This is a genomic window from Limnohabitans sp. T6-5 (assembly GCF_003063315.1).
GTDB lineage: Bacteria > Pseudomonadota > Gammaproteobacteria > Burkholderiales > Burkholderiaceae_C > Limnohabitans_A.
Map to the genome: position 1 here is coordinate 346,030 of NZ_NERV01000001.1, position 57,671 is coordinate 403,700.

The 57,671-nt window shown below is 60.8% G+C and carries 52 protein-coding genes (2 of these 52 only partly in view); 32 read left to right on the plus strand and 20 right to left on the minus strand.

The window, feature by feature from the left end; genetic code table 11:
- A protein-coding gene (locus B9Z51_RS01350) for a rhodanese-like domain-containing protein (RefSeq protein WP_233254783.1) crosses the window boundary here: on the minus strand, positions 1-201 show its 5' portion. Its footprint begins 177 nt before the window's first position; only the first 201 of its 378 coding nucleotides appear in the window; the start codon lies at positions 199-201; its stop codon lies beyond the left edge, outside the window.
- Between the two features lie 144 nt (positions 202-345).
- Here B9Z51_RS01350 and B9Z51_RS01355 point away from each other — a divergent pair, with 144 nt between their 5' ends.
- Complete coding sequence (locus B9Z51_RS01355) at positions 346-891, plus strand: class I SAM-dependent methyltransferase (RefSeq protein ID WP_108371162.1); 546 nt, start codon at positions 346-348, stop codon at positions 889-891.
- A 28-nt stretch (positions 892-919) separates the two neighbouring features.
- Here B9Z51_RS01355 and B9Z51_RS01360 read toward each other — a convergent pair whose 3' ends face one another.
- The 7 genes from B9Z51_RS01360 to B9Z51_RS01390 form a co-directional block, all read right to left on the minus strand.
- Positions 920-1,888: a tripartite tricarboxylate transporter substrate binding protein gene (locus B9Z51_RS01360; protein ID WP_108371164.1), complete on the minus strand. Its 969-nt coding sequence runs from the start codon at positions 1,886-1,888 to the stop codon at positions 920-922.
- 11 nt (positions 1,889-1,899) lie between these two features.
- A complete protein-coding gene (locus B9Z51_RS01365; protein WP_108371166.1) occupies positions 1,900-2,895 on the minus strand; it encodes a tripartite tricarboxylate transporter substrate binding protein in 996 nt (331 codons plus the stop codon).
- Between the two features lie 29 nt (positions 2,896-2,924).
- Positions 2,925-4,502 (minus strand): galactarate dehydratase, encoded by a 1,578-nt coding sequence (gene garD, locus B9Z51_RS01370; RefSeq protein WP_233254784.1) that lies wholly within the window; start codon positions 4,500-4,502, stop codon positions 2,925-2,927.
- A gap of 14 nt (positions 4,503-4,516) precedes the next feature.
- A complete protein-coding gene (locus tag B9Z51_RS01375; protein ID WP_108371168.1) occupies positions 4,517-5,806 on the minus strand; it encodes a TRAP transporter large permease in 1,290 nt (429 codons plus the stop codon).
- Between the two features lie 93 nt (positions 5,807-5,899).
- On the minus strand, positions 5,900-6,388 hold the full coding sequence (locus tag B9Z51_RS01380) for a TRAP transporter small permease (RefSeq protein ID WP_108371169.1): 489 nt from the start codon (positions 6,386-6,388) through the stop codon (positions 5,900-5,902).
- Positions 6,389-6,445: 57 nt separating this feature from the next.
- Positions 6,446-7,408: a TRAP transporter substrate-binding protein gene (locus B9Z51_RS01385; RefSeq protein WP_108371171.1), complete on the minus strand. Its 963-nt coding sequence runs from the start codon at positions 7,406-7,408 to the stop codon at positions 6,446-6,448.
- A gap of 36 nt (positions 7,409-7,444) precedes the next feature.
- The gene (locus B9Z51_RS01390; protein WP_108371172.1) at positions 7,445-8,353 is read right to left on the minus strand and encodes an SMP-30/gluconolactonase/LRE family protein; all 909 of its coding nucleotides are present in this window, start codon (positions 8,351-8,353) and stop codon (positions 7,445-7,447) included.
- Positions 8,354-8,475: 122 nt separating this feature from the next.
- On the opposite strand from B9Z51_RS01390, the gene B9Z51_RS01395 reads away from it, so the two are divergent.
- The 8 genes from B9Z51_RS01395 (at position 8,476) to B9Z51_RS01430 (ending at position 15,356) form a co-directional block, all read left to right on the plus strand.
- Positions 8,476-9,210, plus strand: coding sequence for a FadR/GntR family transcriptional regulator (locus tag B9Z51_RS01395; protein WP_108371174.1), 735 nt, complete (start codon positions 8,476-8,478; stop codon positions 9,208-9,210).
- A gap of 82 nt (positions 9,211-9,292) precedes the next feature.
- The gene (gene gudD / locus B9Z51_RS01400) at positions 9,293-10,630 is read left to right on the plus strand and encodes a glucarate dehydratase (RefSeq protein WP_108372613.1); all 1,338 of its coding nucleotides are present in this window, start codon (positions 9,293-9,295) and stop codon (positions 10,628-10,630) included.
- Between the two features lie 32 nt (positions 10,631-10,662).
- Complete coding sequence (locus B9Z51_RS01405) at positions 10,663-11,586, plus strand: 2-hydroxy-3-oxopropionate reductase (RefSeq protein ID WP_108372611.1); 924 nt, start codon at positions 10,663-10,665, stop codon at positions 11,584-11,586.
- 10 nt (positions 11,587-11,596) lie between these two features.
- Positions 11,597-12,361, plus strand: coding sequence for an HpcH/HpaI aldolase/citrate lyase family protein (locus B9Z51_RS01410; protein ID WP_108371176.1), 765 nt, complete (start codon positions 11,597-11,599; stop codon positions 12,359-12,361).
- Positions 12,362-12,375: 14 nt separating this feature from the next.
- On the plus strand, positions 12,376-13,197 hold the full coding sequence (locus B9Z51_RS01415) for an NAD(P)-dependent oxidoreductase (RefSeq protein WP_108371178.1): 822 nt from the start codon (positions 12,376-12,378) through the stop codon (positions 13,195-13,197).
- 45 nt (positions 13,198-13,242) lie between these two features.
- Entirely contained in the window at positions 13,243-13,581 is a 339-nt protein-coding gene (locus B9Z51_RS01420; RefSeq protein WP_108371179.1) for a zinc ribbon domain-containing protein YjdM, read from the plus strand.
- 7 nt (positions 13,582-13,588) lie between these two features.
- Entirely contained in the window at positions 13,589-13,930 is a 342-nt protein-coding gene (locus B9Z51_RS01425) for an ATPase with chaperone activity (RefSeq protein ID WP_108371181.1), read from the plus strand.
- Between the two features lie 64 nt (positions 13,931-13,994).
- Complete coding sequence (locus B9Z51_RS01430; RefSeq protein ID WP_108371182.1) at positions 13,995-15,356, plus strand: MATE family efflux transporter; 1,362 nt, start codon at positions 13,995-13,997, stop codon at positions 15,354-15,356.
- Positions 15,357-15,404: 48 nt separating this feature from the next.
- On the opposite strand, the gene B9Z51_RS01435 is transcribed toward B9Z51_RS01430, so the two are convergent.
- Positions 15,405-16,277: an amidohydrolase family protein gene (locus tag B9Z51_RS01435; RefSeq protein WP_108371184.1), complete on the minus strand. Its 873-nt coding sequence runs from the start codon at positions 16,275-16,277 to the stop codon at positions 15,405-15,407.
- A gap of 282 nt (positions 16,278-16,559) precedes the next feature.
- Between B9Z51_RS01435 and B9Z51_RS01440 the strand changes: the two genes are divergently transcribed.
- The 11 genes from B9Z51_RS01440 (at position 16,560) to B9Z51_RS01490 (ending at position 29,651) form a co-directional block, all read left to right on the plus strand.
- Positions 16,560-17,366, plus strand: a complete 807-nt coding sequence (locus tag B9Z51_RS01440) for a crotonase/enoyl-CoA hydratase family protein (RefSeq protein ID WP_108371186.1) — start codon at positions 16,560-16,562, stop codon at positions 17,364-17,366.
- 162 nt (positions 17,367-17,528) lie between these two features.
- Positions 17,529-19,379, plus strand: coding sequence for a feruloyl-CoA synthase (locus tag B9Z51_RS01445; protein WP_108371187.1), 1,851 nt, complete (start codon positions 17,529-17,531; stop codon positions 19,377-19,379).
- Positions 19,380-19,465: 86 nt separating this feature from the next.
- Entirely contained in the window at positions 19,466-20,716 is a 1,251-nt protein-coding gene (locus tag B9Z51_RS01450; RefSeq protein ID WP_108372615.1) for a thiolase family protein, read from the plus strand.
- 184 nt (positions 20,717-20,900) lie between these two features.
- A complete protein-coding gene (locus B9Z51_RS01455) occupies positions 20,901-21,680 on the plus strand; it encodes an SDR family NAD(P)-dependent oxidoreductase (RefSeq protein WP_108371189.1) in 780 nt (259 codons plus the stop codon).
- Between the two features lie 152 nt (positions 21,681-21,832).
- Positions 21,833-22,249 carry a thioesterase family protein gene (locus tag B9Z51_RS01460; protein ID WP_108371190.1) on the plus strand — a complete coding sequence of 139 codons (417 nt, stop codon included), beginning with the start codon at positions 21,833-21,835 and terminating at the stop codon, positions 22,247-22,249.
- Positions 22,250-22,310: 61 nt separating this feature from the next.
- Complete coding sequence (locus B9Z51_RS01465; RefSeq protein WP_108371192.1) at positions 22,311-23,444, plus strand: ABC transporter substrate-binding protein; 1,134 nt, start codon at positions 22,311-22,313, stop codon at positions 23,442-23,444.
- Between the two features lie 133 nt (positions 23,445-23,577).
- Positions 23,578-24,618, plus strand: coding sequence for a branched-chain amino acid ABC transporter permease (locus B9Z51_RS01470; RefSeq protein ID WP_108371193.1), 1,041 nt, complete (start codon positions 23,578-23,580; stop codon positions 24,616-24,618).
- A 1-nt stretch (position 24,619) separates the two neighbouring features.
- The gene (locus B9Z51_RS01475) at positions 24,620-26,401 is read left to right on the plus strand and encodes an ATP-binding cassette domain-containing protein (RefSeq protein ID WP_108371195.1); all 1,782 of its coding nucleotides are present in this window, start codon (positions 24,620-24,622) and stop codon (positions 26,399-26,401) included.
- Position 26,402: 1 nt separating this feature from the next.
- Positions 26,403-27,134 carry an ABC transporter ATP-binding protein gene (locus tag B9Z51_RS01480; RefSeq protein ID WP_108371196.1) on the plus strand — a complete coding sequence of 244 codons (732 nt, stop codon included), beginning with the start codon at positions 26,403-26,405 and terminating at the stop codon, positions 27,132-27,134.
- 221 nt (positions 27,135-27,355) lie between these two features.
- On the plus strand, positions 27,356-29,077 hold the full coding sequence (locus B9Z51_RS01485) for an acyl-CoA dehydrogenase family protein (protein ID WP_108371198.1): 1,722 nt from the start codon (positions 27,356-27,358) through the stop codon (positions 29,075-29,077).
- Between the two features lie 31 nt (positions 29,078-29,108).
- Positions 29,109-29,651: a MarR family winged helix-turn-helix transcriptional regulator gene (locus B9Z51_RS01490; RefSeq protein WP_108372616.1), complete on the plus strand. Its 543-nt coding sequence runs from the start codon at positions 29,109-29,111 to the stop codon at positions 29,649-29,651.
- 125 nt (positions 29,652-29,776) lie between these two features.
- Here B9Z51_RS01490 and B9Z51_RS01495 read toward each other — a convergent pair whose 3' ends face one another.
- A complete protein-coding gene (locus B9Z51_RS01495) occupies positions 29,777-30,430 on the minus strand; it encodes an OmpA family protein (protein WP_233254785.1) in 654 nt (217 codons plus the stop codon).
- A 220-nt stretch (positions 30,431-30,650) separates the two neighbouring features.
- On the opposite strand from B9Z51_RS01495, the gene B9Z51_RS01500 reads away from it, so the two are divergent.
- The 7 genes from B9Z51_RS01500 to B9Z51_RS01535 all read left to right on the plus strand — a co-directional run bounded on the left by B9Z51_RS01500 (position 30,651) and on the right by B9Z51_RS01535 (position 38,205).
- Positions 30,651-31,823: a fumarylacetoacetate hydrolase family protein gene (locus B9Z51_RS01500; RefSeq protein ID WP_108371199.1), complete on the plus strand. Its 1,173-nt coding sequence runs from the start codon at positions 30,651-30,653 to the stop codon at positions 31,821-31,823.
- A gap of 51 nt (positions 31,824-31,874) precedes the next feature.
- A complete protein-coding gene (locus tag B9Z51_RS01505; RefSeq protein WP_108371201.1) occupies positions 31,875-32,225 on the plus strand; it encodes an FKBP-type peptidyl-prolyl cis-trans isomerase in 351 nt (116 codons plus the stop codon).
- Between the two features lie 151 nt (positions 32,226-32,376).
- Positions 32,377-32,925 carry a nucleotide exchange factor GrpE gene (gene grpE, locus B9Z51_RS01510; RefSeq protein WP_108371203.1) on the plus strand — a complete coding sequence of 183 codons (549 nt, stop codon included), beginning with the start codon at positions 32,377-32,379 and terminating at the stop codon, positions 32,923-32,925.
- 99 nt (positions 32,926-33,024) lie between these two features.
- Positions 33,025-34,947: a molecular chaperone DnaK gene (gene dnaK, locus B9Z51_RS01515; RefSeq protein WP_108371204.1), complete on the plus strand. Its 1,923-nt coding sequence runs from the start codon at positions 33,025-33,027 to the stop codon at positions 34,945-34,947.
- A 32-nt stretch (positions 34,948-34,979) separates the two neighbouring features.
- A complete protein-coding gene (locus tag B9Z51_RS01520; protein ID WP_108371206.1) occupies positions 34,980-35,354 on the plus strand; it encodes a four helix bundle protein in 375 nt (124 codons plus the stop codon).
- On the plus strand, positions 35,347-36,489 hold the full coding sequence (dnaJ, locus tag B9Z51_RS01525; protein ID WP_108371208.1) for a molecular chaperone DnaJ: 1,143 nt from the start codon (positions 35,347-35,349) through the stop codon (positions 36,487-36,489). The genes B9Z51_RS01520 and dnaJ overlap by 8 nt, the downstream gene beginning before the upstream one ends.
- Before the next feature lie 351 nt (positions 36,490-36,840).
- Positions 36,841-38,205, plus strand: coding sequence for an MBL fold metallo-hydrolase RNA specificity domain-containing protein (locus B9Z51_RS01535; protein ID WP_108372619.1), 1,365 nt, complete (start codon positions 36,841-36,843; stop codon positions 38,203-38,205).
- Between the two features lie 273 nt (positions 38,206-38,478).
- Here B9Z51_RS01535 and B9Z51_RS01540 read toward each other — a convergent pair whose 3' ends face one another.
- Positions 38,479-38,943 carry a DUF1854 domain-containing protein gene (locus B9Z51_RS01540; RefSeq protein WP_108371212.1) on the minus strand — a complete coding sequence of 155 codons (465 nt, stop codon included), beginning with the start codon at positions 38,941-38,943 and terminating at the stop codon, positions 38,479-38,481.
- Positions 38,940-41,240 carry an ABC transporter ATP-binding protein gene (locus B9Z51_RS01545; RefSeq protein WP_108371213.1) on the minus strand — a complete coding sequence of 767 codons (2,301 nt, stop codon included), beginning with the start codon at positions 41,238-41,240 and terminating at the stop codon, positions 38,940-38,942. Before B9Z51_RS01545 ends, B9Z51_RS01540 begins: the two co-directional genes overlap by 4 nt.
- Before the next feature lie 168 nt (positions 41,241-41,408).
- Here B9Z51_RS01545 and cphA (B9Z51_RS01550) point away from each other — a divergent pair, with 168 nt between their 5' ends.
- Both cphA (B9Z51_RS01550) and cphA (B9Z51_RS01555) read left to right on the plus strand, forming a co-directional pair.
- Positions 41,409-43,580, plus strand: coding sequence for a cyanophycin synthetase (gene cphA, locus B9Z51_RS01550; RefSeq protein ID WP_108371214.1), 2,172 nt, complete (start codon positions 41,409-41,411; stop codon positions 43,578-43,580).
- A gap of 34 nt (positions 43,581-43,614) precedes the next feature.
- Complete coding sequence (gene cphA / locus B9Z51_RS01555) at positions 43,615-46,185, plus strand: cyanophycin synthetase (protein WP_108371215.1); 2,571 nt, start codon at positions 43,615-43,617, stop codon at positions 46,183-46,185.
- Positions 46,186-46,200: 15 nt separating this feature from the next.
- Here cphA (B9Z51_RS01555) and B9Z51_RS01560 read toward each other — a convergent pair whose 3' ends face one another.
- From B9Z51_RS01560 to B9Z51_RS01580, 5 genes are all read right to left on the minus strand, one after another.
- Positions 46,201-47,367 carry an acyltransferase gene (locus tag B9Z51_RS01560; RefSeq protein ID WP_233254786.1) on the minus strand — a complete coding sequence of 389 codons (1,167 nt, stop codon included), beginning with the start codon at positions 47,365-47,367 and terminating at the stop codon, positions 46,201-46,203.
- On the minus strand, positions 47,364-48,317 hold the full coding sequence (locus tag B9Z51_RS01565) for a nitronate monooxygenase family protein (RefSeq protein WP_108371216.1): 954 nt from the start codon (positions 48,315-48,317) through the stop codon (positions 47,364-47,366). Before B9Z51_RS01565 ends, B9Z51_RS01560 begins: the two co-directional genes overlap by 4 nt.
- A 275-nt stretch (positions 48,318-48,592) precedes the next feature.
- Positions 48,593-50,386, minus strand: coding sequence for an acyl-CoA dehydrogenase (locus tag B9Z51_RS01570; RefSeq protein ID WP_108371217.1), 1,794 nt, complete (start codon positions 50,384-50,386; stop codon positions 48,593-48,595).
- Positions 50,387-50,461: 75 nt separating this feature from the next.
- Positions 50,462-51,394, minus strand: a complete 933-nt coding sequence (locus B9Z51_RS01575; RefSeq protein WP_108371218.1) for an electron transfer flavoprotein subunit alpha/FixB family protein — start codon at positions 51,392-51,394, stop codon at positions 50,462-50,464.
- Positions 51,395-51,518: 124 nt separating this feature from the next.
- A complete protein-coding gene (locus tag B9Z51_RS01580) occupies positions 51,519-52,274 on the minus strand; it encodes an electron transfer flavoprotein subunit beta/FixA family protein (RefSeq protein WP_108371219.1) in 756 nt (251 codons plus the stop codon).
- Positions 52,275-52,551: 277 nt separating this feature from the next.
- Between B9Z51_RS01580 and B9Z51_RS01585 the strand changes: the two genes are divergently transcribed.
- From B9Z51_RS01585 to B9Z51_RS01595, 3 genes are all read left to right on the plus strand, one after another.
- The gene (locus tag B9Z51_RS01585; RefSeq protein ID WP_108371221.1) at positions 52,552-53,568 is read left to right on the plus strand and encodes a TRAP transporter substrate-binding protein; all 1,017 of its coding nucleotides are present in this window, start codon (positions 52,552-52,554) and stop codon (positions 53,566-53,568) included.
- Positions 53,569-53,656: 88 nt separating this feature from the next.
- Positions 53,657-54,133 (plus strand): TRAP transporter small permease, encoded by a 477-nt coding sequence (locus B9Z51_RS01590; RefSeq protein WP_233254787.1) that lies wholly within the window; start codon positions 53,657-53,659, stop codon positions 54,131-54,133.
- The gene (locus B9Z51_RS01595) at positions 54,130-55,422 is read left to right on the plus strand and encodes a TRAP transporter large permease (protein ID WP_108371223.1); all 1,293 of its coding nucleotides are present in this window, start codon (positions 54,130-54,132) and stop codon (positions 55,420-55,422) included. Before B9Z51_RS01590 ends, B9Z51_RS01595 begins: the two co-directional genes overlap by 4 nt.
- Positions 55,423-55,651: 229 nt before the next feature.
- Here the strand turns inward: B9Z51_RS01595 and B9Z51_RS18120 are convergent, their stop codons facing one another.
- The 3 genes from B9Z51_RS18120 to B9Z51_RS01610 all read right to left on the minus strand — a co-directional run.
- Positions 55,652-55,849, minus strand: coding sequence for a hypothetical protein (locus B9Z51_RS18120; protein WP_146187664.1), 198 nt, complete (start codon positions 55,847-55,849; stop codon positions 55,652-55,654).
- Positions 55,850-56,103: 254 nt separating this feature from the next.
- The gene (locus tag B9Z51_RS01605) at positions 56,104-57,543 is read right to left on the minus strand and encodes a hypothetical protein (RefSeq protein ID WP_108371225.1); all 1,440 of its coding nucleotides are present in this window, start codon (positions 57,541-57,543) and stop codon (positions 56,104-56,106) included.
- Positions 57,543-57,671, minus strand: the final stretch of a protein-coding gene (locus B9Z51_RS01610; protein ID WP_108371227.1) for a hypothetical protein. 534 nt of this gene lie beyond the right edge of the window; 129 of the gene's 663 nt are visible here — the last part of the coding sequence; its start codon lies beyond the right edge, outside the window; the stop codon is at positions 57,543-57,545. Before B9Z51_RS01610 ends, B9Z51_RS01605 begins: the two co-directional genes overlap by 1 nt.

Consider the following 57,671-nt stretch of genomic DNA (forward strand, 5'->3'; position numbering starts at 1 on the left):
CTTAGAGATGCTTGAACTCTTGGCTAGGACCTGGCGCCACTCGATGTTGACCGCCCCAAGCATGTGCTCTTTGGCAAATTGCGCGGCGTCCCGTGCGTCGATGATCATCATCTTGCTGTACTCGCTCTTGGGAATTTGCTCTGCAAAAATGGTGCCGCCACCGTAATCCACAAACTCCAGGTAGCCTGACAATTCGTCCATCAGCTGGCTTTGTCATTGGCGACAGCAGGCGCACCAGCCAACAGGATGAGCATTGCGGTGCAGAGTAGTTTTTTCATAGTTGCATATTCCATAAGCGATGTCTAATATTATTGCTCAAGCAACGCATCCACAGTCAGGTGCTACATGGTTCATCCAACCGACCATTGGGAAAACGTCTATCGAAGTAAAAGTTTTGATGCGGTGAGTTGGTACGCGCCTCATCTGGGCGAGTCACTGCGCCTGATTGAACAACTGTGTCCAGACAAGACTGCGGCTATTGTCGATGTTGGTGGAGGTGAGTCCACCTTGGTGGATGATCTTTTGCACCGTCACTGCCTTGACCTGTCGGTGCTCGACATTTCCGCAGCTGCGATCGATTTCACCAAACGCCGTCTAGGCGCGAAAGCTCAGCAAGTGAACTGGCATGTTGGGGACATCACGCGCTACAACTTCGGAGACAAGAAGTTTGACCTTTGGCACGACCGTGCGGTGTTTCATTTCTTGACCGATCCAGCCGCTCGGCAGGCATATGTTGATCTGGTACGAGGCTCAGTCAAGCCCGGCGGATACGTGCTCATGGCCACGTTCGGCCCGAACGGGCCTTTGCAGTGCAGCGGGCTGCATGTGGCCGGTTGCAGCCATAGACGGCCAGGTGCTGGCGGGCAGCTCCCGCTGCTCAACAGCCTGTGAACAACAAGCGAACAACAACCCAACCCCCTCACTCCACCGTGATCTTCTCGTCCTTCACGATCTTGGCCATCGCCGGAATCTCGGCCTTGAGCCAGTTGCCAAACTCGGCTGGGCTCATGGTTGAAGGCTCGGCGCCCAGGGTGGTCAGGCGTTCGCGCACCTCGGGCATGGCGGCGATGCGTTGCACTTCGGCGTGCAGTTTGTCGATCACCGCTTTGGGCGTGCCCGCCGGGGCCAGCAGGCCCTGAAAGCTGCCGGTCAAAAAGCCGGGCAGGCTTTCGGCCACGGTGGGGGTGTCGGGCATTTGCGCGTTGCGTTTGGTGCTCGATATCGCGATCAGCTTGATCTTGCCGGCCTTCACATGCGGGTAGGTGGCGACCATGCCGTTGAACATGACATCCACCTGGCCGCCGATCAAGTCGGTGATGGCTTGCGCGCCGCCTTTGTAGGGCACATAGCCCCATTCGATGCCGTTGCGCTGTGCGTACATGACGCCCGCCAAGTGCGAGGCGCTGCCCATGCCCGCCGCCACCGCGTAGTTGAGCTTGCCCTTTTGCGCTTTGGCATAGGCCACCAGTTCAGCCGGGGTGTTGGCAGGCACCTTGCTGCTCACGGCCAGCAGGTGCGGCGAATACGCCACCATGGCCACCGGCGCAAAGTCTTTTTCAACCGTGAAAGGCAGCTTGAACAAGGCCGGGCTGATGACCAGATTGCCCACGTCCATGAGCACCAGGGTGTAGCCATCGGGCGCGGACTTGGCGACCAGATCGGCACCCAAGTTGCCGCTCGAGCCGGGGCGGTTTTCCACCACGACAGGCTGGCCCCAGCTTTCGGTGAACTTTTGGCCCAGCATGCGGGCCAGCACGTCCGACGTGCCACCCGCCGGAAAGGGCACCACGATCTTGATGGGCTTGGCGGGGTAAGACCCCGTCGTCTGGGCTTGCACAGCCGTGCAAAAGGTCAGCGCCGCAAGGGCGGAGGTCAGAATTTTGAACATGGCGATGGTCCTCAGTCGAGTTTGATGTTCGCAGCCTTGATGACCTGCGCCCATTTGTCGATTTCGGCTTTCTGAAAAGCCTGAACCTGTTCGGGTGACAGGGTGGAAGGCTGCATGCCCAGCCCTTTGATGCGATCTTGCATCTCGGGCGTTTGCATGATTTTCAAAATCTCGGCATGCAGTTTGTCCACGATGGGTTTGGGTGTGCCTGCAGGGGCAAACAGCGCTTGCCAGGACACCACTTCAAAACCCTGTGTGCCGGGCCAGCCCGATTCGGCCACGGTGGGCACATCGGGCAGCGCATCGCTCAAGCGCTTGGCCGAGGTCACGGCCAATGCGCGCAGCTTGCCGCTCTGGATCTGGGCACCGGCCACCACGGTGGTGTCGAACATGAAGTCCACCTGGCCGCTCATCACGTCTTGAATCGCGGGCGCGCTGCCCTTGTAAGGCACATGGGTGAATTTGAGGCCCGCCTTGAAGGCCAACAATTCTTGCGCCAAGTGTTGAGAAGTGCCGTTGCCCGCCGATGCGCCGGACAACTTGCCGGGGTTCGCTTTGGCGGCGGTCAGCAGGTCTTTGAGTGTTTTGTAAGGGCTGTTGGCCGCCACCACCAACACCACCGGGTTGGTGCCGTACAGGTAGACGGGCGTGAAGGATTTGATCGGGTCATACCCCAGCTTGGGGTACAGGCTCACGTTGATGGCGTGCGAGCTGATGGTGCCGCCCAGCAAGTTGTAGCCATCGGCCGGGGCGCGTGCCGCGATCTCGGAGCCCACGCTGCCACCCGCACCGCCTTTGTTTTCAATGACCAAGTTGGTGCCCAGCGCCGTGCCCAGTTTTTGCGACACCACACGGGCCAGGATGTCGGTGGTGCCACCGGCCGGAAAAGCGACCAGGTAGTTGATCGGCTTGGAGGGCCAGGGCGCGGCCTGACTGAAAGCAGCAGGTGCCATGGTCGCAGCGGCGCAGGCCACGGCGGACTGGATGAATTGGCGGCGTTGTGTCATGGTCTGTCTCCTTGTTGTCGTCGAGTGATTCAAGTGATGGGTGCGGGGTTGAACAGCACCAGCGCGTTGTGCAACTTCCACTGCTCGGCCCAGGTTTTGCGGCCACTGGCCACGTCGAGCATCATGCGAAACAGCTCCCAACCCGCTTCTTCGATGCTGATGTCGCCGTCAGCGATGCGCCCGGCGTTCATGTCCATCAGGTCGTGCCAGCGGCGGGCCAGATCGGTGCGGGTGGCGACCTTGACCACGGGGCAAGCCTGCAAGCCGTAAGGCGTGCCGCGCCCGGTGGTGAACACATGCACGTTCATGCCTGCGGCCAGTTGCAGCGTGCCACAAATGAAATCGCTGGCGGGTGTGGCAGCAAACACCAGGCCTTTTTGGTCCGCCTTGAGCTTGTCACCCGGGGCCAGCACACTGGCGATGGCCGAGCTGCCGCTCTTGATGATGGAGCCCATGGCTTTTTCGGCGATGTTGGACAAGCCGCCGGCCTTGTTGCCCGGCGTGGTGTTGGCGGTGCGGTCCACTTTGCCCCGGTCAAGGTACTGGTCGTACCAGCCCAGCTCGCGCACGATGTCATCGGCCACTTGCGGCGTGGCCGCGCGGCTGGTGAGTTGCTCCACGGCGTCGCGGACTTCGGTGTTTTCAGAAAACATGACGGTGCCCCCAGCCCGCACAATCAGGTCGGCCATGTAGCCCACGGCCGGGTTGGCCGTCACGCCTGAAAACGCGTCGCTGCCACCGCACTGCACACCCACCACCAGCGCGCTGGCAGGCACGGTCTGACGGCGGCGTGCGTTCAGGCGCTCCAAGTGCGGGCGGGCACTTTGCACAATGTGCTCGATCATGGACATGAAACCCACATGCGCATCGTCTTGCAGACACACCAAGTCAGGGCCTAGGTCTTTCTCGCGTGCGTCGTGGATCGGAAAACTGCCCACAGGCAACAAGCGATCGGGTTGCAGTTTTTCGCAACCCAAACTCACCACCATCACCTCGCCGCCAAAGTTGGGATTCAGGCTGATGTGGCGCAGCGTGCGGATCGGGATCTCGGCGCCGGGCGCATCAATCGCCACACCGCAGCCATAGCTGTGCTCCAGCCCCACCACGCCATCGACCTGCGGGAACAGCGGCAACAACTCGCGCTCTATGCGTTCGACCGCGATCTTGACCACACCGGCCACGCATTGCACCGTGGTGGTGATGGCCAGCAAGTTGCGCGTGCCCACCGAGCCATCGGCGTTGACATAGCCCTCAAACGTCAAACCCTCCAACGCAGCTTGCGGCTCAGGCTGGACGGTGGCCATGGGCAAACCTTGCAGCTCACGCGCAGGCGGGATGTCCAGCAAACGCTCGTGCACCCAGCTACCTGCCGGGATGGCCGCGCGTGCATAGCCCACCGGCACGTTGTAGCGCAGCACCGCCTGGCCCTCGGCCAGATCCACCAAGGCCACTTTGTGGCCTTGCGGCACCTTGTCGCGCAAGACCAAGCCTTCGGCCACACCGGCGGGCATGACCGTGCCCGCAGACAGGCCGCCGTCGTTAGCGATGATGGCCACGTTGTCGGCCGGGTGCATGCGGATCGCCAAAGGCGCGCGGGTAGAACTCATGAACAGGTCTTCGATCACTTGAGCAAATTCGGCAGCCACAGCGTGAACTGCGGCACATAGGTCACCAGCAGCATGGCCAGGGTCAAAGCACCATAGAACGGCGCAATGGTGCGCATGACCTGCCCGACCGAAATGCCACCAATGGCGCAGCCCACAAACTGCACCGTGCCCACAGGTGGCGTGTTCAGGCCCAGCGCACAGTTGATCAGCAGCATGATGCCGAACTGCATCGGGTCCATGCCAAAGTGCATGGCAATCGGCATGAAGATCGGCGTGCAAATCAAGATGGTCGCAGCCATGTCCAGGAAGGTGCCCAACACGAACAGCAAGATGTTGATCATCAAAAAGATGACCCAAGGCTCGCTGCTGATTTTTTGCATCAGCGCACCGGTCATCTGCGGCACTTCATACAAGGCCATGAAGTAACCGAATGCGTTGGAGATGCCGATCAAGAGCAGCACCACGCCGGTGGTTTTGCAGGCCTTGGCGCAGGCCTTGAAAAAGTTCTGCAGTGTCAACGTGCGGTAAACGATCACCGTGACAAACAAGGCCCAGGCCACGGCAATGGAGGCCGACTCGGTCGCGGTGAAAGCACCCGACAAGATGCCGCCCAAAATGATGACCACCACAAACAGGCCGGGCAGTGCCGCGCCAAAGGCTTTGATCACTTCGAGCCAACCGGGGAAGTTGCCGTGGATCGGGTAGCCGCGTCGCACCGCCACCCAGTAGGCAGCGCCCAGGTTGCACAGCGTCAAGATGATGGCGGGCACCAGGCCCGCCAAAATCAAACCCAGCACGCTCACCGAAGCCAGACCCGATGCGGCCAGCGTGAAGATGATCATGTTGTGCGAGGTGGGCATGATGGCGCCCACCAGCGCAGCGTGCGTGGTCACGTTCACCGCGTAGTCGGCGTCGTACCCTTCTTTTTTCATGAGCGGGATCATGACCGAGCCCATGGCCGACACATCGGCCAATGGCGAGCCCGCCACGCCACCAAAAATGGTGCAGCCAATCACGTTGCTCATGCCCAGACCGCCGCGCACATGGCCCACCAGGCTGTTGGCAAAGCGCACGATGCGGTCGGCTATGCCGCCGTAGAGCATCAGCTCACCGGCGAACACAAAAAACGGAATGGCCAAGAAGGAGAACACCTGCATGCCGCCGACCATTTTCTGGAACACCATGGCCACCGGCAAACCGGCGGCGATGATGGTGGCCACCGATGACAAGCCAATGGCAAAGGCCACTGGCACCCCCAAAATCAAGAGGAGCGTGAAGCTCAGTGCAAGGACGGTGAGTTCCATGTCAGTTGACCTCCGCAGGGCCGCCCCAAGGAGGGCAAGCGCCCCCTCGGGGGGCAATGAAGTACACGAAGTGACGAATGTGGGGGCTCATGTTCATTCCCAAACAGGTTCGACCACTTTGCCTTGCACGAGCGCAACAATGTGTTCAACGGAGAAAAGCAAAATCAAAGCGCCTGCAATGATCACCGGCACGTAGTCGATGCCATCGGGCACGGGCAGCATGGGCTTTTTCTCGGCCCACTTGGCAGAAGCCCAGAGCCAGCCGCCTTGCACCATCAAAAAGCCAAACAAAGCCACCAGGGCGTGGATCAAGATTTCAATGCGGTGCTGCCATTTTTCGGGCAGCAAAACCACCAGAGACTCCAGACCAATGTGGCCCGCATCGCGCACGCCCACGGCCAGGCCGAAAGCAGTGACAAAGAGCACGATCAACATGGCCAGGGCTTCGGCCCAAGTCGGCGTGTCATTGAGCACATAGCGACCGATGACCTGCCACTGCACACACAGGATCACGGCAATCAGGCCGATCACGGCCAAGACCAAGCACAGCTTGGAGACGGTCGCACAAAATTTGGTGAACATGAAAAAACTCCAGCCCCCGGCTCTGCACCGGGGGCATCAGGAATGCCAATGACGGAATTACTTGGTGTCCTGAATGGCCTTGATGGCGCGCTTCATTTCAGGCGTGGTCATGAACTTGTCGTACACCGGGCCCATCACGGCCTGGAAGGAACGCTTGTCCACCTCCACGATTTCGGCGCCAGCAGCTTTCACGTTGGCCAGTGATTTGTTCTCGGCTTCATCCCAAGCCTTGCGCTGAACCGCCACCGATTCTTTGGCAGCTTGGCGGATCATGGCTTGCTCGTTGGCGGGAAGCTTGTCCCACACCACTTTGGACATCACCAAAATCTCGGGCGCCATGGAGTGCTCGGTCTTGGAGTAGACCTTGACGGCTTCCACGTGTTTGGCGGTGTCAAACGAGGGGATGTTGTTTTCTGCGGCGTCGATCAGGCCGGTCTTGAGGCCCGTGTAGACCTCGCCATACGGCATGGGCGTGGCGTTGGCGCCCATGGCGCTGACCAGCGCCACCCAAAGGTCGGACTGCTGCACACGGATCTTCAGGCCCTTGGCATCGGCCACGGATTTGATGGCTTTCTTGGCATAGATGGAGCGTGCGCCGCTGTCATAAAAGGCCAGGCCCACATAGCCGACCGACTCGCAGCTTTTCAGGATTTCCTCGCCCACAGGGCCGTCCAAGGACTTGCGCATGTGGTCCACCGAGCGGAACAAAAACGGCATGGTCGGCACCATGGTCATGGGGCAGATGCCGTTCATGGGGGCCACGTTCACACGCACCAAATCCAGCGCACCGATCTTGACCTGGTCGATGGTTTCTTTTTCAGAGCCCAAAGCGCCTTTGTTGAAGACCTTGATCTTGTGCTTGCCACCCGACAATTTGTCGAGCACGGTGCTCATGTGTTTGACCGCCACCACGGTGGGGTAGTCGTCGGCGTTGTGGATGTCGGCCGAGCGGAATTCAGTCGCTTGCGCAGACAAGGCCAAAGCGGCGGCGATGGCCATCAGGGAATGCTTGAGTTTCATGGTGTTGTCTCTAGGGTTAAGTTTTTGAAAAACACGTTACACACTTGCGGGAAAACGGGAAAACACAGGCTCGGGCAAACCACGCACGCCGGGCTGCAAGGCAATGACAGCGCCACTTGGGCCACGCGTGGCGTCTGGGGTCTGCGCCGGGATGATCGAAGTCACGAACATTTGGTCGAGATCAGCGCCGCCAAAGGCGCACATGGACGGCTTGGGCATGGGCACCGTGAGCGATTGCATCCACTGGCCTTGCGCATCGAAAGCGTGGATCTGCCCAGCGTCGTTGCCACAAATCCAGTAATCCCCTTGCGCATCGACTGCTGCGCCATCGGGGCGACCGGGCCAATCGTTCATGTCCACAAACATGCGCTTGTTGCTCAAGCTGCCGGTGGCGGCATCCAGATCAAAGGACCAGATTTTTTGCACCGTGGGGTGCGAGTCCGACAAATACAAGGTGCGGCCATCGGGGCTGAGCCCCAAGCCATTGGGTGTGAGCAGGCCAGTGACGTGCGGGCCTGTGAGACCCCGCTCGTCCAGACAATACAGACCGCCCAAGTCAGAGGCCAAAGCCATGTCCATCACCATGGTGCCCACCCACAAGCGGCCGCTGGCGTCACAACGCCCGTCGTTGAAGCGCATGCCGGAGGCGGGATGCTGAATGTGGGCCAGCCAAGTGATGTCCACCTGCCCACCCTCTTGCAAAGTGACGCGGGCAATGCCCGTTTCCATGGCTGCGATCAGTTGCCCCTCAACAGGCGTGAGTGCAATGCAACCCACACGCTCAGGCATGAACCAGGACTGCACAGGCGCAGACGAGCCGGGCTCGGTGCAACGGATGAAGGCGCCTTCAATGTCCACCCACCACAAGCGCTGGGCGCGCACATCCCACACGGGGGACTCCCCTACGCGGTCTGGTGTGTCGGCGATGAGTTGGTATGGGTTCATGAAAAAAAGGTGCAAGTGGCGGCGATGTTCTGATACATTGGCTTCAAGTGCTTGATGTGATCAGTTGTCGTACAAGTTGATTGTGTGAGCCCCCTGTCGAAACTGGAATGCGTATTTACCCGATGAACACCCCGCAAGCCGCCCCCGAAAAGCGCAAATCGCGCAGCCTGACCTTTGAGCTGGTCGATCAGCTGAGCACCGAAATCCAGAACGGCACCCTGAGCAGCGGTCAAAAACTGCCCACCGAAGCGGCCATCATGGAACGCTTTGGCGTGAGCCGCACCGTGGTGCGTGAGGCGATTTCCAAACTGCAAGCCGCAGGTCTGGTGGAGACGCGCCACGGCATCGGCACCTTTGTGCTGGCGCAAACCGAGTCCCCATCCTTTCGCGTCAACCCCAGCCAACTGAGTACCTTGCACGATGTGATCGCCTTGCTCGAATTGCGCATCAGCATCGAAACCGAAGCCGCTTCCCTGGCGGCTGTGCGGCGCACCGAAGCTAATTTGCGCGTCATGCAAGAGGCCATGGGTGCGTTCTCCAGCGCCATCGAAGAAGGCCGTGACGCGATTGCCGCCGACTTTCAGTTCCACCATGAAATCGCCCGCGCCACCCAGAACAACCACTTCGCCGACATGATGAATTCGCTGGGATCGCAGTCCATCCCGCGAGCGCGGCTGGAGACCTCACCGGCCATCGATGCCACCCGCTTGGCTTATTTGCGGCGCGTGCACCAAGAGCACGAAAGCATCCTGAACGCGATTGCCGCGCAAGACGCCGAGTCGGCCCGCGCAGCCATGCGCACCCACCTGTCCAACAGCCGCGACCGGCATAAAAAAGGCGCTTCCAGCCACCACTGAAGACGCTGACAAGGGTTAACACGCATCACCCGATGCGGGTTTAAGTTGTACGATGTCTGTCAAATCAACAGACACCGCAACCATGTCCCAGCCTTCCTCCACCCCTGTCGTCACGCGCATGCAGGTGATCCCTGTGGCGGGCCACGACGGCATGCTGATGAACCTCAGCGGTGCCCACGGCCCCTTCTTCACGCGCAACATCGTCATCCTGACCGACTCGTCGGGCCACACCGGTGTGGGCGAAGTGCCTGGCGGCGAAAAAATCCGCCAGACCCTGGAAGACGCCCGCCCCTTGGTCGAAGGCCAGCCGATTGGCCACTACAACGCCATGCTGCAAGCCATGCGCCAGCAGTTTGCCGACCGCGACAGTGGCGGCCGAGGCCAGCAGACCTTTGACCTGCGCATCACCATCCACGCCGTCACCGCCGTAGAAAGCGCCCTGCTCGACTTGCTGGGCCAGCACCTGAACGTGCCGGTGTGCGCCCTGCTGGGCGAAGGCCAGCAACGCAGCCGGGTGCAAATGCTGGGGTATTTGTTTTATGTGGGCGACCGGAATCAAACCGACCTGGCCTACAGGACCGAGCCCGACCAAGCCGACGACTGGCTGCGCCTGCGCCACGAAAAAGCCATGACAGCCGAGGCCGTGGTCCGCCTGGCCGAAGCCGCGCAGGCCCGTTATGGCTTTCAAGACTTCAAGCTCAAAGGCGGCGTGCTGCGCGGCGAAGAAGAAGTCGAAGCCGTGGTGGCGCTGCATGAGCGCTTTCCCAAGGCCCGCATCACGCTGGACCCCAACGGCGGCTGGTTGCTCAAAGACGCCATTCGCCTCTTGCGTGACCACCGCAGCACCATGGCCTATGCCGAAGACCCCTGCGGCGCAGAGGGCGTGTTCTCGGGTCGCGAGGTGATGGCCGAGTTCCGCCGTGCCACAGGCTTGCTCACGGCCACCAACATGGTGGCCACCGATTGGCGCGAGATGGCCCACAGCATCCAGCTGCAGTCGGTCGACATCCCGCTGGCCGACCCGCATTTCTGGACGCTGCAAGGCTCGGTGCGGGTGGCGCAGCTGTGCCAGATGGTCGACCTGACCTGGGGCTCGCACTCCAACAACCATTTCGACATTTCGCTGGCCATGTTCACCCAGTGCGCTGCGGCAGCGCCGGGCAAGGTCACGGCCATCGACACGCACTGGATCTGGCAAGACGGCCAGTTCCTCACCAAAGACCCACTGCAAATCAAAAACGGTTATGTCGATGTGCCCGCCAAACCCGGCTTGGGCATCGCGGTGGACATGGACGCGGTGATGAAAGCGAACCAGCTGTACCAGCAGCATGGCCTGGGCGCTCGCGACGATGCCATCGCCATGCAATACCTGATCCCCGGCTGGAAGTTCAACAACAAGATGCCTTGCATGGTGCGCTGAGCACCCGGGCGATTCACTCCAAAGAAGGACACATCATGAAACTCGGATTCATTGGCTTGGGCATCATGGGCGCACCCATGGCCGGACATTTGCTGGCCGGTGGCCACGAGGTCTTTGCTTTTTCGCGCAGCGGCGTGCCTGCAGGCGTGGTGGCGCAAGGCGCACAAGCATGCGCCAGCCCCGCCGAAGTCGCACAACAAGCCGACATCATCTTCACCATGGTGCCCGACACCCCGCATGTGGCCGATGTGTTGTTTGGCGACAAGGGCATCGCTCAGGGCATCAAGACATTGACCACCGGACCTGACGGCCGGGTGGGCAAAACCGTGGTGGACATGAGCTCCATCTCACCGATCGCCACCAAAGAGTTCGCCGCCAAGATCAACGCGCTGGGCTGCGACTACCTGGACGCGCCGGTCTCGGGCGGCGAGGTGGGCGCCAAGGCGGCCAGCCTGACCATCATGGTCGGCGGCTCGGAGGCCACCTTCAACAAAGTTCAGCCCCTGTTTGCGCTGATGGGCAAGAACATCACCCTGATCGGCGACAACGGCAGTGGCCAGACTTGCAAGGTGGCCAACCAGATCATCGTGGCGCTCAACATCGAGGCCGTGGGCGAAGCCCTGCTGTTTGCCGCCAAAGCCGGGGCCGACCCGGCTAAAGTGCGCCAGGCCCTGATGGGCGGCTTGGCCACCAGCCGCATTCTGGAGCTGCATGGCGAGCGCATGATCAAGCGCACCTTCAACCCGGGTTTCCGCATCGAGTTGCACCAGAAAGACCTGAACCTGGCGCTCGAAGGCGCCAAGGCCATGGGCCTGAGCCTGCCCAACACCGCCAGCACCCAGCAGCTGATGAGCAGCTGCGTGGCCAACGGCGGCGCAGGCTGGGACCACTCCGGCATCGTGCGCGCACTGGAGATCGCCGCCAACTTCCAGATCAGTCCCACCCCAACAGTTTGAGGAGCACCCCATGGACTTCCCCATCAACCGTTTCAAGCACGCCATCCTGAGTGGCCAAAAACAAATCGGCCTGTGGTCGCACCTGTGCAGCCCCATCAGCATCGAGATCCTGACCCATTGCGGCTACGACTGGCTGCTGCTGGACATGGAGCACTCGCCCAACGAAGTGCCCGATGTGCTGGCCCAACTGCAGGCCATGCAAGGCGGCTCAGCCACGCCCATCGTGCGCCCCCCGTGGAACGACATGGTCACCTTCAAGCGCTTGCTCGACATCGGGGTGCAAACGCTCTTGGTGCCCTACATCCAGACCGCCGAAGAAGCGCGCAACGCGGTGTCGTACACGCGCTACCCACCGCAGGGCGTGCGTGGTTATGCCGGCGCGCCCCGCGCCAGCAACTACGGCCGTGTCAAAGGCTATGCCCAGCGCAGCGCTGAAGAAATCTGCGTGCTGCTGCAGGTCGAGACCATCGAAGGCCTGAAAAACATTGAAGAAATTGCCAACGTGGAAGGTGTCGATGGCGTGTTCATTGGCCCCGGCGATTTGTCTGCGGCTTTGGGTCACTTGGGCAACCCCAAGCACCCCGAGGTGCTCCAGGTCATCGACGAAGCGATTGCCCGCATCCAAGCGTGCGGCAAAGCCGCAGGCATCTTGACGGGCGACGAAGCGCTGGCCAAACACTATGTGGCGCAAGGCTGCCTGTTTGTGGCCGTGGGGGCCGACCAAAACGTGCTGCGCGACAGCGCCCAAGCCCTGGCCGACCGTTTCAAAGACTGAACACACAGAACACCATGCTCAATCCACCCGCATCCCCCTTGAAGTTCCCCCGCCTGCTGCTCACGGGCGCTGGCGGCAATCTGGGCAAAGAACTTCGCCCGCGCCTGAAAGCCTATTGCGATGTGCTGCGCGTGAGCCACCGCCGCGACCTGGGCGCTGCGGCTCCCGGCGAAGAAGTCCAACTCGCCTCCCTGGAAGACAAGGACCAGATGTTGGCCTTGCTCGACGGCGTGAACGCCGTGGTCCACATGGGCGGCGTTTCAACCGAACAGCCTTGGGACCCGATATTGGCGGGCAACATCGTGGGCATGGTCAACCTGTATGAGGCGGCACGTATGAAGGGTGTCCAACGCATCGTGTTCGCCAGCTCCAACCATGTGACCGGTTTTTACCGCCAGGACGAAGTGGTCAACACCCGCATGCCGCCCAAGCCCGACGGGTTTTACGGCTTGTCCAAAGCTTTTGGCGAAGACCTGGCCCAGCTGTACTGGGACCGCTGGGGCATCGAAACGGTGAGCCTGCGCATCGGCTCGTCTTTCAGCGAACCCAAAGACCGCCGCATGCTGGCCACCTACCTGAGCTACGACGACCTGGAGCGTCTGATCGTCGCGGCGCTCACCGCGCCTATCGTGGGCCACAGCATCATCTACGGCATGTCGGACAACCAGACCACCTGGTGGGACAACACCCATGCCAAGCACATCGGCTACCGGCCTCAAGACTCGTCGGACGTGTTCCGCAGCGCGGTGGAAGCGCGCCAGCCGGTGATCGACACTCAAGACCCGGCGGCCATCTACCAGGGCGGTGCGTTTGTGAAAGCCACACCCCACGGATAAGCACGGCTGTGCATGGGGTATCCTCCAGCCCGAAAAGGAAACCCCATGAGCACCCTGCCCGCCTGCCCGAAATGCCACGACGAATACACCTACGAAGATGGCAACCTGTTGATCTGCCCCAGCTGCGGGCACGAGTGGAACCCCACTGAGGCCGCTGCTGCTGACGTGGCCAAGGTCTGGAAAGACGCCCACGGCAATGTGCTGCAAGACGGCGACACCGTCACCCTGGTCAAGGATTTGAAAATCAAGGGCTCTTCATCGGTCGTCAAGGTCGGCACCAAGGTCAAGAACATCCGCCTGATCGAGGGTGACCACGACATTGACTGCAAGATCGAAGGCTTTGGCCCCATGCAGCTGAAAACCGAATTCGTCAAAAAAGCCTGACCTGGGCATGAGCGACGACAACCAGGTCTATCTGCCTGAGAGCTTCACCGCGCTGTATGTGCCGCCTGGCAAGATCAAGCCCAGCATCGGCCACCGCGAGATGGCTGAGCGCTACGAACTGTGCGAAGACCTTGCCAACTTGCTGACTGAAAAAGCCGCCAACATGCAGTTCACACTGGGCATTACTGAAGAGTTGGTGCTGACGCAATGCGAGTTGGGCCTGCTGGCCGAGCCTGCGGTGGTGTCTCCCGTCGAAGCCCGCTGGGTGGTGTGCCGCCTGGCCGAGCTGCTGAATTGGCCGATGGATCAGTTGCTGCAAAGCCCGCCGTCATCAGATCCTGAGGCCTGAGCTGCCTTCTTATCCTGTCGCCTAAGTCCACCATCTGGGCCGCACTTGCTGCCAAGATGGCGGCATGAGCACACCCCACCACGATTTGCAGCGCATGCTGCACGGCCCCATCTTGCCCACCTTGCTGCGCCTGGCCGCACCCAATGTGCTGGCCATGGTCATGACGGTGCTGGTGGGCATTGCCGAGACCTATTACGTGGGCCGCCTGGGCACCGCGCCGCTGGCGGCCATGGCCCTGGTGTTTCCGTTTGCCATGCTCACACAGATGATGTCGGCCGGCGCCATGGGCGGCGGCGTGTCCGCAGCCATCAGCCGGGCGCTGGGCGCATCGGACTTGCCCCGTGCCCAAACCCTGTTGCAACACGCCTTGCTGATCGGCATCGGCGCGGGCTTGGTCTACAGCGCCATCTTCCTGATCTGGGGACCGGGCTTTTACAGCGCATTGGGCGGCACAGAGGCCGTGCTGGCTGAAGCCGTGCGCTATGCCCAGGTGCTGTTTGCGGGGGCGCCCTTCGTCTGGCTGATCAACACCCTGGCCTCCGTCGTGCGCGGCACCGGCAACATGCGGGTGCCTTCGGTGGCGCTGGTGGCCACCGCCGGTTTGCAAATCGTGCTGGGCGGCGTGTTGTCGCTCGGCGCAGGCCCGATCCCGGCCATGGGCATGGTGGGCGTGGCCTGGGGGCATATCATCGCCACAGCCACGGGTGTGGTGTTTTTCCTGTGGTACCTGACAAGTGGTCAAGGCCGTTTGAGCCTGAAGCTGCAAGCCTTTGAAATGCAGCGCGGCATGTTTGCCGACATCCTCAAAGTGGGCGCGGTGGCCTGTCTGTCGCCGGTGCAGTCGGTGCTGGCGATCCTGATTTTCACCGGCATGCTGGCGCAACTGGGCACCGAAGCGCTGGCCGGTTACGGCATCGGCCAGCGGCTGGAGTTTTTGTTGATCCCGATCGCCTTTGGCATTGGCGTGGCATCGGTGCCCATGGTGGGCATGGCCATGGGCGCAGGCAACGCGGCCCGCGCACGGCGCGTGGCCTGGGTGGCCGGTGGCGTGTCGGCCTTCAACCTGGCCGTGATTGGCGCCGTGGTCACCCTGGCACCCGAGTTGTGGGCCCGCTTGTTCACACAAGACCCGGCTGTGCTGGGCTATGCGCGGCAATACCTGGTCACTGCGGGGCCTGCGTTTCCCTTCTTTGGCCTGGGCCTGACGCTGTACTTTGCATCGCAAGGGGCGGGCCAAGTGATCGGCCCCGTGCTGGCGGGCACGGTGCGATTGCTGGTGGTCGCCGGTGCGGGTTACTGGCTGGCCCAGCACCAAGGCAAGGCCGACAGCTTTTATGGACTGGTGGCCATCGCCATGGTGCTCTATGGCGCGGTCACGGCGTTTGCCGTGAAGGTCACACCCTGGAGCACCCCGCAAAAAGCCTGAGTGAACCGCAGGTCACCACTGCGGCCACATTCATGACTTGGGATGCACTCAGACAGCTTTGTCCAAGCCCAACAAACGCACCGCGTTGTCTTTCAGGATGCCGGGCATCACCTCGGGGCGGAAACCCGCGACTTCAAAGTCTTTCATCCAACGCTCTGGCGTGATGAGGGGGTAGTCGCTGCCAAACAAAATGCGGTCTTTGAGCAGCGTGTTGGCGTACTGGATCAGCTGCTTGGGAAAGTACTTGGGGCTCCAGCCCGACAGGTCGATCCAGACATTGGGTTTGTGCGTGGCTACGCTCAAGGCCTCGTCTTGCCACGGAAAGCTGGGGTGCGCCATGACAATTTGCATGTCGGGCCAGTCGATCGCCACATCATCGAGGTGCATGGGGTTGCTGTAGGCCAGGCGCAAGCCGCCACCGCAGCGCATGCCTGAACCGATGCCGCTGTGCCCCGTGTGAAAAATGGCAGGCAGTTTGTGTTCATTGATCACGTCGTAAATGGGCCAGGCCATCTTGTCGTAAGGGTGGTAACCCTGCACCGTGGGGTGGAACTTGAAGCCCTTGATGCCTTCTTCTTTGATCAGGCGCTCGGCCTCGCGGGCGCCCATCTTGCCTTTGTGCGGGTCGATGCTGGCGAAGGCAATCATCATGTCGCTGTTGTCGCGCGCGGCCTTGGCGATCTCTTCGTTGGGGATGCGGCGGCGGCCCAGCTGCGACTCGCTGTCCACGGTGAACATGACCAAACCGATCTTGCGCTCGCGGTAATAGGCCACGGTTTCTTCGATGGTCGGGCGGCGGTTGCTGCCAAAAAACTTGTCGGCGGCGCGGTCGTATTCCTCACCGTAGTTGTCAAAGGGGTTCCAGCAACTCACTTCGGCGTGGGTGTGGATGTCAATCGCGATCAGGTCTTGGTGTTTCATGGGTTTCCTTGTCGGCAAATATGGATGAACGATAGCCGATACCTGCCGCCACCCAGGTCACCAGCAAGACCACACACTTTGTGCAGGCCAACGCCTATCACCCCATGAATGCCAGCCCATCGTCCACGGGGTGGGCTCCCACAAAAGGCAAGCCAAAGTCACTTGTCAAGCAGCAACGCTAGGGAAAACACCAAGCAGGAAAGCACCATCCACTGGTCACAATATGGTTATCAATAATAACCTTCTTGACCTTCCGGTCAAGTCATTTGAGAGTCTCATCCGATGTCCCAGCAAAGCAATCCCATCCTTGACCGTGCCGAAGAAAATGGCGTTTCACTGGAAATGCAAGGCGCTGTGGCTGTGGTGCGCCTGTGCCGCCCTGCCAAGCGCAATGCCCTGAACGATGGCCTGATCGAAGCCCTGCGCGATGTCTTCCAAAACCTGCCCCCGGAGGCTGGCGCGGCCGTCATTCATGGCGAAGGCGATCACTTCTGCGCAGGCCTGGACCTGTCCGAGCTCAAAGAGCGCGACGCTGGTGAAGGCATCCACCACTCACGCAGCTGGCATGTGGCCTTGAACGCCGTCGAGCAAGGCCGCGTGCCCGTGGTCGCGGCCCTGCACGGCGCGGTGGTGGGTGGCGGCTTGGAGCTGGCCAGCGCTTCGCACATCCGCGTGGCCGATGAAAGCACTTTTTACGCCCTGCCTGAAGGCACCCGTGGCATCTTTGTGGGTGGTGGCGGCTCAGTGCGTGTGCCCAAGCTGATTGGCGCAGCCCGCATGACCGACATGATGCTGACGGGCCGCGTCTACAACGCCCAAGACGGCGAGCGCGTGGGCTTTGCGCAATACCTGGTGCCCACCGGCACGGCCTTGACCAAGGCCATCGAGTTGGCCACCCGCATCGCAACCAACGCACCATTGACCAACTTTGCCCTGACGCACGCCCTGCCCCGCATTGCCGAGCAGCCTGCTGACCACGGCCTGTTCACCGAAGCACTGATGGCCTCCATCGCCCAGTCCGCCCCTGAAGCCAAAGCCCGTGTGCGCGCCTTCCTTGAGGGCAAAGCGGCCAAAGTACAGAAGGGTTGAGCGTTTTGAGTTGAGCGTTGAGCGTTGAGCGTTTTCAATGAAACTTGAAACCCGAACGTTCAACGCTGAACGCCGAACACTGAACGCTGAACGCTAAACACCGAACCCTCAACGCTGAACAACAAACGCCGTACACAGAACGCCCATACTCGGAGACACCCCATGAACGCCCCCCAATTCCGCCCCCTGAAGTTCGGTGTGACCCGCGTCACGTTGCGCGATGGCGTGCCAGGCACGCATTACCTGACGGCAGAGCAGCCTTTGCAGTCCTTTGCCGAGCGCATGACCGACCGCCTGCAACATTGGGCCCAAACCAAACCCGAGCACACCTTCATGGCGCGCCGTGCCAAGCAAGCCGACGGCAGCACTGGCGACTGGAAACACATCACCTACGCAGAGGCCTGGCAGACTGCCCGCAGCATTGCGCAAGGCCTGATCGACCGGGGTCTCAGCGCTGAACGCCCTGTGGTCATATTGAGTGAAAACAGCCTGGAGCACGCCCTGCTGGGCTTGGGCTGCATGCTGGCCGGCGTGCCCTATGTGCCCACCTCTCCACCCTACTCGCTGGTCAGTGTGGACTACGACAAACTCAAGCACGTGCTCAACACCGTGACGCCCGGCATGGTGTTCGCCTCCGACGCCCGGTATGCCAAAGCCATTGCCGCCACCGTCAGCGATGACATGGAAGTGGTGATGTGTGAAGGTGCGGTGGAAGGCCGCAAAGTCACCTCTTTCGAAAGCCTGTGCGCCACTGCCGCCACGCCTGCGGTGGACGCCGCCATTGCCGCCACCGGCCCCGACACCATCGTCAAGTTTTTGTTCACCAGCGGCTCGACCAAGCTGCCCAAAGCCGTCATCAACACCCAGCGCCTGTGGTGCGCCAACCAGCAGCAAATGGCCCAGTCCATGCCGGTGCTGGCCGAAAAAGAACTGGTGCTGGTCGACTGGCTGCCTTGGAACCACACCTTCGGCGGCAACCACAACGTGGGCATGACGATCTACCACGGCGGCACGCTTTACATCGACGACGGCAAGCCCACCCCCGCACTGATTGGCGAGACCTTGCGCAACCTGCGCGAGATCGCGCCCACGGTCTACTTCAACGTGCCCACCGGCTTTGAAGCGATCGCCCACGCCATGAAAACCGACGATCTGCTGCGCAAGACCTTGTTGTCACGCGTGCAGATGTTCTTCTACGCCGGTGCCGCCTTGGCCCAACCGATTTGGGACAGCCTGTACGAATCGCAAGAGCGCGAAGTTGGCGAACGCATCGTCATGGGCACGGGCTTGGGGATGACCGAATCGGGTCCGTTTGGCATTTTCGTGACCAACCCCTTTGTGCAGGCCGGTGATTTGGGCGTGCCCACCCCCGGCCTGGAACTCAAGCTGGTGGACATGCAAGGCAAGACCGAGGTGCGTTACCGCGGCCCCAACATCACCCCCGGCTACTGGCGCAACGCCGAAGAAACCGCAGGTGCGTTTGACGAAGAAGGCTTCTTCAAAACCGGCGATGCGGTCAAGTGGATCGACGAAACCGATGTGCATTTGGGTCTGAAGTTCGACGGTCGCATTGCCGAAGACTTCAAGCTGGCCACGGGCACCTTTGTGAGCGTGGGCCCTCTGCGCGGCAAGATCATTGCCGCTGGTGCACCCTACATCCAGGACGCGGTGCTCACCGGCCTGAACATGAAGGAAGTCGGCGCGATGATTTTCCCGACACCCGCCGTGCGCGCCATGAGCGGCTTGGGTGCAGACGTGCCTTTGTCCGAAGTGCTCGCCTCTGCCCCGGTGCTGGCCAAGTTCCAGGAGATCGTCAACGAACTGGCCAAAAGCGGCACCGGCAGCGCCAACCGCATTGCCCGCCTGTGCCTGCTGAGTGAGCCGCCCACCATCGACAAAGGCGAGATCACCGACAAGGGCTCGATCAACCAGCGCTCGGTGCTGACGCACCGCGCCGACACCGTGGCGGCACTGCATGCCGACACGCTGCACTACATCGTCAAACCCCAATGACCATCATGTAGGAGCGACGCCCCCGTCGCGAAATGCCGCGCAAATCGCGACGAGGGCGTCGCTCCTACAAAAACCGAAAGAAAAACATGGCTTCCAAAGGATTTTTCAACGCGTTTACCGATGTGTGGATGCACGAAGGCGTGCGCACGCCCATGGTGGACTACTGCGGCGCACTGGGCCACATCTCGCCCACGGACCTGGGCATCAAGGCCGCACGCGAAGCTTTGAAGCGCGCTGGCATCGCCCCCACCGAGATTGGCTCGGTCATCACCGGTAACATGGCCCCCGGCGACTTTGACCAGTTCTTTTTGCCCCGCCACATTGGCCTGTACGCCGGTGTGCCCCAAGAAGTGCCCGCCATCATGACCCAGCGCATTTGCGGCACCGGTTTTGAGCTGTTCCGCCAGGCCGGTGAACAGATCGAAGCGGGCGTGTGCGAGGCCGCACTGGTGGTCGGCACCGAGAGCATGACGCGCAATCCGATCGCCGCCTTTGACCACCGCACCGGCTTCAAGCTGGGTGCACCCGTGGGCTTCAAGGACTACATGTGGGAAGCCCTGAAAGACCCGGCCGCTGGCATCAACATGATCCAGACTGCCGAGAACCTGGCCAAAAAGTACAACATCACCCGCGAAGAGGTTGACCAGTTCGCCAGCGACTCGTTTGCCAAGGCCGTGGCCGCGCAAGCCGCCGGTTTCCACGCAGGCGAGATCGTGCCCGTGGTCACCGAAAAGTTTGAACTCGAAGGCTACAAAGCCCGTGGCATCAAGCTGCAAGGCAAGGTCACCGAAGTGTCCACAGACACACACCCCCGCATCTCGCCGCCCGAAGTGCTGGCCAAACTCAAGTCCGTCTACGAAGGCGGCGTGCAGACCGGTGGCAACAGCTCGGCTTTGGTCGATGCGGCGGCCGCTTGCGTGGTCACCTCCGGTGCTTATGCCAAAGCGCAAGGCAAAAAGCCTCTGGCCCGCGTGGTGGCGGCAGCCGCCGTGGGCGTGCCGCCCGAAATCATGGGCATTGGCCCAGCGCCAGCCATTCGCTTGCTGCTCGAGCGCACAGGCCTCAAGTTGTCCGACATTGGCCGCTTTGAGATCAACGAAGCGCAAGGCGCACAAACGCTGGCCGTGAGCCGCGAACTCGGCCTCGATTTGTCCAAGCTCAACGTCAACGGCGGCGCGATTGCGCTGGGCCACCCCCTGGCTGCCACCGGCGTGCGCCTGACGATCACGCTGGCGCGTGAACTCCAACGCAGCGGCTTGCGCTACGGCATTTCCAGCGCCTGCGTGGGCGGTGGGCAAGGCATTGCCTTGTTGATCGAAAACCCTGAAGGCGCATGAAGTGAATTAGTAGGTCGGCGCCTTCAGGTCCGACATGTTCGCGGTCTGCAAGCATTTGTCGGGGCTGAAGCCACCGACCTACAAAAATACAAAGTGCAAGAACCCGTAAGTCGGCGGCTTCTGCCCCGACATGTATCCGAAACGTCGGACCCGAAGGTCCGGCCTACAACAGAAAGGTCTCGACATGAACATCCAAGGACAAGCAGCACTGGTCACCGGCGGTGGCTCCGGTTTGGGCGAGGCCACGGCCCGCGAATTGGCCCGTCTGGGCGCGAAGGTCGCCGTGCTCGACCTCAACATGGACAACGCCGAGCGTGTGGCCAAGGAGATCGGCGGCATTGCTGTGCACTGCAACGTGTCTGACCCGGACAGCATGGCCCAGGCCATTGAGACCGCAGCGGCTGCGCATGGCCCTGCCCGCATCCTGATGCAAATTGCGGGCATCGGCACCGCCAAACGCGTGGTCGGCAAAGACGGCAACGCCGCGCCGCTGGAAGAGTTTGCCAAGGTGATCAACGTCAACCTGATTGGCACCTACAACGCCGCGCGCCTGTTTGCTGCCGCTTGCGCCAAGCTGGACCCCATGGAAAAGGATGGAGAGACTGATGGCGCCCGTGGCGTGATGGTCTTTACCGCATCGGTCGCTGCGTTTGACGGCCAAGTCGGCCAGCAGGCCTACAGCGCTTCCAAAGCAGGCGTGGCGGGCATGACCCTGCCCATGGCCCGCGACCTGGCACAACATGGCATCCGCGTGTGCACCATTGCCCCCGGCCTGTTCAAAACCCCGTTGCTGGCCAGCTTGCCCGAGCCGGTGCAAGCTTCGCTGGCTGCCAGCATCCCCTTCCCCGCACGTCTGGGCAAGCCCAGCGAATTTGCCGAACTGGCCTGCCACATCGTCAGCAACGACCACCTGAACGGCGAAATCATTCGCCTGGATGGCGCACTGCGCATGGCGCCTCGTTGACAAGAGGTTCAGCGTTAGGCGTTAGGCGTTAGGCGTTAATCCTCCCAAGCCCCCCCCACTCTCAACGCTCAACGCTCAACGCTCAACGCTCAACGCCCAACGCCCAACGCTCAACGCTCAACGCTCAACGCTCAACTCCCAACGCTTAACCCATGAAAACTGTTGTCTACGAAGTGCAAGTGATGTTCGGTGACTGCGACCCCGCAGGCATCGTCTTCTTTCCCAATTTCTCCAAATGGATGGACGCTTCATCGCTGAACTTCTTTGTGAAGTGCGGCGTACCGCCCTGGCGCGAGCTGGTCAAGACGCGCGGCATCATCGGCACGCCGCTCTTGGAGATCAACACCAAATTCATCCGCCCCGCCACCTATGGCGAAACCATTCAAGTGCACACCAGCGTGCAGGAATGGCGCGAGAAAGTCATCGTGCACAAACACGTGGTCATGCGCGGCGACACTGTGCTCTGCGAGGGCACCGAAGTGCGAGCGTTTTGCATCAAGCACCCCGATGATCCCGACCGCATCAAGGCCATTCCGGTGCCTGAGGACATCAAGGCTTTGTGCAGCTAAACCGTTTTTCAACCGTGTTCCCCCTGTGTTTTTCCAACCCACCTTTCATTAGGAGACAAGCATGAACTTCAAGAAAACCCTGCTGGCTTTGGCCATCACCGCCGTGTCCAGCACCGCTGCACTGGCCGACATCAAGATCGGCGTGAGCCTGGCGCTGACCGGCCCTGGCTCCGGCCTGGGCATCCCGATGCAAAACCAGTTCAAGCTGTTCCCACAAACCATTGGTGGTGAAAAAGTTCAGCTGATCGTGCTGGACGACGGCACCGACCCTGGCAAAGGCGCGGCCAATGCCCGCCGCTTTGTGACCGAAGACAAAGTGGACCTGATCATCGGTTCGTGCATCACCGCTGTGGCTGCCGCCATGACCGACATCGCTGCAGAAGCGGGCACGGTGCAATTGGCTGGCTCCCCCGTGGGCGTGCCACCCGGCAAAGACAAATGGATGTTCCGTCTGCCACAGTCCAACACCGTGATGGGCTACGCCGTGGTCGAGAGCATGAAAAAGCAAGGCATCAAAACCATCGGCTTTTTGGGCTACACAGACGCCTACGGCGAGCAATGGCTCAAGGAAATCGGCCCGCTTCTGGACAAGGCAGGCATCAAGATCGTCGCCACCGAGCGCTTTGCCCGTACCGACACCAGCGTGACCCCACAAGCTTTGAAAATCACCTCCGCCAACCCCGATGCGGTGCTGGTCGTGGCATCGGGTTCTGGCGCTGCCATGCCCCAGCTGGGCCTGATCGAGCGCGGTTACAAAGGCAAAATTTACCAAACACACGCAGCAGCCACCATGGACTTGATGCGCGTGGGCGGCAAAGCGGTGGAAGGCACTTACGTGGTCTCCGGCCCCGTGATCGCCCCCGACCAGTTGCCTGACAACCATCCCTCCAAGAAAGTGGCACAAGACTTCGTCGCCAAATACGACAAGGTCTACGGCGCTGGCAGCCACAACCAGTTTGCTGGCCATGCCTACGACGCTCAAGTGGCCTTGGAAAAAGCCATTCCCATGGCGCTGAAAAAAGCCAAGTCCGGTACACCCGAGTTCCGTGCAGCCTTGCGTGACAGCTTGGAAACCATGGGCCGCACCACCTTTGCCCACGGCATCATGAACTGGACGGCTGCTGACCACTGGGGTTACACCATGGAAACCGGTGTGATGACGAAGGTTGTCGACGGCAAGTTCAAGGTCGAATAAGACCCCTTGCATGATCCGCTGGGCCTGCAAGGCCCAGCGGTGAGCTGGCAGGCATGGCACAAGCCACGCCTGAGCCGCACACCGGGGCGGCATGATTTCTCCTGCTCCTGCTATTTATCTTCAAGGTTCCCCCATGGACTTCTCGATCGCCAGCATTTTGCTGCTGGACGGGTTCACCAATGGCGCTGTCTATGCCCTGCTCGGGCTGGCCACGGTGCTGGTGTTCACCGTCACGCGGGTCATCTTCATTCCGCAAGGCGAATTTGTGGCTTATGGCGCACTCACCTTGGCCATGCTGCAAACCGGCAAAACACCGGGCACCGTCTGGCTGCTGATGATTTTGGCCGTGGTCGCCTCCATGATGGAGTTGATCGAACGCTGGCGTCACCACGGCAACGCCGTGCGCGCCCTTCAGTCGGCCTTGAAGACGCTGGTTTTTCCGGCCTTGATTTCTGCGCTGTCCGTATGGGCTGCGCCCCAACAATTTCCGCTGGGTGTGCAAGCCGCACTCAGCGTGGCCATCGTCACGGCGTTTGGTCCACTGGTTTACCGTGTGGCCTACCAGTCGCTCGAAGCAGCCACACCTTTGGTGCTGTTGATCGTCTCGGTGGGTGTGCACTTCGCCATGACGGGTCTGGGCTTGCTGTTCTTTGGTGCGGAAGGCTTTCGCAACCCGCCCTTCTGGGACGAGCGCTTCACCGTCGGCCCGCTGGCGCTGTCTGGCCAGACGGTGATCATCTTTGTGGTGTCCTTGGCCTTGATCGTGCTGATGTGGCTGTACTTTGAAAAGTCGCTGCGCGGCAAAGCCCTGCGCGCCACCGCCGTCAACCGCACGGGTGCCCGCCTGATGGGCATCTCCAGCCACACCTCGGGTCAGTTGACCTTCTTGCTGGCGGCCTTCATCGGGGCCTTGTCGGGCCTGCTGATCGGCCCCACCACCACCGTGTTTTATGACTCGGGTTTCCTGATCGGTCTCAAAGGCTTCGTGGCCGCCGTGATCGCGGGCCTGTCGAGCTACCCCGGCGCTTTGCTGGGCGCCCTGTTTGTGGGCGTGGTCGAGTCTTTCGGCTCTTTCTGGGCCAGTGCATTCAAAGAGGTGATCGTGTTCACGCTGGTGCTGCCCATTCTTCTCGTGCGCTCGCTGCGCAGCGGCCATTCGGACGAGGACCACTGACATGTTCAAAAAACAAAACATCGCTTTGTGGCTGCTGATCGCTGCCGTGCCTCTGGTGGCCGTGCTGCCGCTGCCTGATTTCTGGATCGCGCAACTGAACTACATCGGCCTGTACAGCCTGGTCTGCCTGGGTCTGGTGCTGCTGACTGGCGTGGGCGGCCTGACTTCGTTTGGCCAGGCCGCTTTCGTGGGCATCGGTGCTTACACCACCGCTTGGCTGACACTCAACACTGGCATGTCACCCTGGCTGACCTTGTGGGTTGGTTTAGCACTGACAGCGGTGAGCGCACTCGTTGTGGGCATGATCACCTTGCGCATGTCGGGGCACTATCTGCCGCTGGCCACGATTGCCTGGGGTTTGTCGCTTTACTACCTCATGGGCAACCTCGCCGCTTTGGGCAAATACGACGGCCTGCTGGGCCTGAAAAGCCTGTCCATCTCGGGCTTAAACGGCGACATCGACATCGGCCAGGGTCGGCTGTTCTTTGTGCTGACCTGGGCCATCTTGCTGGCCGGCGCCATTGCACTGCTCAACCTGCTGGACTCTCGTCCGGGCCGGGCGATTCGCTCGCTCAAGGGTGGTTCGCAAATGGCCGAGGCCATGGGCATCAGCACCTTCCGCTACAAAGTCACGATCTTCATCATCGCCGCCCTGTTCGCCTCGGTGGCGGGCTGGTTGCTGGCGCACTTCCAGCGCACCGTCAACCCTTCGGCCTTTGGCCTGAAGATGGGCATCGAATACCTGTTCATGACCGTGGTCGGTGGCGTGGGTTATGTCTGGGGCGCCATCGTGGGCGCTGGCTTGATCAAGCTGCTCGACGACCAGTTGCAAGTGCTGCTGCCGGCCCTGATCGGCACCAGCGGCAGCTACGAAGTCATCGTGTTCGGCATCGCACTGGTCCTGGTGCTCAAGTACCTGCCCGATGGCCTGTGGTCGGTGGTGGCGCGCAAGCTGCCTCGCCCCCCGCGTGCCGTCGACTGGCACAACGCCGCCGACTTGCCTGCACGCAGCAAACCCGCCGCAGGCGATGTGGTGCTCAAGGTCGACAAGATCCGCAAACAGTTTGGCGGCCTCACAGCGGTGAACGACATCAGCTTTGACATCCAGGCGGGCCAGATTGTCGGCCTGATCGGCCCCAACGGCGCAGGCAAATCCACCACCTTCAACCTGATCACCGGCGTGCTGTCCAAAACCAGCGGACAAGTGCTGTTCCGGGGTGAAGACATCAGCGCCCTGCCCTCGCGCGAAATTTCTCGCCAGGGCATGGCCCGCACCTTCCAGCACGTCAAGATGATCCCCGACATGACCGTGCTCGAAAACGTGGCACTGGGCGCTTACACCCGGGGCCACAGCGGTGTGGTCTCCTCCATGCTGCGCACCAACCAAGCCGAAGAGCAGCGCATGATGAAAGAAGCCCAGCGCCAGCTGGAGCGCATCGGCATGGGTGCCTACCTGCACGAACAAGCGGGCAACCTGGCCATGGGCCCGCAACGCTTGATGGAAATCGCCCGTGCGCTGTGCTGTGATCCGGCGCTGCTGCTGCTGGACGAACCCGCGGCCGGTCTGCGCCACAAAGAGAAACAAGGTTTGGCCCAGGTGCTGCGCCAGCTCCAAGGCGAAGGCATGAGCATCTTGCTGGTCGAGCACGACATGGACCTGGTGATGGACGTGTGCGATCAACTCGTGGTGATGGAATTTGGCACGCTGCTCACACGCGGCACCCCCGCAGAAATCCAAGCCAGCCCGGCCGTGCGCGCTGCTTACCTCGGAACGGAACACTGACATGGCAACCCCTCTCCTCAAAGTCACCGACCTGCGTGCGGGCTACGGCAAAGCCGAAGTCCTGCACGGCCTGAGCCTGGAAGCGGCCAAGGGCAGCGTGATCACCGTGATCGGCCCCAACGGCGCAGGCAAGTCCACTTTCTTGAACAGCCTGATGGGCATCTTGCCCGCCAAAGGACAGATCGAGTTTGATGGCCAGTCGATCATCGACCTGACACTCGAAGAGCGTGTGATGCAAGGCATCTCGCTGGTGCCCGAAAAGCGCGAACTGTTTGGCACCATGAGCGTGGAAGACAACCTGGTGCTGGGCGGCTACCGCCAGATGCGCCTGGGCAACGCGCAATGGCGCAGCCGCCTGGACGACGTGTTTGACCTGTTCCCCCGCCTGAAAGAGCGCCGCTTGCAAGAAGCTGGCACGCTGTCGGGGGGCGAGCGCCAGATGCTGGCCGTGGGCCGCTCGCTCATGTCGCGCCCAGCGCTCTTGATGCTGGACGAGCCCAGCCTGGGCCTGGCCCCATTGATCGTCAAAGAAATCTTCACCATCATCGAAACCCTGCGCCAAACCGGCGTGACCATCGTGCTGGTCGAGCAAAACGCCCGCGCCGCGCTGGCCGTGGCCGACGACGGCTATGTGCTGGAGATGGGCGAGATTGGCCTGCATGGCAAAGCCGCCGACTTGGCCGAAGACCCCCGCGTGATCGACACCTATCTGGGTGCCGCGAAAAAAGGTTGAGAGTTTGGCATGTTGGATTCAGCGTTGTGCGTTGAGGGTTCAGTGTTTTGCGTTGAGCGTTGAGCGCTCAATGCCCAGTAAACACTCAACGCGCTTCCCAAAACACGCAAGACTCAACGCCTAACGCCTAACGCCTAACGCCTAACGCCTAACGCCTAACGCCTAACGCCTAACGCCCAACGCCCAACGCCCAACGCCCAACGCTTAACCTTAAACATCCCATGAACGCCTACCAACCCCGAACCGACGACATGCAGTTTGTGTTGTCCCGCGTCTTGAACGCCCCCGCCCAGCTGCAAGCCCTGCCCGCCTTTGCCGAGGTGGACCCAGAGCTGATGCAACAAGTGCTGGAGGAAGCAGGCAAGTTCGTAGGCGAAGTGATCGCCCCGCTCAACCGCGATGGCGACGAGATCGGTGCCCAATGGAAAGACGGCGTGGTCACCATGCCGCCGGGCTTCAAAGCAGCTTACCAATCTTTCTGGCAATCGGGCTGGCCCGCCTTGGCTGCCAGCGCCGAAGACGGCGGGCAAGGTCTGCCCAGTGTGCTCGAAGCCATGCTGTACGAAATGCTGAGCGCCGCCAACCACGGCTGGACCATGGCACCCGGCCTGCTGCATGGCGCTTACGAGTGCATCAAGCACCACGCCAGCGACGAACTGAAAGCGCACTATTTGGAGAAAGTGGCCACCGGCGAATGGCTGGCCACCATGTGCCTGACCGAGCCGCATGCCGGTTCTGACCTGGGTTTGGCCCGCACCAAGGCTGTGCCCCTGCCCGATGGCCAATACGCCGTCAGCGGCACGAAGATTTTCATCTCGGGCGGCGAACATGACCTGACCGACAACATCGTGCACCTGGTGCTGGCGCGCCTGCCCGACGCACCGCCCGGCCCCAAAGGCTTGTCGCTGTTCCTGGTGCCCAAGTTCTACCCCAATGGCTCGCGCAGCCGTGTGCATTGCGACCGCATCGAAGAAAAAATGGGCCTGCACGGCAGCCCCACTTGCGTGATGCGTTTTGACGAAGCGGTCTGTTCCATAGTGGGCGAGCCCGGCAAGGGCCTGAACGCCATGTTCGTGATGATGAACGCCGCCCGCCTGCATGTGGCCCTGCAAGGCATTGGCCTCTTGGACGCCGCCTGGCAAAAGGCCGATGCGTATGCGCAAGAGCGTCGCCAGATGCGTGCACCCGGCAAAGGCAAATCAGCGGGCGAAGCCGACCTGATTGGCGAGCACCCCGCCATGCGCCGCATTCTGGACACGCAGCGCGCCTGGGTCGATGCCGGCCGCGTGCTTGCCTACCGCACCGCGCTCGAGTTGGACCTGATCAAGCACAGCCAGGACGCCGACACCCAAGCCGCCGCCCAGCGCTGGTGTGCGCTGGTCACACCGGTCATGAAGTCGGTCTTCACTCACCAGGCCTTCCATGGCGGCAGCGACTGCCTGCAGGTGTTTGGTGGCCACGGCTATGTGCGCGAATGGGGCATTGAGCAGATCGTGCGCGACGCCCGTGTGGCCATGATTTACGAAGGCACCAACGAGATCCAGGCGATCGACCTCTTGGTGCGCAAGGTGTTGGCCGATGGCGGCCAGAGCATGAACGCCTTGCTGGATAGCCTGCAAGCCGACTTGCCTCAGAACGCCAAAGCCAGCACGGCAGCCGCAGCCCGTATGCAGACGCTGCGCGCCGTGACCGAGCAAATCGTCAAGGCGGCACCGCAAGACGCGGCCTTGGCCTTCCGCGTGGCCGACGACTACTTGCGTGCCGTGGCCTTGGTGCTGATGGATTGGGCCTGGTTGCGCATCCAAACTGGCGTCGATGCCGACACCCCCAACGCCGATGCACGCTGGCACGCCCCGGCCAAAGCCCTGCGCAGCTGGGTATTGCCCGAGTTCCAGATGCGCACCTTCATCATCGTGCAGCAGTGCACTGCGGCAGCGGCATAATCGCCCCGCCATGTCCACCTCCAAAAAATCAATGCCAACCGAACTTGCAGCAATACCTGCGAAAGCGCGCACCAGCGCACGCCCGGCGCACAACGACAAAGCACCACGGACGACTTCTGCCAAGAAGACAAGCACTGGCGCGGTGGTCGAGAAGGTGGATACCCGCTATCTGCAAACCCTGATGGGCTACAACGCCCGCCGCGCCGCGTTGAGCATCATCGAGTTGTTTCTGGAACGGCTGGCGCCGTATGGACTGAAGCCGGTGGATTTTTCAGTCATGTCTACCATCCAGCACAACCCCGGTGTGACCTCACGTCAGTTGTGCGCCGCCTTGAACTTGTTGCCTCCCAACTTGGTGGGCCTGATCCAGTCGCTGGAGTCTCGCGGCCTGATCGAGCGCAAGCCCCACCCGCACGATGGCCGTGCTGTGGGTCTGCACACCACCCCAAAGGGGCAAGCTTTGATGGTGCAAGCCGAACACACCGCCAGCGACCTGGAAATCGAAAAGACCGCCAAACTCACGCCCGCACAGCGCAAAACATTGCTTGCACTTTTGCAAAAAATTTACCTTTAACACCGATACCTACCGGCCCAGGAACCGAAATCAGGGTCTGCGAGCACCGACCTATCACGGCAAGGAACGTCCCGTAAGTAGGCACTCGCAAAGTCCGACATGAGCCGTCTGCCAAGCGCTTCGATTTACTTTCCTGCCGCACGCTCGGCCAAAAAGATATCTATCCGGCGGTTGCGGGCGCGGCCAGCCTCGGTGGCGTTGTCGGCAATGGGTTCGTGCGAACCGCGTCCGTCAATCGCCATGCGGCTGTTGCTCACGCCACGGGCCACCAGATAATCACGCGCACTTTGCGCTCGATTGACCGACAAGGGATTGTTGATCGCATCGCTGCCCGTGTTGTCAGTGTGGCCCACGATCTTCACCTCCATGGACGCTTGCTGGCTCAAACCCTGGGCAAATTGGTCCAGGATGGGGCGCAAATTCGGCTTGATGTCATACCGCCCCGTATCAAACGAAATGTCATTTGGGATGCTCAGCTTGAGCTGGTTGTCCGCGGTTTGCGTGACCACCGTGCCGGTGCCTGCGGTAGCCACCTCCATGGCGCGCTTTTTGTCTTCCATTTTTTTGGACCAGACATACCCGCCTAGAGCACCCAGACCCGCACCAATCACCGACGAGCGGGAATCGTGACCGAGCATTTGGCCTGCGACCGCACCAATCAAAGCACCTGTTCCAGCGCCTTTTTGCTCAGAGGTTGCGGTGGCGCAACCTGTCAACAAAACAGCGACAGCGCACGCGGCAGCACCCACGGAGGTCAACATGGCATTTTTTTGAGTCATAAACTGTTTCCTTGTTTTGCATGAACGAAGTTGAATTTAGCCTCAGCGGCGTTGAGTTTCGGTTTTTCAACACACAAAGATTGCAAGCAATCGTTTCCCCCCATTTGGACTCAGGCTCATTCCATATCATCCCCGCTGACCATCGCCTCTCCACCCAGGTGACAGTTTTTCACTCTGCTGTCTGTCAAGATCGGGGGTTTTGAGACACAAGGAATTGACCATGTTGCCCACAAGCTTGCCCCAAGACATGCACCACGCTTTGCTGATCGGTCGCTTGTGGGTCCCAAGTCTGGGGCCTGTGGTGGTGGCCATCACGTCGCAGGACGTGCTCGACCTGTCAGCGCTGGCCCCCACTTGCAGCGATTTGCTGGAAAAGCCCCAGGCCGCCTCACGCGTGCGCGAATTCATGGTTTCGGGGCGTGCAGCGCGATTGGCCAGCACCACCGAGGCCCTGTCCAACAGCGATGAGAACAATCGCCAGGCGCAGCAGCCCTGGTTCATGGCCCCCTGCGATCTGCAAGCCATCAAAGCCGCAGGCGTGACCTTTGTGGCCAGCATGCTGGAGCGCGTGATCGAAGAGCAGGCGCGTGGCGACGCCAGCCGCGCAGAAGCGGTGCGTCAAGCCGTGGTGGCCGTGATCGGCGACAACCTGCGCAGCGTCAAGCCCGGCTCCCCCGAATCGGCCAAGCTCAAAGAGGTCTTGCTGGCCCAGGGCATGTGGTCACAGTACCTGGAGGTCGGCATTGGGCCCGATGCCGAAATCTTCACCAAAGCGCAACCCATGAGCGCCGTGGGGTCCGGCTCACAAGTGGGCATTCACCCAGGCAGCCAGTGGAACAACCCGGAACCCGAAATCGTGCTGGCGGTCAACTCGCGCGGCGAGGTGGTCGGGGCCACCTTGGGCAACGACGTCAACCTGCGCGACTTTGAAGGCCGCAGCGCCTTGCTGCTGGGCAAAGCCAAGGACAACAACGCCAGTTGCGCCATCGGCCCCTTCATCCGCCTGTTTGACGAACACTTTGGCATCGACGATGTGCGCCAGTGCGACTTAAGCCTCAAGGTACAAGGCCCCGATGGCTTTGTGCTGCAAGGCAGCAGCTCCCTCAGCCAGATCAGTCGCGATCCGCTGAATCTGGTGAGCCAGGCCATGGGCCAATATCACCAATACCCGGACGGAATGATGCTGTTTTTGGGCACCATGTTTGCCCCCACCCAGGACCGCCATGGCCCAGGACAGGGCTTTACCCATGTCGTGGGCGATGTGGTGAGCGTGTCCACGCCATTACTGGGCACCCTGCTCAACCAAGTCACCACCAGCGACCAGGCACCGGCCTGGACCTACGGCACCGGCGCCTTGATGCGGGATTTGGCCCGCAGAGGCCTGCTGGCATAATTTCGGGCTTATGTTGGACCACGTTCGGTCCTTTTTGTCTGAAAGAACACCATGAACACCACCCCATCCGGCCTGCAATACGAAGACACCGTTGTTGGCGAAGGCGCTGAAGCCACCAAAGGCCAAGACGTCACCGTGCACTACACCGGCTGGCTCTACAAGGACGGCCAGCAAGGCGCCAAGTTTGATTCGAGCCGTGACCGCCGTGACCCCTTTGTGTTCCCATTGGGCGCTGGCATGGTCATCAAGGGCTGGGACGAGGGCGTGGCGGGCATGAAAGTGGGCGGTCAGCGCACCTTGATCATCCCTTCGGAGCTGGGTTACGGTGCCCGTGGCGCGGGTGGCGTGATTCCGCCCAATGCCACGCTGAAATTTGACGTGGAATTGCTGGCTCTGAGCTGATCCAAGGCCCTCAGCCCGCCCATGCCCGCCGTCAGGCGGGCTTTTTTCTGGTTGGCGCCTCCAGCAATTCGCACTCAAGCGACCCCCCCTCTTGAAGTCTGCTCATTCGCCCTTAGTTGACAGGGGTATTCATTTTTTCCGCACATTGTTCATGTCAGAAGCTACTCAAAACTCCGAAAACAAGCCCTTGAGCGACGAAGAGCTCGCTGCCGCCGCTGCCATGGCACCGACAGATCCTCTGGCCGATGCCTTGGCCGAACTGGCCAACCTCAAGGCGCAAAACGCCGATCTGGCAGACCAGTACCTGCGCGGTCAGGCCGACGTGCAAAACGCCCGCCGCCGCGCCGACGAAGAAATCAGCAAGGCCCGCAAGTTCGCCGTCGAAGGATTCGCCGACAGCTTGCTGCCCGTGCTGGACAGCCTGGAAGCCGGCCTGGCCATTCCCAACGCCACTTTGGAGCAAATCCGCGAAGGCTCTGAAGCCACCTTGCGCCAACTCAAGAGCGCGCTGGAACGCAACAAAGTGGTCGAAATTGCGCCTGCCGCTGGCACCAAGTTTGACCCGCACCACCACCAGGCCATCAGCGTGGTGCCTGCGGAACAAGAGCCCAACACCGTGGTCACCGTGCTGCAAAAGGGCTATTCCATTGCCGAGCGCGTGCTGCGCCCTGCCTTGGTCACCGTCACTGCGCCCAAATAAACCAGGCAATGACCTTTTTGGCGCAAGGGGACTTGAAAAGCGCCCTGTGCGCCCCACTTGCAAAACATCTGCACTTTTACTGAATTTTGGAGAAACAACATGGGAAGAATCATCGGTATTGACTTGGGCACCACCAACTCGTGCGTGGCCATCATGGAAGGCAACACGACCAAAGTGATCGAGAACGCCGAAGGCGCTCGCACCACGCCTTCGATCATTGCGTATCAAGAAGACGGCGAGATCTTGGTCGGCGCCTCCGCCAAGCGCCAGGCGGTCACCAACCCCCGCAACACCTTGTACGCAGTCAAGCGTCTGATCGGCCGCAAGTTCGCCGAAAAAGAAGTCCAAAAAGACATCGACCTGATGCCTTACACCATCGCCAAAGCCGACAACGGCGACGCTTGGGTGGAAGTGCGCGGTCAGAAAATGGCCCCGCCTCAGATCAGCGCTGAGATCCTGCGCAAGATGAAGAAAACCGCCGAAGATTACCTCGGCGAAGAAGTGACCGAAGCCGTGATCACGGTGCCCGCTTACTTCAACGACGCACAGCGTCAAGCCACCAAAGACGCTGGCCGCATTGCTGGCCTCGATGTCAAGCGCATCATCAACGAGCCCACCGCTGCTGCTTTGGCTTTCGGTCTGGACAAAAACGAAAAGGGCGACCGCAAGATCGCCGTGTATGACCTGGGTGGTGGCACGTTCGACGTGTCCATCATCGAGATCGCCGACGTCGACGGTGAAAAGCAGTTCGAAGTGCTGTCCACCAACGGCGACACCTTCCTGGGTGGCGAAGACTTCGACCAGCGCATCATCGACTTCATCATCGGCGAGTTCAAGAAAGAGTCTGGCGTTGACCTGTCCAAAGACGTGCTGGCCCTGCAGCGCTTGAAAGAAGCCGCTGAAAAGGCCAAGATCGAACTGTCCAGCTCCGCCTCGACCGACGTCAACCTGCCCTACATCACCGCTGACGCCACAGGCCCCAAACACCTGAACGTCAAGCTCACCCGCGCCAAGCTGGAGCAGCTGGTGGAAGAGCTGATCGAGCGCACCATCGCCCCTTGCCGCATGGCCATCAAAGACGCGGGCGTGTCAGTCTCCGACATCCACGACGTGATCTTGGTTGGCGGCATGAGCCGCATGCCCAAGGTGCAGGAAAAGGTCAAAGAATTCTTTGGCCAGGAACCCCGCAAGGACGTGAACCCTGACGAAGCCGTGGCCGTGGGCGCCGCCATCCAGGGCCAAGTGCTCTCGGGCGACCGCAAGGACGTGCTGCTGCTGGACGTGACCCCACTGAGCCTGGGCATCGAGACCATGGGCGGTGTCATGACCAAGATGATCACCAAGAACACCACGATCCCGACCAAGTTCGCACAGACCTTCTCGACCGCCGAAGATAACCAGCCTGCCGTGACCATCAAGGTGTTCCAGGGTGAGCGTGAAATCGCTGCGGGCAACAAGGCGCTGGGTGAATTCAACCTCGAAGGCATCCCACCCGCAGCGCGTGGCACGCCCCAGATCGAAGTGTCTTTCGACATCGACGCCAACGGCATCTTGCATGTGGGCGCCAAGGACAAAGGCACAGGCAAGGAAAACAAGATCACCATCAAGGCCAACTCGGGTTTGTCGGAAGAAGAAATCCAGCAGATGGTCAAAGATGCTGAGCTGAACGCTGCCGAAGACAAGAAAAAGCTCGAACTGGTGCAAGCCCGCAACTCGGGCGAAGCCGCTGTGCACAGCGTCAAGAAGAGCCTGAGCGAGCACGGCGACAAGATCGAAGCAGCTGAAAAAGAAGCCATCGAAGCCGCCGCCAAAGACTTGGAAGAAGTGTTGAAGGGCGAAGACAAAGACGCCATCGAAGCCAAAACCGAAGCCCTGATGACGGCCAGCCAGAAGCTGGGTGAGAAGGTTTATGCCGAGATGCAGGCCCAACAAGCCGCTGCAGGCGCTGCCAGTGCCGAGCAGGCCAAGCCCCAGGACGACAACGTTGTGGACGCTGAAGTCAAGGAAGTCAAAAAGGGTTGATGGCGTTCAGCGGACTGCGTTGAGCGTTCAGCGTGCGGAATTACCGCGACCTGCTGGCCTGGCAAGTTTCTTTTGAGCTTGCCAGGCTTGTTTACGAACTGACCGAGTCTTTTCCCAAACACGAACTTTTTGGGCTCTCAGCGCAAATGCGCAGGGCCGCAGTATCAATCCCCAGTAATCTGGCGGAAGGTGCTGGTCGTGGCGGGAAAAAAGATTTCGCTCATTTTGTGACAATGGGCAGAGCTTCACTCAACGAACTCGAAACACAGTTATTACTGGCCCAAGCATTGGGTTACTGCGAATTGACCGATGCAATGCAACAACACATTGAACGCTTGTTCGCACTCCTGAACGGTTTACGCAATTCGCTTAACGCTCAACGCTCAACACAAAACGAACATGGCTAAACGAGATTTTTACGAAGTGCTGGGCGTTGCCAAAAACGCCTCGGACGAAGACATCAAAAAGGCGTATCGCAAGCTGGCGATGAAGTACCACCCTGACCGCAATCAGGGGGATGCGGCCAAGGATGCCGAAGCCAAATTCAAAGAGGTCAAAGAGGCCTACGAGATGCTGTCGGACAGCGAAAAGCGTGCCGCCTTTGACCAATATGGTCATGCGGGGGTGGACCCCAATATGCGCGGTGGCCCCGGTGGGGCGCAAGGCTTCGGTGGCTTTGGAGATGCGTTCGGCGACATCTTTGGTGACATCTTTGGCGGTCAAGGCCGAGGTGGTCGCGGCGGTGGTCGCCAGGTGTTCCGGGGCGCTGACCTGAGCTACGCCATGGAGATCACGCTCGAAGAGGCGGCCAATGGCAAAGATTCGCAGTTGCGCATTCCCAGCTGGGACGAGTGCGACACCTGCCACGGCACGGGCGCCAAACCTGGCACCAGCGCCAAAACCTGCTCGACCTGCCACGGGCAGGGCCAGGTGCAAATGCGCCAGGGTTTTTTCAGCGTGCAGCAAACCTGCCCGCACTGCCGAGGCACGGGCAAGATCATTCCCGAGCCTTGCGGCATCTGTCACGGTCAAGGCAAGGTCAAGAAACAAAAGACGCTGGAAGTCAAAATCCCGGCCGGTATCGACGACGGCATGCGCATCCGCAGCGCAGGCAATGGCGAGCCGGGCACCAACGGTGGCCCGCCAGGCGACCTGTTCATTGAGATTCGCCTGAAGAAGCACTCGATTTTCGAGCGCGACGGTGACGACCTGCATTGCGCCGTGCCCATCAGCTTCAGCAAAGCGGCGCTGGGAGGCGAAATCGAGGTGCCCACGCTGGGCGGCAAAGCAGCCATTGACATTCCGGAAGGCACGCAAACCGGCAAGCAATTTCGCATTCGCGGCAAGGGCATCAAGGGCGTGCGCGGCAGCTATCCGGGCGACTTGTATTGCCACATCACCGTGGAGACCCCGGTCAAGCTCACCGAGCACCAGAAAAAATTGCTCAAGGAGTTTGAAGAATCCTTGCAAAAAGGCGGCGGCAAGCACCAACCCAGCGGTGAAGGCTGGACCGACAAGCTCAAGGGCTTTTTCGGCGGTTAAACCCGCACAGTGATGCCATCCCAGCTCGTAGGTCGGTGGTCGCAGACCCCGACATGTGCTTGTTGAGCTACCAGGTCTGCATGGGCGAATTCGGTCTGCGAGCCATATGTCGGACTCTTCGAGTGCCGACCTACAAGGCGGAAATTCGCAGGACGATGGTCGCAGCTCGTAGGTCGGTGGTCGCAGACCCCGACATGTGCTTGTTGAACTACCAGGTCTGCATGGGCGAATTCGGTCTGCGAGCCATATGTCGGACTCTTCGAGTGCCGACCTACTTAACCACTGTGACCGATCCCAAGGCCGTTTGACTTGCGTCAAACGGCCTTGGGCTTTTGCGCCCACCATGGCAGGATGACTGCCACCATCACCTTTCTGGGCGGAGCTGACACCGTCACAGGCTCCAAATACCTGATCGAGCACAACCAAAAGCGGCTGTTGGTCGATTGCGGCTTGTTTCAGGGTTACAAACAACTGCGCTTGCGCAACTGGAGCCCCCTGCCTGCCAACCCGGCGCACATTGATGCGGTGGTGTTGACCCATGCGCACCTGGACCACAGCGGGTACTTGCCCTTGCTGGTGAAAAACGGATTCAGGGGCCGTGTGCATGCCACCTCGGCCACTTGCGATCTGGTCAGCATCTTGTTGCCTGACAGCGGGCACATCCAGGAAGAAGACGCATTTTTCGCCAACCGACACGGTTTTTCCAAACACGCCCCTGCCTTGCCGCTGTACACCCAACAAGAAGCCACTCACTGCCTCAAGCAATTGCACGCGGAACATCAGGGGGAATGGTTCGAGCCCATTCGCGGCTGGAAGGCACGCTTTCAGCCGGCAGGACACATTCTGGGCGCAGCGAGTTTGCTGCTGGATGTGGCGGGGCGCCGCATCTTGTTTTCTGGCGATCTGGGCCGCACGGACGACCCCTTGATGAACCCGCCCGAGCCGCCACCCCAGGCGGACACGGTGCTGATCGAGTCGACCTACGGCGACCGCCAGCATCCCAAAGAGAAACTGTTTGAAGAGCTGGGACCCCTGCTGCACAAATTGGCAGCGCGCGGTGGTGTGTCTGTGGTGCCAGTGTTCGCGGTGGGGCGGGCACAGGCGGTGCTGCACACGATCGCGCAACTCAAGGCGGCGGGAGAAATTCCACACGGTTTACCGATTTTTCTGGACAGCCCCATGGCCATCCACACCACCGCCCTGTTTGGACGCCATCCCGGCGAGCACCGCCTGAGCGTGCAGGAAGTGCGCAATATGGACCATGTGGCCACCATGCTGGAGACACCCGAGCAGTCCAAATCACTGGCCAAGCGACATGGTCCCATGGTGATTTTGGCGGCCAGTAGCATGGCCACCGGTGGGCGCGTGCTGCACCATCTGGCGCAATATGCGGGCGACCACCGCAACATGATCATCCTGACGGGCTATCAGGCTCCAGGCACGCGTGGCGCATGGCTGGCCAGTGGCAGCAAGACCATCCGCATCCATGCCCAAGATGTGGCGGTGCGCGCCGAGGTGGTGCAAATCGAGTCGGCATCTGCCCATGCAGACGCCAACCAATTGCTGAGCTGGCTGCACAAGATACCCAGCGCCCCCGGGCAGGTGTTTGTGGTGCACGGCGAACGCGAGGCCTCGGACATGCTGCGTCAGCGCATTGAGCACGAGATCAAATGGCGCGCATTGGTGCCTGAACAAGGCTCGGTCTGGCCTTTGTAGCTGCACGGGGTTTGTCTGAATTCTGGGAGATGGGCGGCTTCTGCCCCGACATGGGCCTGAGCAAAACCAACAGCGTCGGACTCTGCGAGTGCCGACCTACGGGAAGGCCATTTATAGGTCGGTGGCTTCAGCCCCGACATGGGCCTGCGCATCAACCAACAACGTCGGACTCTGCGAGTGCCGACCTACGGGAAGGACTGTTGTAGGTCGGTGGCTTCAGCCCCGACATGGGCCTGAGCAAAACCAACAACGACGGATTCTGCGAGTGCCGACCTACAAAAAGCGGTCCAGCAGCTTGCGCGAGTGTTTGTCCATGGCTGCGAGATCGCGGATCATGTATTGCACGCCATCGGCGTCGTTGATCAGCAGCACCGTGCCCGTCAGGCGTCGAATGTCTTCTTCGCCCTTGAGCAGGAACTGGCTCACCCCCCGGTCGGTCATCACCGTCCAGGTGCTGGGCGTGGCAAAGCTGCTGACACCCTCCAGACGCAGGATTTCGGGCAGAAATTCGCGTTCATTGAGTGCCTGCAAGACGGTGGTGCGCAGGGCAGCATCGAGCTTGGCCATGTCGGCTATCCAGAGCAGTTCATGCCCTTCGGCATCCATCAGGGCAATGCCCTGCTCGGGTGAGGTCACGGGGTAAGCCCGCAGCGCGGTCACCGGCGCGTGGCGGGTCCCGTCGTCCATTAGCAGTGTCCAACGGCCAAAAGCATCGCATTGCAAATCAAACGGGGTCATGCGCTCACCTTTTGTTCTTCTGTGCTGCCACTCAACACCGCTTCGGCTTCGGCCTGGCGCTGCTGCGCTTCATAAAGGCGCCAATACGCACCCTGCGCTTCGATCAGTTGGTCGTGCGAGCCCTCTTCCACCACCACGCCTTTGTCCATGACCACCAGGCGGTCGGCCTTGCGCAAGGTGGACAGGCGGTGCGCGATGGCGATGGTGGTGCGACCACGCACCAGGTTGTCCAGGGCACGCTGGATTTCTTTTTCGGTCTCGGTGTCCACCGCCGAAGTGGCCTCGTCCAGAATCAAAATGCGCGGGTTGATCAGCAGGGCACGCGCAATCGAGATGCGTTGGCGCTCTCCACCCGACAGGCCCTGCCCCCGCTCACCCACCAAAGAGTCATAACCCTGCGGCATGCGCAAGATGAATTCGTGGGCATGGGCTGCGCGGGCAGCGGTCACGATGTCTTCGCGGGTCGCCCCAGGCTTGCCGTAGGCAATGTTGTCAGCGATCGTGCCGAAGAACAAGAAAGGCTCTTGCAAGACCAGACCAATCTGGCTGCGGTAGTCGGCGATTTTGAGTTGGCGGATGTCGGTGCCATCGAGCTCAATCGCGCCTTCGGTCAGGTCATAAAAGCGACAGATCAGGTTGACCAGCGTGCTCTTGCCTGAGCCGCTGTGCCCCACCAGACCAATCATCTGACCGGGTTGGATGTCGAGGTTGAGCTGGCGGATGACGGCGCGGTTGCCGTAGCGGAAACCGGCATCGCGCACCGTGATGCGTCCTTGAACCTGTGGCAGCGGCAATGGGTTCATGGGCTCGGGCACGCTGGAGACGTGGTCCAGGATGTCAAAAATGCGCTTGGCGCCCGAGGCGGCTTTTTGGGTGTGCGAGACGATGCGGCTCATCGTGTCCAAACGGCCATAAAAGCGGCCGATGTAGGCCAGGAATGCGGTCAGCACACCCACCGTGATCTTGTCGTCCGACACCAGCCAGATGCCAAAGCCCCAGACCACCAGCAAACCCACTTCGGTCATGAGGGTGACCGTGGGCGAGAACAAGGCCCAGACGCGGTTGAGTCGGTCATTGACCATCAGGTTGTGGCGGTTGGCGTCTTTGAACCGCGTGGCTTCGCGGTCTTCCTGGGCAAATGCCTTGACCACGCGGATGCCGGGGATGGTGTCGGCCAGCACATTGGTCACTTCGGCCCAAACGCGGTCGATTTTTTCAAAACCGGTGCGCAAACGCTCGCGCACCACATGGATCAACCAGCCGATGAAGGGCAAGGGCAACAAGGTCACCATGGCCAAGGTGGGGTTGATGGTGAACAGGATGACTGCCGTCATCAGGATCATCAGCACGTCGGTGGCGAAGTCCAGCAGGTGCAGGGACAAGAACACGTTGATGCGGTCGGTCTCGTTGCCGATGCGAGCGATCAGGTCACCGGTGCGGCGATCGCCGAAATACTCCAACGACAACTTGAGCAAATGCTCGTAGGTGCTGGTGCGCAAGTCTGCACCAATCCGCTCAGACACCAGCGCCAGGATGTAGGTCTTGGCCCAGCCCAAACCCCAGGCCAACAAAGCGGCGCCAAGCAAGCCCAGCAAATACATGGACACCAGTCCCGGATCAATCGCCTTGCCGTTTTGATAGGGAATCAGGATGTCGTCCATCAAGGGCATCGTCAGGTAGGGGGGTACCAAGGTCGCGGCCGTGGCCGCCAAGGTCAGCACAAAACCTGCCAGCAAAGAGCCCTGGTAGGGCTTGGCAAAGCGCCACAGCTTGAACAAAGTCCACGTCGAAGGGGGAGTGAGGTCCTCACGGCCACATTGCGGACATTCGTCCTCATCGTCACGCATGGGGCTTTGGCAAACCGGGCAAAGCGAGCGTGTCAACACCGTTTGCAGCGGGCGCCCCTGCGAAACGCTGCCCAAGTTCGCCAACTGGCTTTCAAATTGCACGACCCATCGGGCCACTGCCGCTTGCAGACCCAAAGTGAATCGCCAGACCGCCAAGCGGCCTTGTGGAGACGACAGCTCCAATGTGCCCACCCCCGCGTGATCGCTCAATTTGAGGGACAAATCGGGCTGCAAAGCCCAGCTGCGCCAACTTTTTTCAGGGCCGTCAGGTGATAAAACCCGCCGATCGGTCAAAATAATGACATTTTTAGCGAACTGTAGTTGACCATTGAGGTCAACCTCCAAGCAAGCTAACGCGTTTTCATCAGAATGAAGGTGCGCTGAAACCTCGGTTTGCCATGCGTCTGGAACCACTTGACGCAGCAAAACAGAGGAAGGTGTTGAGATCATGAAGATTGAACCGCAAGTAGCCCGACCTGCCATTTGGCCAGCCGAGACAGAAAAACAACCATTGATGTGGCCAACGACTGCAACAACACTGCCCATGTATCTTTCGAACCCTGAGCTTCTTGCCAGCGCCACCATCGGCCGGTCATTGTATCGTTGCCCCTCCAAGCCATGAGCGCCAAAAACATCCAATTCCTGCGCCTGACCTATTTGCGCGGACCCAACATCTGGACTTACCGCTCGGTCATCGAAGCTCTGATCGACATTGGCGAGCTGGAAGACTTCCCCTCCAACCTGCTGCCGGGTTTCAATGACCGGCTCAAAGCCTGGTTGCCCCAAATGATCGAGCACCGCTGCACCCCTGGTGTGCGGGGCGGCTTCTTCCAGCGCCTGGACAACGGCACTTGGGCGGGCCACATTCTTGAACACGTCAGCCTGGAACTGCAAACCCGCGCGGGCATGCCCATGGGTTTTGGCAAAGCGCGCGAAGCCGGGCCTCGCGGCGTTTACAAAGTGGTGATCCGCACCGACCATGAAACCGTGGGACGCAACTCTCTGGAAATGGCCCGCGAACTGATTCTGGCGGCCATCCATGACACCCCCTACGACGTGCCTGGAGCGATTGCCAAGCTGACCGACATGGTGGACGCCCTGTATGTCGGCCCCAGCACGGCCAGCATTGTGGAGGCTGCTTACGAGCGCCGCGTGCCCTACATTCGACTGAACGCAGGCAATCTGGTGCAACTGGGCCATGGCGTGAACCAGCGCCGCATTTGGACGGCCGAGACCGACCGCACCAGCGCCATTGCCGAAGGCATCTCCAAAGACAAGGACCTGACCAAAAACCTGCTGGCCATGTGTGGCGTGCCGGTGCCCGAAGGCCAGGTGGTGGACAGCCCTGCGGCGGCCTGGGCAGCGGCGCAAGACATGGGTCTGCCTGTCTGCGTCAAACCCAGCGATGGCAACCGTGCCCGGGGCGTGTCGCTGGACCTGAACACCCAGGCCGACGTCGAAGCGGCCTACGCCATCGCGCTGGAGCAAGGCAGCGAAGTCATCGTGGAACGCTTCATTCGCGGCTCCGAACACCGCCTGCTGGTGGTCGGCGACCGCATGGTGGCCGCCAGCCAGGGCGAAACCGCCAGCATTCTGGGCGACGGTCAACACACTGTGCGCGAACTCGTGGCGCTGCAAATCAATGCCGACCCGCGCCGAGGCAGCGACGGCAACCTGCCTCTCGAATTGGTCAAGCTGCGTGAAAACAGCCCCGAAGTGCTCGAACTGGCCCGCCAGGGCCTGACCCCCGACAGCGTGCCTGAAGCTGGCCGTGAAGTCCTGGTCAAGCGCACCGGCAACATGACCACCGACATCACCGATGTGGTGCACCCCGACGTGGCCGCGCAGGCCGTGCTGGCCGCCCGCATGGTGGGCCTGGACATTGCGGGAGTGGACGTCGTGACCCCGGACATCCGCCAACCCCTGGGCACCCAGGGCGTGGTGGTGGAAGTCAATGCCGGCCCCAGCCTGCTGATGCACCTGAACCCTGCCGTGGGCCAGCCCCGGCCTGTGGGCCAGGCCATTGCCGAGCACCTGATCCCCGCCCGTGAAACCGGTCGCATCCCGGTGATTGGCCTGATGGGCGATGGTGACACCACCCGCAGTGCCAAGCTGATTGCCTGGCTTTTGCATCTTCAGGGCCTGTACACCGGTCTGGCCTGCGCCGATGGCCTGTTCATGAAACAGCGTTGCCTGCAAACCCGCAATGCCATGGACTTCGATCAGGCGGAGCGGCTGCTGATCAACCGCTCGGTCGAGGCAGCGGTCTTTGAAAGCGACGCCCGCCACCTGCTGACCCAGGGTCTGCCCTATGACCGTTGCCAGGTCGGCATCGTCACCCGCATGCCCAAAGCCGCGCCACTGGAAGACCTGTATCCCGGCCCCGATGAGAAGATGGCCAGCTACATCCGCACCCAGATTGATCTGGTGTTGCCCCACGGTTATGCCGTGCTCCATGCCGCCGATGAAGCTGTGGCCGATCTGGCGCAGTACAGCGATGGCGGGGTCATCTTTTATGCGCAGGAAGAAGCCGAGCCCCGCCTGAACGCACACCGCATTGAAGGTGGCCGAGTGGGCTTTTGGCGCGAGGGTCAGCTGATCCTGGCAGAAGGCAGCAAAGAACAATCGGTGCTGTCCATCCAACGCCCCGCTGTGTCGCGTTTGCTGAAAACCGAAACACTGACTCAAACCGACATGCTGATTGCCGCTTGCGCCGCCTGGGCGCTGGACCTGAGCCCGGATTTGATCCGCGCTGGCGTCAAGAGTTACGGTCAAACCACCTCCGTCTGAAGCGGCCCCAGAAGAACAACAGGAACCCATATTCATGGAAGTGTCCAGAATTCGCGCTTTGCGCGGCCCCAATTTGTGGAGCCGCCACACCGCCATTGAAGCCATCATCACCTGCCCGCCCAACGAGCAAGGCTTGAACGCCCGGCATCCGATCGAGCAGCAACTGCGGCGCATCTTCCCGGAAGTCGGCCCTTTTGACGGCCAACGACCTGGCCAGCAAGTGGCCATGGCGCATGCCCTCGAAAAAGTGACGCTGGGGTTGCAAATTCAGGCCGGATGTCCCGTCTCATTCAGCCGCACCACCCCCACCCAGGAGTCCGGGGTGTACCAGGTGGTCGTGGAATACTCCGAGGAATCCGTCGGGCGCCTCGCGCTGGAGCTGGCGGAAAAACTCTGCCATGCCGCCATCGCAGGCGTGGGCTTCGACCTGGAAGCGGCGCTGGCTCAACTGCACGAGCTCGATGAAGACGTGCGCCTGGGCCCATCGACCGGCGCCATCGTGGACGAAGCCATGGCACGGGGCATCCCCATCCGCCGCCTGACCGACGGCAGTCTGGTGCAGTTTGGCTGGGGGGCCAAGCAGCGCCGCATCCAGGCCGCAGAAATCGACTCCACCAGTGCGATTGCAGAATCCATCGCGCAGGACAAAGACTTGACCAAAAGCCTGCTGCATGCCGCAGGTGTGCCCGTGCCCATGGGGCGCCCTGCCGCCACCCTGGATGAAGCCTGGGAAGTGGCCCTGGAAGTGGGGCTGCCCGTGGTGGTCAAGCCGCAAGACGGCAACCAGGGCAAGGGTGTCTCGGTCAACATCAGCGACCGCACGGCCTTTGACAACGCCTATGCCACCGCCGTGCGCTATGGCGTGGTGATGGTCGAAAAATTTCTGCCCGGTCACGACTACCGCCTGCTGGTGGTAGGCAACAAACTGGTGGCGGCATCGCGCCGTGAGCCCCCTCTGGTGGTAGGCGATGGCAAGCACACCGTGCGCCAGCTCGTGGACCTGGTCAACGCCGACCCGCGTCGGGGTTCGGGCCACTCCACATCGTTGACCAAAATCCGCTTTGACGACATCGCCATTGGCCGCCTGCGCGAGCAGGATCTGGAGCCCGAATCGGTGCCCGAAAAAGGCCGCCGCGTGATCCTGCGCAACAACGCCAACCTGTCAACCGGCGGCTCAGCCACCGATGTCACTGATGACGTGCACCCCGAAGTGGCTGCTCGCGTGATCGAAGCGGCCCAGATGGTGGGCCTGGACATTTGCGGGGTCGACGTGGTGTGTGAATCGGTGATGCGCCCGCTCGAAGAACAAAACGGCGGAATCGTCGAAGTCAACGCCGCGCCTGGCCTGCGCATGCACATCAGCCCGTCTTACGGCAAAGGCCGCGATGTGGGCAAGGCTGTCATCGACCACATGTACCCTCATGGCGACACCGGCCGCGTGCCCGTGATTGCCGTGACCGGCACCAATGGTAAAACCACCACCGTGCGCCTGACTGCCCACCTGCTCAAGGCCCAGGGCCTGCGCGTGGGCATGACCAACACCGATGGCGTTTATGTCAACGGTCGCCAGACCGATTCGGGCGACTGCAGCGGCCCGCGCAGCGCCCGCAACGTGCTGATGCACCCCGAAGTGGACGCTGCCGTGTTTGAAACCGCCCGTGGTGGCCTGCTGCGCGAAGGCCTGGCCTTTGACCGCTGCAAGGTCGCCATCGTCACCAACATGGGCGCTGGCGACCATTTGGGGCTGAACTACATCACCACGCTCGAAGACCTGTCGGTGCTCAAGCGCGTGATCGTGCTCAACGTCGAGCAAAGCGGCATGGCCGTGCTCAACGCAGCCGACCCGGCCGTGGTGTCCATGGCGCACCACTGCCCTGGCGATGTGACCTTCTTTGCGCTCGATGCCCACCAGCCTGTGCTCGCCGCCCACCGGGCGCAAGGCAAGCGCGTGGTCTTCACCGACGACGGTGCGATCGTGGCACAAAAGGGCAAGCAAATTTTCCGGATTCCGCTAGCCAATGTGCCCCTGACCCGCCAGGGCCAGATCGGTTTCCAGACTGAGAACGTGCTGGCTGCTGTGGCCGCCGCCTGGGCTGTGGACGTGACATGGGATGCCATCGCACAAGGCCTGTCGACCTTCATCAGCGACATTCAAGGCGTGCCTGGCCGCTTCAATGTGTTCGACCACCAAGGCGCCACATTGATTGCCGATTACGGCCACAACCCCGATGCCATCCAGGCGCTGGTGCAGGCGGTGGAGAACATGCCCGCTCGCAAACGTGTCGTGGTCATCAGCGGCGCCGGTGACCGCCGGGACCAGGACATTCGCGATCAAACCCGGATTCTGGGCCAGGCCTTTGACGAAGTGCTGCTTTATCAGGACGCCTGTCAACGTGGGCGCGCAGACGGTGAAGTCATCCAGCTGCTGCGTGAAGGCCTGAAAGGCGCCGAGCGCACCACCCATGTCGAAGACATCCAGGGCGAGTTCAACGCCATCGACATTGCACTGTCGCGCCTGAATGCGGGTGATTTGTGCCTGATTTTGATCGACCAGGTCGAAGAAGCACTGGCCTACATCACCGAAAAGGTCAAGGCCGCAGCCTGACTCTGGAGACGCTGCTCAGCCTGCCAGGCTGTTGAGCTTCATGGCCAGCGCCACGCTGGCCATGAACGCGGCCACCCCAAACAGCCAGCGCACAAGGCTGGGCTTGGGTTGCTCCACCCACTTGAACACCACCGCCCCTGCGCACAGCGACAAGCCCAAAGAGGCCAGCATGCCCAGCCCGTTGGGCCACAACTGGTCTGGCCAGAACTGCGTCACGAAGGCATTGACGGCCAGGCTGACGGCAAAGTGGATCACAAAAATCGAATACGACCTTTGCGAAATCCATTGCACCGCCTGGACACCGCGTGTGTGCAGGCTGGCCATTTCCATCCAGGATTGAGGGGCGCGGGCCAGCAAGGCGGCCACACACAAGGCCGTGGCCAAGCGCCAATGCGGGTCCAGCCACCAGGCCAGCACCCCCAAGCTCAGAACCAAAGCCCATGTTTTGCGGGAAAAACCAATCTCGCGACTCTTGTAGGCCAGCCAACCCAGACCATAACTGCCGCAAAAATACACGGCGTAATCGTCCAGACTTTCGTTGCCGCTCCACCACAACAAGGAACCGGCCGTCAGCAGCAGCCACAAACGCTGACGCCACACCACGGGTGCCGTGCCCGAGCTGCGCGCCGCCAGTTCTTGGGCCACAGCGAAAACCACCAAGGCCGTTGCATACAGCTGAAAATCCATCGCCACATACCAAACTCCTGCCGACAAGGCCTCCATGCTCAGCACATGCTGCAACAAAGCCACATGCGCCCAGGCTTGCCCCCAGCTGGGCAAGGCAGACAAAGAGGAGTGGTCAAATTGGGGGCGAATGATTTCAGATACCAGCACCGCGGCGCTCAGTGCTGCCAGCAAAGGCATCACCAGACGCAGATACCGGCGCCACAGCAAGGTCAGGCCCGCGCGCCAGCTCAGCGATTGAACTTTGGACAAACTCGCAGCCGTCAGGAAGCCCCCACACACCAGGAACATCTGTACCGCCAGACGCGCCCTGTCGTACAGCCACTCCATCAGCCCGGGGATGACTTGCATCATCACATCGGACATGGGGCCGTAAAAGGCCAGATGGTGCACCACGATGAGCACGCAGCCCACCGCCTTGAGGACATCCAGCAGCCAGGCCCGCCCCGAGGCACTCGGGGAGCCTGTTTTGACCGATGTATTGACTGTGGAACTCAAAGCGCCAGGCGGGCGCGAGCAGCCTGGTACTCGCGCTTGAATTGGGCCACACGCTCAGCGGTGCTGACCACCGAGGTGATGGAGCCAATGCCTTGACCGCAGCCCCAGATGTCTTTCCAGGCTTTTTTGGCATCGCCACCAAAGTTCATCTTGCTGGGGTCGGACTCAGGCAAATTTTCAGGGTCCAGACCGGCAGCACGGATGGACGGCGCCAGGTAGTTGCCATGCACACCGGTGAACAGGTTGCTGTAGACCACATCATCGGAATTGCAGTCCACCACGGCCTGTTTGTAGTCTTCGGCAGCACGGGCTTCGTGCGTGGCGATGAAGGCCGAACCGATGTAGGCGAAATCTGCCCCCATGGCTTGCGCGGCCAAAATGGCGTCGCCCGTGGCAATCGAGCCCGACAAGGCCACCGGGCCGTCGAACCATTGGCGAATTTCGTGAATCAGGGCAAAGGGGCTTTTCACGCCCGCATGGCCACCGGCACCCGCCGCCACAGCGATCAGGCCGTCCGCGCCCTTTTCGATGGCCTTGTGGGCAAACTTGTTGTTGATGATGTCGTGCAACACCACGCCGCCATAGCTGTGCGCGGCCTGGTTGATCTCTTCACGCGCACCCAGCGAGGTGATGATGATCGGCACCTTGTATTTCACGCACATGGCCATGTCATGGTCCAAGCGGTCGTTGCTCTTGTGCACGATCTGGTTGATCGCAAACGGCGCAGCAGGCTTGTCGGGGTTGGCTTGGTTGTAGGCGGCCAGGGTTTCGGTGATCTCGGCCAGCCAGTCTTCCAATTGCGCCGCAGGTCGGGCGTTCAAGGCGGGCATGGAGCCCACCACCCCGGCCTTGCATTGCTCGATCACCAGCTTGGGGTTGCTGATGATGAACAGGGGCGATGCGATGACAGGAAATGGCAGGTTCGCCAAAACGGGGGGCAACTTCGACATGGGGTCTCCTCAAATGATCCGCTGATTGTGAGAGAACAAACACTTCAGTAGGTGTCGACGGGGCGACAAGCATCGCATGGCGGTCAAGCTCTTGGGACATGAATCGCCAGCAGGGCTGGCTCCCACGTTGAAGAGCTTGATCGCCAGCAGGGCTGGCTACTACACGTTTTTTGTGGGAGCGAGCCCTGCTGACGAAAAAGCCGGGGCAGCTCAGAAATCCTGACTTGAAAGGACCCGTCATGCACTCGGCTAGAGCGCATGACCCGTCTCGATGGTCAGAAAGCGTCCAGCGCCAATTCGGTCACGCTGCCTGCACCTTCGACAATGCTGTCGCGGATGCCGGGCACCTTGGACAGGATGTGGTCAGCGTAGAAACGCGCTGTCGTGACCTTGCTGGCCATGAAAGCGGCGTCTTGTGCTTGTGCCTCGGGTGACAAGGCCACCAGCAAAGCGCGGCCCATCTGCCAGCCCGCCATCAGGTTGCCGGTGAGCATGAGGTAAGGCACGCTGCCTGCAAACACGTCGTTGGGCTTGGCCTTGGTGTTGCCTGCCACGAAGTTGACCACGTCCACAAAGGCTTCGCGGGCGGCCTTGAGACGCTTGGCCATGGCCTGCGCGTCGGCGTTGCCAGAGGCCACCAGTTGCGCCTCGGTTTGGGCCACTTGATCGGCCAGGGCTTTGGCGGTTTGGCCACCGTCGCGCGAGGTCTTGCGACCGACCAGGTCGTTGGCCTGGATGGCGGTGGTGCCTTCGTAAATGGTCAGGATCTTGGCGTCGCGGTAGTACTGGGCGCAGCCGGTTTCTTCGATGAAGCCCATGCCGCCGTGCACCTGCACGCCCAGGCTGGTGACTTCCAGGCTCATCTCGGTGCTGTAGCCCTTGACCAGCGGCACCATGAATTCATAGAAGGACTGATTTTGCTTGCGCACTTCGGCGTCGGGGTGGTGGTGCGCCGCGTCATAGGCGGCTGCAGCGACTGCGGCCAGCGAGCGGCAGCCTTCGGTGTAGGCGCGCATGGTCATGAGCATGCGGCGCACATCGGGGTGGTGAATGATGGGGCCAGCGCCAGGCAAGCTGCCGTCGACGGGGCGGCTTTGCACGCGGTCACGGGCGTATTGCACGGCCTTTTGGTAGGCGCGCTCGGCAATCGCGATGCCCTGCACACCCACGGCATAGCGGGCGGCGTTCATCATGATGAACATGTATTCGAGGCCCCGGTTTTCTTGACCCACCAGGAAACCCACGCCACCGCCGTGGTCGCCAAACTGCAGCACGGCTGTGGGGCTGGCCTTGATGCCCATCTTGTGCTCGATGCTCACGCAATGCACGTCGTTGCGCTCGCCCAAAGACCCATCGGCCTTGACCATGAATTTGGGGACAACGAACAGGCTGATGCCCTTGACGCCTTCGGGCGCGCCCTGCACTCGCGCCAACACGAGGTGCACGATGTTCTCGGCCATGTCGTGCTCACCGTAGGTGATGTAGATCTTGGTGCCAAAGATTTTGTAGGTGCCATCGGGCTGCGGCTCGGCGCGGGTGCGCACGGCGGCCAAGTCCGAGCCCGCTTGCGGCTCGGTCAGGTTCATGGTGCCGGTCCATTCGCCGGAGATCAGTTTTTCGAGGTACTTGGCCTTCATGTCGTCCGAGCCGGCCGTGAGCAGCGCCTCGATGGCGCCATCGGTCAACATGGGGCACAGGGCAAAGCTCATGTTGGCCGAGTTGAGCATTTCGCCGCAAGCCGCACCAATGGTCTTGGGCAGGCCTTGACCACCGAACTCGGCCGGGTGCTGCAGGCTTTGCCAGCCGCCTTGGGTGAACTGCTTGTAGGCCTCCTTGAAGCCGGGCGTGGTCGTGACCTGGTTGCCGCTGTGGTGAAAAGACGGGTTCTTGTCCCCTTCCCAGTTCAGCGGCGCGATGACTTCCGTGTTGAGCTTGCCGCACTCCTCCAGCACCGCTTGCGCGGTTTCCAGACCGGCGTCTTCAAAGCCGGGAATCTGCGCGATTTGGTCGATGCGGGCCAGGTGCTCAATGTTGAACAGCATGTCCTTGAGGGGGGCGGTATAGCTCATGAAAGTCTCCGGTAAGTCTGGGTTTGGGTACAAAAAAGACCTCTCTCGGAGGCCTTTTTTGCGGTCGTCAAATGATCACAGTGCGTTGGTCAATTCAGGCACAGCGGCAAACAGGTCGGCTTCGAGGCCAAAGTCAGCCACGCTGAAGATCGGGGCTTCAGGGTCCTTGTTGATCGCCACGATCACTTTGGAGTCCTTCATGCCCGCCAAGTGCTGGATCGCACCCGAGATGCCGCAAGCGACATACAGCTGAGGCGCGACGATCTTGCCGGTCTGGCCCACTTGCAGGTCGTTGGCGGCGTAGCCTGCATCGACAGCGGCGCGGCTGGCACCGATCGCTGCGCCCAGCTTGTCGGCCAGGGGCGTCATCACTTCGTTGAACTTCTCGGCGCTGCCCAAAGCGCGGCCACCGGACACGATGATCTTGGCGGCTGTCAGTTCTGGGCGGTCGTTCTTGGCGATCTCGCTGCCCTTGAAGACGCTCTTGCCACTGTCGGCTTGGGCTGTGGCGCTTTCAACGGCTGCGGAGCCACCCGTTGCGGCTGCGGCGTCAAAGCCGGTTGTGCGCACAGTGATGACCTTGGTCGCGTCGGTGGACTGCACCGTGGCAATGGCGTTGCCAGCGTAGATCGGGCGCTCGAAGGTGTCGGCGCTGTCGACTTTGGTGATGTCGCTGATCTGCGCCACGTCCAGCTTGGCCGCCACGCGGGGGGCCACGTTCTTGCCACCCGCGGTGGCTGGGAACAGGATGTGGCTGTAGTTGCCAGCAATCGCCAAAACTTGGGCTGCGACGTTCTCGGCCAGGCCATGGGCCAAGGCTTCGCTGTCGGCGTGGATCACTTTGGCAACGCCAGCGATTTGGGCAGCGGCAGCGGCTGCAGCGCCTGCGTTGAGGCCAGCGACCAGCACATGCACATCACCACCGCAAGCGGCAGCGGCTGTCACGGTATTCAAGGTTGCGCCTTTGATGGAGGCGTTGTCGTGTTCTGCAATGACGAGAGAAGTCATGATGGTTGAGCGTTAAGTGTTGAGGGTTGGGCTTTAAGGGCTGGGCTTTAAGGGTTGGGCGTTGAGGGTTGAGGGTTAAGCGTTATGAATTTCACGCTGAACACACAACGCCAAACCCTGAACCTCAAATGACTTTGGCCACGTTCTTGAGCTTGTCCACCAAGGTGGCAACATCGGGCACCTTGATGCCGGCGCTGCGCTTGGCAGGCTCCATCACCTTGAGGGTCTTGATGCGGGGGGCCGCATCGACGCCCAGGTCTTCCGGCTTGAAGGTGTCGAGTTGCTTTTTCTTGGCCTTCATGATGTTGGGCAGCGTCACATAGCGCGGCTCGTTCAGGCGCAAGTCGGTCGTCACCACCGCAGGCATGCTGATCGACAAGGTCTCCAGACCGCCGTCGATTTCGCGGGTCACTTGGGCCTTGCCGTCGACGATTTCGACCTTGGAGGCGAAAGTCGCTTGGGGCAAGTCGGCCAAAGCGGCCAGCATCTGACCTGTCTGGTTGCAGTCATCGTCAATCGCTTGCTTGCCCAAAATGATCAAACCGGGTTGTTCTTTGTCGACCAAGGCCTTGAGCAACTTGGCCACGGCCAAAGGTTGCAGATCCAGATCCGCAGGAGTCTCGACCAGAATGCCGCGATCAGCGCCAATGGCCATGGCGGTGCGCAGGGTCTCCTGGCACTGGGTCACGCCGCAAGACACCGCAATGACTTCGGTTGCAAAACCCTTTTCTTTCAGGCGCACGGCTTCTTCAACGGCAATCTCGTCAAAGGGGTTCATGCTCATCTTGACGTTGGCGATGTCTACGCCAGAACCGTCGGACTTAACGCGGACTTTGACGTTGTAGTCCACCACCCGTTTGACGGGAACGAGAATTTTCATGAAAGTATCTCCGTTTAGATTGATTTGAATGGAAGCCTAAAAACAATTGACGTTAACGTAAACGTCAATTGTGCATCAAATTGGCTGAGAATGCGGCAAATTCAACGAAAAAAAGCACGGTCGTTCGCATTTTACACATCGCCTCGCCGCGCATTTTCACATGCTACCCCCGGGAATTCACCGACCAATCGGTCGGCGAATACGGGTTAGCATGGAGTGCAGTCTGGTCGGAAACAGATTAGATTATGTTTTGTAACCAATTTGCGTGGAGTCCATCATGAAGAAACAACTGATTTCCTTGTCCTTTGCAGCCTTGGCCAGCGTGACTGGCACAACCCAAGCACAGACAGTACTGACCGTCTCCAGCTGGCTCCCGCCCACACACACCACCAGCATGGCACAAAAAGAATGGTGCGATCTGCTGGAAGCCAACACCAAAAACCGGATCAAATGCAACATCCTGCCCCGTGGCGTGACACCCGCACCGGGCACCTACGATGCCGTGAAGAACGGCTTGGCCGATTTGTCATTCACGGTTCACGGCTACACCCCGGGTCGCTTCATCACACCTCAGATGGCCGAACTGCCTTTCCTTGGCAACAGCTCGGAAACCATCTCAGTCGCTTTCAGCCGCATCAGCGGCAAGCACCCCGAATTCGCGGCCGAGCACCCCGGCGTCAAGGTCCTTAGCCTGTTCACACACGGCCCCGGCATCGTCTTTAACACCAAGCGCGCCATCACCAAGGTGGATGACCTCGCAGGCCTTAAGTTCCGAGTGGGCGGCGGCATGGTCAATGACATGTCCAAAGCACTGGGCATGAACGTCACACTCAAACCTGCACCCGATTCGTACGAGCTGCTGTCGAGCGGCGTGATGGATGGCACATTGTTCCCTGCGGAATCGACCGAATCTTTCAAGATCGACAAGATCATCAGGTACGCCACCACCTTCCCCGGTGGCCTGTACAACACCAGCTTCGTCTTCATGATGAACCAGGCCAAGTACGACAAGCTCTCGCCTGAAGACAAAAAAGCCGTGGACGACATCTCGGGTGAAACCGCTGCCCGTATTTTTGGCCGTGGCTGGGACAAAGTGGATCGCCGAGCCTTCGCACTGATGCAGGCCAACGGCGTGCAGGTTACCAAAGCCGACGCCAAGTTCGTGGCCGACGTCAAAGCCAAAACTGCCCCTCTGGAGCAAGTCTGGGTCAAGGCCGCCGAAGGTAAGGGCCTCAAGAACCCAGCCAAGGTGCTGGCCGACTTCCGCGCCGAAATCGCCAAACTGGAAAAGTGATTCCATCTCTGCCCGCAGGGGCATGAGGAATAATGGGCGGTCCCTGTCTGTCAGAGGGGACCGCCTTTGAATTTGAAAGGCCTTTGTTTTGAAAAAACTGCTTGAAACCCTTTGCGGGCTGCTGGCCGGGATCGCTCTCTTTGCGATCATGCTGCTGACCTTTCTGGACGTTGGCGGCCGCAAGCTGCTCGACAACTCCATCACCGGCTCACTGGAGCTGACCGAGTTGCTCATGGTCGTGGTCATCTTCGGCGCACTGCCCTTGGTGTCTGAGCGTGGCGAACATGTGGTGTTCGACTCGATGGATCCGTACCTGCCCGACTTCGTGAAAAAAATCCAGCGCGCGCTGGTCCACCTGCTGTGCGGTGCGGCATTGATTGCGCTCGGTTGGCTCATGTACAAAACCGGTGGCGACTTCCTCGAAACCGGTGAAACCACGGCCCAACTCAAAATCCTCAAAGCCCCGTTCATTTATGGCATGGGCCTGCTCTGCGCCTTCACGGGCGTCATCCACTTGGGCTTGATGTTCAAGGAACAACAAGACAACGAAGGAGGCGTGCTGTGATTGAAGCGCTGATTGGATTTGCAGCCATCTTTGGCCTGGCACTCTTGCGTGTGCCGCTGGCTTTCTCCATGGGCCTGGTGGGCCTGGTGGGCATTGGCCTGACCCGTGGCTGGATGCCGGCACTCGCCAGCACCGCCCAAGTCGTTTACGAAACCGGTTTTGCCTACACCCTGTCGGTGATCCCGCTGTTCATCCTGATGGGCAACTTTGTGGCCCGTGCAGGTTTGGCGCATGAACTCTTTCATGCCGCCTACACCTTCATCGGTCACCGCCGTGGCGGTCTGGCGCACGCCACCATCGCCGCTTGCGCGGGCTTTGGTGCGATCTGTGGCTCGTCCATTGCCACTGCCGCCACCATGAGCAAGGTCGCTTACCCGTCCATGAAAAAGCTTGGCTACAGCGACGCCCTGTCCACGGGCGTGATCGCGGCTGGCGGCACCTTGGGTATCATGATTCCGCCCTCCACCATCATGGTGATCTACGGCATCATCACCGAGACCCACATCGGCAAGCTGTTTGCCGCAGGCGTGATCCCCGGCATCCTGACCGCCATCTTGATGATGGTGGCGGTGGTCATCATGACTTCGCGTGATCCGCAACATGCGCCCGCTGGTGAAAAGTTCACCTGGTCGCAACGCTGGGCCGCCCTGCGCGGCATCTGGGGCGTACTACTGCTGGTGGTCATCGTGCTGGGCGGTATTTATGGCGGCTTCTTCACGGCCACCGAAGGCGCGGGCATGGGGGCCATGGGCGCTTTCCTGTTCGCTGTGGCCCGTGGTGCCCTGAGCTTCAAAGCTTTGTTCGAAGTGCTGACCGAATCGGCCCGCACCACCGCCATGCTGTTCACGCTGCTGATCTCGGCCACCATATTTGCCAACTTCGTCAATTTCACCAGCATGCCGATGGAGCTGAAAGAGTGGATCACCCACCTGGGCCTGTCCCCCCTCATGATCGTGGGCGCCATGATGCTGATCTACGTGATCCTGGGCACCGTGATGGAAGAGCTGACCATGGTGCTGCTGACCATTCCACTGTTCTTCCCGATCGTCACCCAGCTGGGCTTTGACCCGGTGTGGTTTGGTGTACTGATCGTGATGGTGATCCAGATTGGTCTGATCTCGCCACCTGTGGGCATGAACCTGTTCGTGATCAACACCCTGCTGCCCAAAGTGGGGCTGGGCACCATCTTCCGTGGGGTTTGGCCACTGGTCCTGGTGCTGGTGATCACGCTGGGCATCTTGCTGGTGTTCCCGGGCTTGAGCCTGTGGTTGCCCTCCATGATGAAGTGATCAGATTAGCGCACAAGTCAAACGGCACGCTTGGCGTGCCGTTTTTCATGGTGGTTTCAACTCATCTCCCGGTAGTTGGTGCTTCAAAAACCACGTCCACTGCCCATGCCACCCATTCCACCCATGCCACCTCCCTTGCGTCGCATCTCACCATTAGGGCGAGCTTCCTGGCGCCGAGTGTCACCCGACCCGATGGAAGACGCATTCGTGGTCAGGCTGGGAATGGTGTTCACGCCAGCCGATTTTGCAAATTCATCACCAATCGCCCAATTTGAGCCGGTGCGGGCTGTTGTGGGGTCGGCAACACGGGCCGTTCACGGTAAAACTGTTGTGCATAAGCATCCAGCCTGTCCCGATAAACCGACCACAAGCCTTGCTGCTCCGGGGCCAATTTCAGTTGCGCCTCCATCTGCTCCAAAGAAGTCATGACACGAGGTGCTGACACAATGTTCGCGGCCGGGGCATCCATGGCCGAAACCAAGGGGCTGGTGGTTTGCGCACCACAGCTTAAAGATGTCGCGGCACAAAGCAACAAGAAGTTTTTTTTCATAGGCTCCACTCTGGCAAATTGCGCTCCTAGGTTAACCCCTCGCCTTCTTCCAACAGAGCAAGGCTGTGCAAAGAAAGATGAAGAAATGCCACCCCGCCCAACGCCCCAAAACGCGGACACACTCCAATTTTTCAGGCTTGCAAATGCAGGCTGTGGCGCTCGCAAAACAGCTCGCCTGCAAACACCTTGACCTTCATGCCCATGGCAGCGGCCTCGCGTGCAGTCAAGCCGCTGCTGTAGGGAAAGGTGTCAATCATCCACTCGTGGCGCCCCAGAATTTCCAGGGCTTCGCGGTGACTGCCCGGACAGATGAACTCCACACCCGCTGTGCCCAGGGACTGGAGCACTTTTTGGCGCGTGCGCTCAAAACGGAACTGGTGATGCACAAAACGTTTTGGGCCGGGCAGCTTGGCCAACCACTCCAAAAAGCCTCTCGACAACTTTGCCGGGTTGGAAAAAATCACCGGCGTGGCCAATTTGTGCACCGGCACCGACGGCATGTAGGGCGGTGGCGTGTAGCTGGCATAGCCGCCCGGAATATTGACCAACGGCTCTGAGTACAAAGGCTGAAATCGGATGGGCGACTGCCACTCATCGCCAATCCAGCCATCGAACGTCTCCAGTCCCGTGGTCAGGCTTTGTCCACCCACCCACTTGAACATCTCACGCGCAGGCTTGGCGGACAAGGCCTTGAGGCCAATCGGGTCCATCCAGCCGCCCAGGTCGTACAGCACATCAATGTCGGCCTGATGGATGCGCAGGGCCAAGGCCTCGGCGGGCAAGGCCTGCACATCAAACCACTCTGTGGCCAGGGCCTTGAACTGCTCGGTGGCCCAGTCAGATTGATGCCCCCGGTTGAAGACCACAATGTCCGATCCCTTGGCCACATGGCGCCAACCGGCAATCGTCAAAAAATACACCGGTGAAGCCGAAAAATGCGGCGACAGCAAGGCCACGCGGGGCCGCAAACCGCCCGGCCCTGGCCTGCGCTCTTGTGTTGTGATGGTTTGCGCCGTCAACACGCCTTCAGGCAAACGCAAATGGCGCCGGGAAAAAGCCTTGACCGCCTCGCTCAGCACCTGCGCCGAACTGTCGCGGTCATACACACTGGCCATCAGCAAGGTCAACTGCGCATCTTCGCCATGCTCCGGGCTTTGCAACAAAGGACGCACCCACTGCATGGCTTGCAAGGGCAAGCCAAACACATTGATGGCCAAATCGGCCCGGGCCAGCGAAGCCTCGCCGTTGCCGGGCTGTGTTTGCAAGACCTGCGCAAACGCCGCATCAGCCGCCTCGGGCTGCTTCAAGGCCTTGAGTGCATTGCCTTGCACCATGCGGCTTTGCCACAGTGCTGGCGACAAGCTCAGGGCTTGCTGGGCATGGCGCAAAGCCGGTTCATGCCGCCCCAGCGCCAACTCACACAAAGCCAGGTTGTGGTGCACCTGGGGTGATTGCGGCAAGATTTGAAGGACCTGAGAAAAGCCCTGCTGCGCCTGCAACCAGCGCCCGGCGTTCATGGCTTGCTGTGCGTGTGTCAGTTGCTGACGCACGGCCTGTTCTTGGGTGCTCATCAGTGCAACAACTTTCTGCGCGGGAGACTGTCGCCGGGCGTGAGTTCATCGCGTGGGTCGGGGTCGGGCATGGGTTGGGCCGATGCTGCCTGGCCTGGCGCAGGCTTGATGTCTGGGTCTTCGACCGT

Coding starts and splice junctions, on each gene's coding strand:
- B9Z51_RS01355 (WP_108371162.1), top strand. CDS start 346: ATGGTTCATCCAACCGACCATTGGGAAAACGTCTATCGAAGTAAAAGT.
- B9Z51_RS01360 (WP_108371164.1), bottom strand. CDS start 1,888: ATGTTCAAAATTCTGACCTCCGCCCTTGCGGCGCTGACCTTTTGCACG.
- B9Z51_RS01365 (WP_108371166.1), bottom strand. CDS start 2,895: ATGACACAACGCCGCCAATTCATCCAGTCCGCCGTGGCCTGCGCCGCT.
- garD (WP_233254784.1), bottom strand. CDS start 4,502: ATGAGTTCTACCCGCGCGCCTTTGGCGATCCGCATGCACCCGGCCGAC.
- B9Z51_RS01375 (WP_108371168.1), bottom strand. CDS start 5,806: ATGGAACTCACCGTCCTTGCACTGAGCTTCACGCTCCTCTTGATTTTG.
- B9Z51_RS01380 (WP_108371169.1), bottom strand. CDS start 6,388: ATGTTCACCAAATTTTGTGCGACCGTCTCCAAGCTGTGCTTGGTCTTG.
- B9Z51_RS01385 (WP_108371171.1), bottom strand. CDS start 7,408: ATGAAACTCAAGCATTCCCTGATGGCCATCGCCGCCGCTTTGGCCTTG.
- B9Z51_RS01390 (WP_108371172.1), bottom strand. CDS start 8,353: ATGAACCCATACCAACTCATCGCCGACACACCAGACCGCGTAGGGGAG.
- B9Z51_RS01395 (WP_108371174.1), top strand. CDS start 8,476: ATGAACACCCCGCAAGCCGCCCCCGAAAAGCGCAAATCGCGCAGCCTG.
- gudD (WP_108372613.1), top strand. CDS start 9,293: ATGTCCCAGCCTTCCTCCACCCCTGTCGTCACGCGCATGCAGGTGATC.
- B9Z51_RS01410 (WP_108371176.1), top strand. CDS start 11,597: ATGGACTTCCCCATCAACCGTTTCAAGCACGCCATCCTGAGTGGCCAA.
- B9Z51_RS01415 (WP_108371178.1), top strand. CDS start 12,376: ATGCTCAATCCACCCGCATCCCCCTTGAAGTTCCCCCGCCTGCTGCTC.
- B9Z51_RS01420 (WP_108371179.1), top strand. CDS start 13,243: ATGAGCACCCTGCCCGCCTGCCCGAAATGCCACGACGAATACACCTAC.
- B9Z51_RS01425 (WP_108371181.1), top strand. CDS start 13,589: ATGAGCGACGACAACCAGGTCTATCTGCCTGAGAGCTTCACCGCGCTG.
- B9Z51_RS01430 (WP_108371182.1), top strand. CDS start 13,995: ATGAGCACACCCCACCACGATTTGCAGCGCATGCTGCACGGCCCCATC.
- B9Z51_RS01435 (WP_108371184.1), bottom strand. CDS start 16,277: ATGAAACACCAAGACCTGATCGCGATTGACATCCACACCCACGCCGAA.
- B9Z51_RS01440 (WP_108371186.1), top strand. CDS start 16,560: ATGTCCCAGCAAAGCAATCCCATCCTTGACCGTGCCGAAGAAAATGGC.
- B9Z51_RS01445 (WP_108371187.1), top strand. CDS start 17,529: ATGAACGCCCCCCAATTCCGCCCCCTGAAGTTCGGTGTGACCCGCGTC.
- B9Z51_RS01450 (WP_108372615.1), top strand. CDS start 19,466: ATGGCTTCCAAAGGATTTTTCAACGCGTTTACCGATGTGTGGATGCAC.
- B9Z51_RS01455 (WP_108371189.1), top strand. CDS start 20,901: ATGAACATCCAAGGACAAGCAGCACTGGTCACCGGCGGTGGCTCCGGT.
- B9Z51_RS01460 (WP_108371190.1), top strand. CDS start 21,833: ATGAAAACTGTTGTCTACGAAGTGCAAGTGATGTTCGGTGACTGCGAC.
- B9Z51_RS01465 (WP_108371192.1), top strand. CDS start 22,311: ATGAACTTCAAGAAAACCCTGCTGGCTTTGGCCATCACCGCCGTGTCC.
- B9Z51_RS01470 (WP_108371193.1), top strand. CDS start 23,578: ATGGACTTCTCGATCGCCAGCATTTTGCTGCTGGACGGGTTCACCAAT.
- B9Z51_RS01475 (WP_108371195.1), top strand. CDS start 24,620: ATGTTCAAAAAACAAAACATCGCTTTGTGGCTGCTGATCGCTGCCGTG.
- B9Z51_RS01480 (WP_108371196.1), top strand. CDS start 26,403: ATGGCAACCCCTCTCCTCAAAGTCACCGACCTGCGTGCGGGCTACGGC.
- B9Z51_RS01485 (WP_108371198.1), top strand. CDS start 27,356: ATGAACGCCTACCAACCCCGAACCGACGACATGCAGTTTGTGTTGTCC.
- B9Z51_RS01490 (WP_108372616.1), top strand. CDS start 29,109: ATGCCAACCGAACTTGCAGCAATACCTGCGAAAGCGCGCACCAGCGCA.
- B9Z51_RS01495 (WP_233254785.1), bottom strand. CDS start 30,430: ATGACTCAAAAAAATGCCATGTTGACCTCCGTGGGTGCTGCCGCGTGC.
- B9Z51_RS01500 (WP_108371199.1), top strand. CDS start 30,651: ATGTTGCCCACAAGCTTGCCCCAAGACATGCACCACGCTTTGCTGATC.
- B9Z51_RS01505 (WP_108371201.1), top strand. CDS start 31,875: ATGAACACCACCCCATCCGGCCTGCAATACGAAGACACCGTTGTTGGC.
- grpE (WP_108371203.1), top strand. CDS start 32,377: ATGTCAGAAGCTACTCAAAACTCCGAAAACAAGCCCTTGAGCGACGAA.
- dnaK (WP_108371204.1), top strand. CDS start 33,025: ATGGGAAGAATCATCGGTATTGACTTGGGCACCACCAACTCGTGCGTG.
- dnaJ (WP_108371208.1), top strand. CDS start 35,347: ATGGCTAAACGAGATTTTTACGAAGTGCTGGGCGTTGCCAAAAACGCC.
- B9Z51_RS01535 (WP_108372619.1), top strand. CDS start 36,841: ATGACTGCCACCATCACCTTTCTGGGCGGAGCTGACACCGTCACAGGC.
- B9Z51_RS01540 (WP_108371212.1), bottom strand. CDS start 38,943: ATGACCCCGTTTGATTTGCAATGCGATGCTTTTGGCCGTTGGACACTG.
- B9Z51_RS01545 (WP_108371213.1), bottom strand. CDS start 41,240: ATGATCTCAACACCTTCCTCTGTTTTGCTGCGTCAAGTGGTTCCAGAC.
- cphA (WP_108371214.1), top strand. CDS start 41,409: ATGAGCGCCAAAAACATCCAATTCCTGCGCCTGACCTATTTGCGCGGA.
- cphA (WP_108371215.1), top strand. CDS start 43,615: ATGGAAGTGTCCAGAATTCGCGCTTTGCGCGGCCCCAATTTGTGGAGC.
- B9Z51_RS01565 (WP_108371216.1), bottom strand. CDS start 48,317: ATGTCGAAGTTGCCCCCCGTTTTGGCGAACCTGCCATTTCCTGTCATC.
- B9Z51_RS01570 (WP_108371217.1), bottom strand. CDS start 50,386: ATGAGCTATACCGCCCCCCTCAAGGACATGCTGTTCAACATTGAGCAC.
- B9Z51_RS01575 (WP_108371218.1), bottom strand. CDS start 51,394: ATGACTTCTCTCGTCATTGCAGAACACGACAACGCCTCCATCAAAGGC.
- B9Z51_RS01580 (WP_108371219.1), bottom strand. CDS start 52,274: ATGAAAATTCTCGTTCCCGTCAAACGGGTGGTGGACTACAACGTCAAA.
- B9Z51_RS01585 (WP_108371221.1), top strand. CDS start 52,552: ATGAAGAAACAACTGATTTCCTTGTCCTTTGCAGCCTTGGCCAGCGTG.
- B9Z51_RS18120 (WP_146187664.1), bottom strand. CDS start 55,849: ATGACTTCTTTGGAGCAGATGGAGGCGCAACTGAAATTGGCCCCGGAG.
- B9Z51_RS01605 (WP_108371225.1), bottom strand. CDS start 57,543: ATGAGCACCCAAGAACAGGCCGTGCGTCAGCAACTGACACACGCACAG.